This window comes from Pseudomonas sp. A-RE-22, from assembly GCF_019956035.1.
GTDB classification, from domain to species: Bacteria; Pseudomonadota; Gammaproteobacteria; order Pseudomonadales; family Pseudomonadaceae; genus Aquipseudomonas; species Aquipseudomonas brassicacearum.
On record NZ_JAHBCZ010000001.1, the window covers coordinates 1 to 56,978 of the forward strand.

Annotated in this window: 52 protein-coding genes (1 of these 52 running past the window's edge); 25 read left to right on the forward strand and 27 right to left on the reverse strand. The window is 61.4% G+C overall.

Features of this window, described 5'->3' with window-relative positions; genetic code table 11:
* The coding region (locus tag KGA89_RS00005) for a hypothetical protein (RefSeq protein WP_223470243.1) at window positions 1–123 on the forward strand (123 nt) is incomplete at its 5' end.
* 167 nt (window positions 124–290) lie between these two features.
* Here KGA89_RS00005 and KGA89_RS00010 read toward each other — a convergent pair.
* Complete coding sequence (locus KGA89_RS00010; protein ID WP_003198592.1) at window positions 291–1,643, reverse strand: GntP family permease; 1,353 nt, start codon at window positions 1,641–1,643, stop codon at window positions 291–293.
* A 92-nt stretch (window positions 1,644–1,735) separates the two neighbouring features.
* Window positions 1,736–2,269 (reverse strand): gluconokinase, encoded by a 534-nt coding sequence (locus KGA89_RS00015; RefSeq protein ID WP_003198590.1) that lies wholly within the window; start codon window positions 2,267–2,269, stop codon window positions 1,736–1,738.
* A 216-nt stretch (window positions 2,270–2,485) separates the two neighbouring features.
* On the opposite strand from KGA89_RS00015, the gene KGA89_RS00020 reads away from it, so the two are divergent.
* The 3 genes from KGA89_RS00020 (at window position 2,486) to KGA89_RS00030 (ending at window position 4,933) form a co-directional block, all read left to right on the forward strand.
* On the forward strand, window positions 2,486–3,517 hold the full coding sequence (locus KGA89_RS00020) for a LacI family DNA-binding transcriptional regulator (protein WP_223470147.1): 1,032 nt from the start codon (window positions 2,486–2,488) through the stop codon (window positions 3,515–3,517).
* Between the two features lie 156 nt (window positions 3,518–3,673).
* Window positions 3,674–4,222 (forward strand): hypothetical protein, encoded by a 549-nt coding sequence (locus KGA89_RS00025; RefSeq protein WP_223470148.1) that lies wholly within the window; start codon window positions 3,674–3,676, stop codon window positions 4,220–4,222.
* Window positions 4,223–4,513: 291 nt separating this feature from the next.
* Window positions 4,514–4,933: a GNAT family N-acetyltransferase gene (locus KGA89_RS00030; RefSeq protein WP_003198583.1), complete on the forward strand. Its 420-nt coding sequence runs from the start codon at window positions 4,514–4,516 to the stop codon at window positions 4,931–4,933.
* 124 nt (window positions 4,934–5,057) lie between these two features.
* On the opposite strand, the gene def is transcribed toward KGA89_RS00030, so the two are convergent.
* Window positions 5,058–5,597, reverse strand: coding sequence for a peptide deformylase (def, locus tag KGA89_RS00035; protein ID WP_003198581.1), 540 nt, complete (start codon window positions 5,595–5,597; stop codon window positions 5,058–5,060).
* The gene (locus tag KGA89_RS00040; RefSeq protein ID WP_003198579.1) at window positions 5,594–6,544 is read right to left on the reverse strand and encodes a YihY/virulence factor BrkB family protein; all 951 of its coding nucleotides are present in this window, start codon (window positions 6,542–6,544) and stop codon (window positions 5,594–5,596) included. Before KGA89_RS00040 ends, def begins: the two co-directional genes overlap by 4 nt.
* A 246-nt stretch (window positions 6,545–6,790) precedes the next feature.
* Here KGA89_RS00040 and KGA89_RS00045 point away from each other — a divergent pair, with 246 nt between their 5' ends.
* A complete protein-coding gene (locus KGA89_RS00045; protein WP_003198577.1) occupies window positions 6,791–7,168 on the forward strand; it encodes a hypothetical protein in 378 nt (125 codons plus the stop codon).
* 160 nt (window positions 7,169–7,328) lie between these two features.
* Here the strand turns inward: KGA89_RS00045 and fadD1 are convergent, their stop codons facing one another.
* Together fadD1 and fadD2 are read right to left on the reverse strand one after the other, a co-directional pair.
* The gene (gene fadD1, locus KGA89_RS00050; protein WP_223470149.1) at window positions 7,329–9,020 is read right to left on the reverse strand and encodes a long-chain-fatty-acid--CoA ligase FadD1; all 1,692 of its coding nucleotides are present in this window, start codon (window positions 9,018–9,020) and stop codon (window positions 7,329–7,331) included.
* Window positions 9,021–9,394: 374 nt separating this feature from the next.
* Window positions 9,395–11,083, reverse strand: a complete 1,689-nt coding sequence (fadD2, locus tag KGA89_RS00055) for a long-chain-fatty-acid--CoA ligase FadD2 (RefSeq protein ID WP_223470150.1) — start codon at window positions 11,081–11,083, stop codon at window positions 9,395–9,397.
* 224 nt (window positions 11,084–11,307) lie between these two features.
* Between fadD2 and KGA89_RS00060 the strand changes: the two genes are divergently transcribed.
* Window positions 11,308–12,252, forward strand: coding sequence for an alpha/beta hydrolase (locus tag KGA89_RS00060; RefSeq protein ID WP_003198571.1), 945 nt, complete (start codon window positions 11,308–11,310; stop codon window positions 12,250–12,252).
* A gap of 44 nt (window positions 12,253–12,296) precedes the next feature.
* Window positions 12,297–12,767, forward strand: a complete 471-nt coding sequence (locus tag KGA89_RS00065) for a MaoC family dehydratase (RefSeq protein WP_003198569.1) — start codon at window positions 12,297–12,299, stop codon at window positions 12,765–12,767.
* Window positions 12,768–12,933: 166 nt separating this feature from the next.
* On the opposite strand, the gene KGA89_RS00070 is transcribed toward KGA89_RS00065, so the two are convergent.
* From KGA89_RS00070 to KGA89_RS00085, 4 genes are all read right to left on the reverse strand, one after another.
* The gene (locus KGA89_RS00070; protein WP_003198567.1) at window positions 12,934–13,797 is read right to left on the reverse strand and encodes an HlyD family secretion protein; all 864 of its coding nucleotides are present in this window, start codon (window positions 13,795–13,797) and stop codon (window positions 12,934–12,936) included.
* A 9-nt stretch (window positions 13,798–13,806) separates the two neighbouring features.
* On the reverse strand, window positions 13,807–14,013 hold the full coding sequence (locus KGA89_RS00075) for a DUF1656 domain-containing protein (RefSeq protein WP_003198565.1): 207 nt from the start codon (window positions 14,011–14,013) through the stop codon (window positions 13,807–13,809).
* Window positions 14,000–16,000: an FUSC family protein gene (locus KGA89_RS00080; protein ID WP_223470151.1), complete on the reverse strand. Its 2,001-nt coding sequence runs from the start codon at window positions 15,998–16,000 to the stop codon at window positions 14,000–14,002. Before KGA89_RS00080 ends, KGA89_RS00075 begins: the two co-directional genes overlap by 14 nt.
* 253 nt (window positions 16,001–16,253) lie before the next feature.
* A complete protein-coding gene (locus KGA89_RS00085) occupies window positions 16,254–16,718 on the reverse strand; it encodes a ferritin-like domain-containing protein (protein ID WP_003198561.1) in 465 nt (154 codons plus the stop codon).
* Window positions 16,719–16,924: 206 nt separating this feature from the next.
* Here KGA89_RS00085 and KGA89_RS00090 point away from each other — a divergent pair, with 206 nt between their 5' ends.
* Complete coding sequence (locus KGA89_RS00090; protein WP_027912035.1) at window positions 16,925–17,161, forward strand: DUF3820 family protein; 237 nt, start codon at window positions 16,925–16,927, stop codon at window positions 17,159–17,161.
* Window positions 17,162–17,178: 17 nt separating this feature from the next.
* Window positions 17,179–18,366 (forward strand): aminotransferase class V-fold PLP-dependent enzyme, encoded by a 1,188-nt coding sequence (locus KGA89_RS00095; RefSeq protein WP_223470153.1) that lies wholly within the window; start codon window positions 17,179–17,181, stop codon window positions 18,364–18,366.
* A gap of 112 nt (window positions 18,367–18,478) precedes the next feature.
* Here the strand turns inward: KGA89_RS00095 and KGA89_RS00100 are convergent, their stop codons facing one another.
* Genes KGA89_RS00100 through zwf form a run of 3 tightly spaced genes read right to left on the reverse strand, consistent with a single transcriptional unit; the run spans window position 18,479 to window position 21,331 of the window.
* On the reverse strand, window positions 18,479–19,144 hold the full coding sequence (locus tag KGA89_RS00100) for a bifunctional 4-hydroxy-2-oxoglutarate aldolase/2-dehydro-3-deoxy-phosphogluconate aldolase (protein WP_013692437.1): 666 nt from the start codon (window positions 19,142–19,144) through the stop codon (window positions 18,479–18,481).
* Window positions 19,145–19,161: 17 nt separating this feature from the next.
* Complete coding sequence (gene pgl / locus KGA89_RS00105) at window positions 19,162–19,875, reverse strand: 6-phosphogluconolactonase (protein WP_223470155.1); 714 nt, start codon at window positions 19,873–19,875, stop codon at window positions 19,162–19,164.
* The gene (zwf, locus tag KGA89_RS00110) at window positions 19,862–21,331 is read right to left on the reverse strand and encodes a glucose-6-phosphate dehydrogenase (protein WP_027912038.1); all 1,470 of its coding nucleotides are present in this window, start codon (window positions 21,329–21,331) and stop codon (window positions 19,862–19,864) included. The genes pgl and zwf overlap by 14 nt, the downstream gene beginning before the upstream one ends.
* A gap of 196 nt (window positions 21,332–21,527) precedes the next feature.
* On the opposite strand from zwf, the gene KGA89_RS00115 reads away from it, so the two are divergent.
* Window positions 21,528–22,388 (forward strand): MurR/RpiR family transcriptional regulator, encoded by an 861-nt coding sequence (locus tag KGA89_RS00115; protein WP_170842276.1) that lies wholly within the window; start codon window positions 21,528–21,530, stop codon window positions 22,386–22,388.
* A 155-nt stretch (window positions 22,389–22,543) separates the two neighbouring features.
* Here the strand turns inward: KGA89_RS00115 and KGA89_RS00120 are convergent, their stop codons facing one another.
* From KGA89_RS00120 to edd, 11 genes are all read right to left on the reverse strand, one after another.
* A complete protein-coding gene (locus KGA89_RS00120; protein WP_027912039.1) occupies window positions 22,544–23,398 on the reverse strand; it encodes a D-hexose-6-phosphate mutarotase in 855 nt (284 codons plus the stop codon).
* Window positions 23,399–23,589: 191 nt separating this feature from the next.
* On the reverse strand, window positions 23,590–24,936 hold the full coding sequence (locus tag KGA89_RS00125) for a carbohydrate porin (protein WP_027912040.1): 1,347 nt from the start codon (window positions 24,934–24,936) through the stop codon (window positions 23,590–23,592).
* A 127-nt stretch (window positions 24,937–25,063) separates the two neighbouring features.
* On the reverse strand, window positions 25,064–26,224 hold the full coding sequence (locus KGA89_RS00130) for an ABC transporter ATP-binding protein (protein ID WP_038859362.1): 1,161 nt from the start codon (window positions 26,222–26,224) through the stop codon (window positions 25,064–25,066).
* 2 nt (window positions 26,225–26,226) lie between these two features.
* Window positions 26,227–27,072, reverse strand: a complete 846-nt coding sequence (locus tag KGA89_RS00135) for a carbohydrate ABC transporter permease (RefSeq protein ID WP_003198539.1) — start codon at window positions 27,070–27,072, stop codon at window positions 26,227–26,229.
* The gene (locus KGA89_RS00140; protein ID WP_003198535.1) at window positions 27,065–27,973 is read right to left on the reverse strand and encodes a carbohydrate ABC transporter permease; all 909 of its coding nucleotides are present in this window, start codon (window positions 27,971–27,973) and stop codon (window positions 27,065–27,067) included. Before KGA89_RS00140 ends, KGA89_RS00135 begins: the two co-directional genes overlap by 8 nt.
* Window positions 27,974–28,154: 181 nt before the next feature.
* The gene (locus tag KGA89_RS00145; protein ID WP_038859552.1) at window positions 28,155–29,456 is read right to left on the reverse strand and encodes an ABC transporter substrate-binding protein; all 1,302 of its coding nucleotides are present in this window, start codon (window positions 29,454–29,456) and stop codon (window positions 28,155–28,157) included.
* A 116-nt stretch (window positions 29,457–29,572) separates the two neighbouring features.
* A complete protein-coding gene (locus KGA89_RS00150) occupies window positions 29,573–30,832 on the reverse strand; it encodes an AGE family epimerase/isomerase (protein ID WP_223470157.1) in 1,260 nt (419 codons plus the stop codon).
* A 157-nt stretch (window positions 30,833–30,989) separates the two neighbouring features.
* Entirely contained in the window at window positions 30,990–32,459 is a 1,470-nt protein-coding gene (locus tag KGA89_RS00155; RefSeq protein ID WP_223470159.1) for an ATP-binding protein, read from the reverse strand.
* Complete coding sequence (locus tag KGA89_RS00160) at window positions 32,449–33,180, reverse strand: response regulator (RefSeq protein WP_003184616.1); 732 nt, start codon at window positions 33,178–33,180, stop codon at window positions 32,449–32,451. The genes KGA89_RS00155 and KGA89_RS00160 overlap by 11 nt, the downstream gene beginning before the upstream one ends.
* 169 nt (window positions 33,181–33,349) lie before the next feature.
* The gene (locus KGA89_RS00165; protein ID WP_003198527.1) at window positions 33,350–34,300 is read right to left on the reverse strand and encodes a glucokinase; all 951 of its coding nucleotides are present in this window, start codon (window positions 34,298–34,300) and stop codon (window positions 33,350–33,352) included.
* Complete coding sequence (gene edd / locus KGA89_RS00170; RefSeq protein ID WP_003198525.1) at window positions 34,297–36,123, reverse strand: phosphogluconate dehydratase; 1,827 nt, start codon at window positions 36,121–36,123, stop codon at window positions 34,297–34,299. Before edd ends, KGA89_RS00165 begins: the two co-directional genes overlap by 4 nt.
* Before the next feature lie 231 nt (window positions 36,124–36,354).
* Here edd and gap point away from each other — a divergent pair, with 231 nt between their 5' ends.
* The 7 genes from gap to KGA89_RS00205 all read left to right on the forward strand — a co-directional run bounded on the left by gap (window position 36,355) and on the right by KGA89_RS00205 (window position 44,649).
* Window positions 36,355–37,356, forward strand: a complete 1,002-nt coding sequence (gene gap, locus KGA89_RS00175) for a type I glyceraldehyde-3-phosphate dehydrogenase (protein ID WP_003198523.1) — start codon at window positions 36,355–36,357, stop codon at window positions 37,354–37,356.
* Between the two features lie 249 nt (window positions 37,357–37,605).
* Entirely contained in the window at window positions 37,606–38,127 is a 522-nt protein-coding gene (locus tag KGA89_RS00180; RefSeq protein ID WP_003198520.1) for an RNA polymerase sigma factor, read from the forward strand.
* A 100-nt stretch (window positions 38,128–38,227) separates the two neighbouring features.
* A complete protein-coding gene (locus tag KGA89_RS00185) occupies window positions 38,228–39,190 on the forward strand; it encodes a FecR family protein (protein WP_223470161.1) in 963 nt (320 codons plus the stop codon).
* Between the two features lie 119 nt (window positions 39,191–39,309).
* A complete protein-coding gene (locus tag KGA89_RS00190) occupies window positions 39,310–41,904 on the forward strand; it encodes a TonB-dependent receptor (RefSeq protein WP_223470162.1) in 2,595 nt (864 codons plus the stop codon).
* Window positions 41,905–42,072: 168 nt separating this feature from the next.
* Window positions 42,073–42,663, forward strand: coding sequence for a biliverdin-producing heme oxygenase (locus KGA89_RS00195; protein WP_223470164.1), 591 nt, complete (start codon window positions 42,073–42,075; stop codon window positions 42,661–42,663).
* A gap of 179 nt (window positions 42,664–42,842) precedes the next feature.
* On the forward strand, window positions 42,843–43,268 hold the full coding sequence (locus tag KGA89_RS00200; RefSeq protein ID WP_223470245.1) for a YbaN family protein: 426 nt from the start codon (window positions 42,843–42,845) through the stop codon (window positions 43,266–43,268).
* Window positions 43,269–43,302: 34 nt separating this feature from the next.
* On the forward strand, window positions 43,303–44,649 hold the full coding sequence (locus KGA89_RS00205) for a CoA transferase (RefSeq protein WP_223470166.1): 1,347 nt from the start codon (window positions 43,303–43,305) through the stop codon (window positions 44,647–44,649).
* Between the two features lie 137 nt (window positions 44,650–44,786).
* Here the strand turns inward: KGA89_RS00205 and arcD (KGA89_RS00210) are convergent, their stop codons facing one another.
* The gene (arcD, locus tag KGA89_RS00210; protein WP_223470168.1) at window positions 44,787–46,214 is read right to left on the reverse strand and encodes an arginine-ornithine antiporter; all 1,428 of its coding nucleotides are present in this window, start codon (window positions 46,212–46,214) and stop codon (window positions 44,787–44,789) included.
* Between the two features lie 396 nt (window positions 46,215–46,610).
* On the opposite strand from arcD (KGA89_RS00210), the gene arcD (KGA89_RS00215) reads away from it, so the two are divergent.
* The 6 genes from arcD (KGA89_RS00215) (at window position 46,611) to KGA89_RS00240 (ending at window position 52,369) form a co-directional block, all read left to right on the forward strand.
* Window positions 46,611–48,038, forward strand: a complete 1,428-nt coding sequence (gene arcD, locus KGA89_RS00215; protein WP_223470170.1) for an arginine-ornithine antiporter — start codon at window positions 46,611–46,613, stop codon at window positions 48,036–48,038.
* A gap of 31 nt (window positions 48,039–48,069) precedes the next feature.
* On the forward strand, window positions 48,070–49,326 hold the full coding sequence (gene arcA / locus KGA89_RS00220) for an arginine deiminase (RefSeq protein ID WP_223470171.1): 1,257 nt from the start codon (window positions 48,070–48,072) through the stop codon (window positions 49,324–49,326).
* An 84-nt stretch (window positions 49,327–49,410) separates the two neighbouring features.
* A complete protein-coding gene (locus KGA89_RS00225; protein WP_003198502.1) occupies window positions 49,411–50,421 on the forward strand; it encodes an ornithine carbamoyltransferase in 1,011 nt (336 codons plus the stop codon).
* 156 nt (window positions 50,422–50,577) lie between these two features.
* On the forward strand, window positions 50,578–51,507 hold the full coding sequence (gene arcC, locus KGA89_RS00230) for a carbamate kinase (RefSeq protein ID WP_223470173.1): 930 nt from the start codon (window positions 50,578–50,580) through the stop codon (window positions 51,505–51,507).
* Between the two features lie 65 nt (window positions 51,508–51,572).
* Window positions 51,573–51,932 (forward strand): DUF5064 family protein, encoded by a 360-nt coding sequence (locus tag KGA89_RS00235; protein ID WP_223470175.1) that lies wholly within the window; start codon window positions 51,573–51,575, stop codon window positions 51,930–51,932.
* A gap of 260 nt (window positions 51,933–52,192) precedes the next feature.
* Window positions 52,193–52,369 carry a hypothetical protein gene (locus KGA89_RS00240; protein WP_003198496.1) on the forward strand — a complete coding sequence of 59 codons (177 nt, stop codon included), beginning with the start codon at window positions 52,193–52,195 and terminating at the stop codon, window positions 52,367–52,369.
* 7 nt (window positions 52,370–52,376) lie between these two features.
* Here the strand turns inward: KGA89_RS00240 and KGA89_RS00245 are convergent, their stop codons facing one another.
* A complete protein-coding gene (locus KGA89_RS00245) occupies window positions 52,377–53,270 on the reverse strand; it encodes a helix-turn-helix domain-containing protein (RefSeq protein WP_003198494.1) in 894 nt (297 codons plus the stop codon).
* A 175-nt stretch (window positions 53,271–53,445) separates the two neighbouring features.
* Here KGA89_RS00245 and pobA point away from each other — a divergent pair, with 175 nt between their 5' ends.
* Complete coding sequence (gene pobA / locus KGA89_RS00250) at window positions 53,446–54,636, forward strand: 4-hydroxybenzoate 3-monooxygenase (RefSeq protein ID WP_003198491.1); 1,191 nt, start codon at window positions 53,446–53,448, stop codon at window positions 54,634–54,636.
* Between the two features lie 51 nt (window positions 54,637–54,687).
* On the forward strand, window positions 54,688–56,223 hold the full coding sequence (locus KGA89_RS00255) for an MDR family MFS transporter (RefSeq protein ID WP_013692425.1): 1,536 nt from the start codon (window positions 54,688–54,690) through the stop codon (window positions 56,221–56,223).
* Between the two features lie 59 nt (window positions 56,224–56,282).
* Here KGA89_RS00255 and KGA89_RS00260 read toward each other — a convergent pair whose 3' ends face one another.
* Window positions 56,283–56,978 carry the 3' portion of a spinster family MFS transporter gene (locus KGA89_RS00260; RefSeq protein ID WP_003198487.1) on the reverse strand. Its footprint extends 654 nt past the window's final position, so 696 of the gene's 1,350 nt are visible here — the last part of the coding sequence; the start codon falls outside the window, past its right edge — the gene reads right to left on this strand; the stop codon is at window positions 56,283–56,285.

Here is a 56,978-nt window from a genome sequence, read left to right on the forward strand (position 1 = left end):
GAATATGGGGATGATCACGTGCGCTTCGCGCTGATCGAAAACCAGGACCGGATTCGCCAGGCCGTGCGCGGGATACGTGGGATGTTCCGGGCGGATGGGTTGATAAACAAACCTGGCGCCTGACGCAAAAACAACGGTGGGAGTTTGCTCCCACCCTGGATCTGTTGATCACCCGAAACCAGTGTGGGAGCGAGCTTGCTCGCGATAGCGACATAACAGTCAGCATCTCTGTCGACTGTTACACCGCCATCGCGAGCAAGCTCGCTCCCACAGTTGGGTATTGCTCTGGTTCAGACCACCAGCGACAGCAGCAGGATAAAGATCAATCCCACCACGGACAGGATGGTTTCCATCGCGGTCCAGGTCTTGAACGTTTCGGCCACGGTCATGTTGAAGTACTGCTTGACCAGCCAGAAGCCCGCGTCGTTGACGTGGGACAGGATCAACGAACCGGCACCGGTCGCCAGCACCAGCAGCTCACGGTTCACACCCGGCATCATCCCCACCACTGGCACCACGATCCCGGCACCGGTAATGGTCGCCACCGTCGCCGAGCCTGTGGCAATGCGGATCACCGCAGCCACCAGCCACGCCAGCAGGATCGGCGAGATCTGCGCACTCACCGCCATGTGGCCGATCACGTCGCCCACACCACTGGTCACCAGCATCTGCTTGAAGCCACCACCGGCACCGATGATCAGGATGATCGCGGCGGTCGGCGCAAGGCTGGCATCCAGCCATTTGAGCATCTGGTTGGCACCGATGCCCTGCTTGTAGCCGAAGGTGTAAAGCGACAGCAGCAACGCCAGCAGCAACGCCGAGATCGGGTGGCCGATCATGTCCATCCAGGCGCGGAAGAGGTTGCCATCGGGCAGCGCTACGTCAGCGAACGTCTTGAGCAACATCAGGAATACCGGCGACAGCACGGTGATCAGGGTGATGCTGAAGCTTGGCAGTTCGGCGGAGTCCGTCTCGCGGGCCAGTTGGTCCACCAGCTCCTGGTTCGGATGGCCGGGGATGTGCTTGGCAATGAACGTACCAAAGATCGGCCCGGCAATGATGGCCGTCGGCAGCGCTACGATCAGGCCATAGAGAATGGTCTTGCCGATGTCGGCGCCAAACACGCCGATCGCCAGCAGCGGCCCCGGGTGCGGCGGCACCAGGCCGTGGACGGCGGAAAGACCGGCCAGCAGCGGGATACCGATCTTGATGATCGACACGCCGGTGCGACGTGCGACGATGAACACCAGCGGGATCAGCAACACGAAGCCGATTTCGAAGAACAGCGGGATGCCCACCAGGAACGCGGCGAACATCATGGCCCACTGCACCTTGTCCTTGCCGAAGGCGCGGATCAGGGTCTGGGCGATCTGATCGGCCCCGCCCGACTCGGCCATCATTTTGCCGAGCATCGTGCCCAGCGCCAGGATGATGCCGACAAAGCCCAGCACACCACCGAAGCCGTCCTGGAACGCCTTGATGATGGTGCCGGTCGGCATGCCCGACGTCAGGCCGAGGAACGCGGCGGCGATGGTCAGTGCAATGAACGGGTGGAATTTGAACTTGGTGATGAGGATGATGAGTCCGATCACCGTGACCACTGCATCAAGCAGCAGGAACGTCTCGTGGGACATGCCGAACATGGGAGGTGTCTCCTGATTTGTTGTTGTTATTGAAGCAGTTATTGGTTAGCCGTCGGGGTAGCGCTATCTTTCTGACGCAAATGTTTTGAAACTCAGCCGGCAAGCTTCAAACCATGGTCCAACCACCAGACGTAAGCCTGATGCGCCAACTCTTCAACGCTGTGGCTGGACGCATCCAGAGCCAGGGTCAGGGGCTCGCCGACAGGGGATTGAAGGGTGGCAAACTGGCTGTCGATCAGGGTCGACGGCATGAAATGGCCGGGACGATGGGAAACGCGGTCGGCGGCCACTTCGGGGGTCAATTCAAGGAATACGAAGCCCAGGCCAGGCAAGGCACTGCGCAGACGCTCGCGATAACTGTGCTTGAGGGCCGAGCAGGTCAGCACCGGGCGCTCGCCCGTGGCATCGACACGGCGCAACTCATCGCACAGGCTGTCGAGCCAGCCGGCACGGTCGTCGTCGTTCAAGGGAATACCGGCGCTCATCTTCTGGATGTTGGCCGCAGGGTGGAAAGTGTCGCCTTCAATGGCAGTGGCGCCGCTCAGCTCGCATAGCGCCTGGCTGACGCAAGTTTTGCCGCAACCGGCAACGCCCATGATGACCAGGGCGGTGATGGGATTATTCATGTAACACCTCAGCGCGCAGACAGCGCTACCTTTGCCAGTTATGACACCGCAGCAAAAGCAGAAGTTGCCGACGCCTTCTTGTCATTTTTGTGGTTGCAGCATGTTCGTTCACGACACCAGCACACGGGGGATCAGGCAAACCCCACTTACGCAATTGCAGCCGCGTCGAGACAGCGCTACCTTAGTGCCTTGATTTTTGTTTGGCAAGCCGCCCTGATGACCGCCCCTAAAAACGATAAGAATACTCGCACCACCGGTCGCCCTACGCTCAACGAAGTCGCACGCCTGGCCGGTGTCAGCCCGATCACCGCCTCCCGTGCCCTGCGCGGCGTCAGCACCGTAGCCGTCGACCTGGTGGAAAAAGTCCGCCAGGCCGCCGTGGAGCTCAACTACGTCGTCAACCCCGCCGCCCGCGCCCTGGCTTCGGCCCAGAGCCATTCGGTGGTGGTGCTGGTTCCGTCGTTGTCCAACTTGTTGTTCATCGACACCCTGGAAGCCATTCATCGGGTCCTGCGACCCAAGGGTTTCGAAGTGGTGATCGGCAACTACCACTATTCCCGGGACGAAGAAGAAGACCTGTTGCGCAACTACATGGCCTATCAGCCGCGTGGTTTGCTGTTGACCGGTTTCGACCGCACCGAAAGCGCCCGACGCATGATCGAGGCCAGCAATATTCCCTGCGTGTACATGATGGAACTGGACCCCGGCGCGGGGCTCAATTGCGTCGGCTTCTCCCAGCTCAAGGCCGGCGAAACGGCGGCCGAGCATCTGATCTCCAAGGGCCGCAAGCGCCTGGCCTACATCGGCGCGCAACTGGACCAACGCACCCTGCTGCGTGGCGAAGGTTTTCGCCGCGCCCTGCAGAAAGCCGGTCTGTATGACCCGGACCTGGAACTGCTGACCCCGCGCCCGTCATCGGTAGGCCTGGGCGGCGAATTGTTCCTGCAGTTGCTGGACAACCACCCCGATGTCGATGCGATCTTCTTCGGCAACGACGACCTGGCCCACGGTGCCTTGTTCGAGGCCCTTCGCTGCGGTATCAAGATTCCCGAGCAGGTTGCGGTGCTGGGCTTCAACGACCTGCCCGCCTCGGCCCACACGGTGCCGCGCCTTAGCAGCATCAGCACCCCACGGGAAGCCATCGGCCGCCGCGCAGCCGAGCAAATGCTGACGTTAATGGCCGGCAACCGCATCGCGCAGCCGGTGGTGGACATGGGCTTTGAGCTCAAGGCCCGCGAAAGCACCTGAGCCCGGCACGATGCGGTCGATCCATGCCGACGAACGGCAAGGATTGGCCGCCCCGCTCGCCCCGCGCCAGCCCATCGCGTTGGAATACGGGCCTCGCGGCGACGGCATGGGAATTGCTCCTGCCCATCGCTCAGTCATTACCCACAGGTATTCATCATGTTGGTCAGTGCAAAACAGCAAGCGATGGTCTTGCCGCTCAAACGCCCGGGCGAAGATCCCACTGCCGAAGCCGCCAGCGGCCTGCAAAGTGCCGCGTTGCAGGCTTTGCGCGATAACGTCCAGGCCCAGGCCAGCCAGGGCGCTGCCCAGGAGTCCTTCACCCAACGAGCCACGCAACAGGTCAATGCGAGCACCGCCATCAGCGACAACGTCGACGAGGCGTTCGCCAAGACCCGCGTGCAATTGCAGACCGTGGCTTCACCAGCATCCGAAGAAACCACGACACTGGGTGGTTCTGCGACGGCAGAATTCAAGGACTACATGAGCAAGACGCCCGAAGAGCGCCTGCGCGACAGCATTCTCGAAGAGATGGGCATTACCGAGGAAGAGTTCGAGGCGATGCCGCCCGAGAAGCAGATGGCAGTCAGCCAGGAAATTGCCCAGCGCATGCAGGACAAGTCGGCGATCGCACAGGTGGAAAAGGCCCAGCAGAGCCGCACCGACGACAAAGCCTCGGCCACGGATATGTTTCTCGCCTCGCTTTAAGCCTCGCGCATGGCGGAGCGTTTGAGCTGGGGGTTAGCGCCCCAGCTCAAACCTGAGGCCAACCGAAGCAGTATCGGTTCAATGACCGAACAGGTTCACCTTCTTGGTTTTTTTGTCGGCGCGCTTTTCATCGGCAGTTTTCGCCGGTTTTTTCTTTGCCGCTTTTTTTGAATCCATGCCTTTGGCCATGATACGTACTCCACTCATACGGGATGTGAAGTCAGGTATACACCTATCGCCGCACCTGCGTTCTTTTATAATCGCCCTCCCCTTATCGCCCACGACCCTGTCATGTCCGAAATCCATTATGCAGCGCTCGAAGAGTCGCTCTGGCCGCTGATGAACAAGTTCTATCGCGCCCACCAATCCTCGATGAAAGCGGTGCGTGACGCGCAGCTCTGGGTGGCGCGGCGCGATGAGATCGTCGCCGCCCTGTGCCTGCGGCCGGTGTCGGGTGGGCATTGGTTGACAGGGTTGTTCGTCGCCCCGGCGTACCGAGTACAAGGCATCGCCGCACGGTTGATCGCCGAAGCGGTGAACGGCGTGAATGAACCGGTGTGGCTGTTCTGCCACCCGGATCTGCGCGGTTTTTATGAACGGAGTGGTTTCAGCTTCGACCCCGAACTGCCCTATGCGATGGCCGAACGCCTGAGCCGGTATGCGCGTAGCAAGCCGATGATTGCGATGGGGCTTGCGCCTGCAAAATCCTGAAAATCAACACACCCCATTGTGGGAGCGAGCTTGCTCGCGATGGCGTCAGGTCAGTTGCATCAATAGTGGCTGACACACCGCAATCGCGAGCAAGCTCGCTCCCACAGTGTTCTGTGGTGGGTTATCAATCGTCGGCCGTGGGGTCCAGGTCCGGGAACATCACCTCGGTAAACCCGAACTTGCTGAAATCACTGATACGCGACGGGTACAAGCGCCCGATCAGGTGATCGCATTCATGTTGCACCACCCGCGCATGAAAGCCCGAGGCGTAACGCACGATCGGCTCGCCCTTGGGATCGAAGCCTTCGTAGCGGATATCCTGGTAGCGCTCGACCGCCCCGCGCAGGCCCGGCACTGACAGGCAACCTTCGAAGCCCTCTTCCATCTGCGGGCCCAGTGGGGTGATCAGCGGGTTGATCAGGATGGTCTGGGGCACCGCCTCGGCGTCAGGATAACGCTCGCTGTGCTCGAAGCCGAAGATCACCAGTTGCAGGTCCACGCCGATCTGTGGCGCCGCCAGGCCGACACCGCCGACGCTTTCCATGGTCTGGAACATGTCGTCGATCAGTTGCCACAACTCTGGGCTGTCGAACATTTCGGCGGGCACCGGTGGGGCGATACGCAGCAGGCGTTCGTCGCCCATTTTCAGGATGTCACGGATCATGGTCGGGCTTCGTCAGGGTGGGGATGAGGGATGGAATGGTCGCGGCCCAGGCCCGACACATGCTGTTTTTCGTGCTCGCCCGCGCTCTTTTCGCCCGGGTTCTTGCCCTCGGTGGACATGTGCTCGATCACCGCATTCATCTCCGCACCGAGCAGCAGCACCGCCGAAGAAATATAGAAATACAGCAACAACACGATGATCGCACCGATGCTGCCGTACATGGCGTTGTAGTCGGCGAAGGTCTTGACGTAGAAGGCGAATCCCAGGGAGGCGACGATCCACACCACCACCGCCAGCACAGAGCCCGGGGTGATGAAGCGGAACTCCTGCTTGACGTCGGGCATCACGTAATAGATCAGCGCCACGGCCACCATCAACAGAAACACAATCACCGGCCAGCGCACGATCGTCCACAGCGTGACGATGAACGTCTCCAATCCGACCTGGGCCGCGATCCAGCCCATCACCTGCGGTCCGAGCACCATCAGTGCAGCGGCGGCCAACAGCATGCCGGCGATGCCGATGGTGTAGAAAATCGACAGCGGAAAACGCTTCCAGGCCGGACGGCCCTCGACCACATCGTAGGCGGCGTTCATCGCGCTCATCATCAGCCGCACGCCCGCCGAGGCGGTCCACAACGCAATGACGATACCCACCGACAACAGCCCGCCCTTGGATTGCTGGAGCTGGTCGATCACCGGGTTGACCTGCTCCAGGGCCTGGGGCGGCAGCACCAGCTCCGATTGCAGGCGCAGCCAGGAGAAGAAGTCCGGCAGGTGCAGGAAGCCGATCAATGCGATCAAAAAGAGAATGAAAGGAAACAGCGAAAACAGCATTTGGTAAGCCAATGCCGAGGCGTAGGTCGACATCTCGTCGTCGAGAAACTCGGTCACGGTGCGCATCATCACACGATGCAAGGGTAAGCCTTTCAAGGCCGGGAACATCATGTGCGTCTCCTTTCGCCGCAAAAAAAGGGGGTCGCTTGGCGACTCAGGGGCCGTTATCACAACAAAGTAGCCTGTTTGGCGACGTTGGATCAATTTCGTCTTTCATGCCCGACGCTGAATTGACCGACGATTGCCAAGCCAAGTTTCATTGTTCCTACAGCCGGGGCTTTATGTTTGCCCGGCAACCACCGAGAATGCCCCACGTATTCAGGCTGCGGCCTGAAGCTCCAACCCCGTAGGAACGTTATGAAACTCGATAAAAAACAGGCCATCGCCCGCAGAAACCAGGAACTGGGCGGCGCCGTACTGGGCGTCAACAACTGCCACTTCAGCGAATTGAACCGTAACCGCAACATCTTCTGGTTCGATATCCCGGTGGGGCGCCTGGCCATTGGTCAATACGAATGGATTCATCTGCTGCTGCACACGCCGGCCACCGATGAGCTGCTGCACCTGAAGGTGCCGACCGTGTTCCTGCGCGAGAAAATGGAAGGCCTGGAAGTGCGCAACCAGGGCAAGCGCAAGGCGGCCCTGAGCCTGGAATTGAGCGCTGACAAGGATTCCTACCTGCAGGACATGCGTCCGGGGGGTACCAATCTGGATTTTGCGCAGTTCAGGTTGTAATGCGATTTCCTAGCTTTGGTGTGTAGATCCGTTGCTGCGGTAACGGATATGTACCCAATCCAGCCCAAAAGAAAACGGCGCTTTCCCTCCCTCGGAAAAGCGCCGTTTCCTTAAGTGAATAGCATCACCGCATCAGCGGGGCTTTTCATTGGCAACGGTCTTACTTCTTCAGCCCCAGTTTCCTGAGCTCTTCATCCCGCAACTCGCGCCGCAGGATCTTGCCCACATTGGTAGTCGGCAAGGCATCACGGAACTCCACGGCCTTGGGCACCTTGTAGCCGGTGACGTTGGCACGCATGTGTTCCATCACCTGTTCCTTGGTCAACGTGACACCCGGCCGGGCGACGATGAAGATCTTGATCGCCTCGCCGGACTTCTCGTCCGGTATGCCGATGGCCGCGCACTGCAGCACGCCCGGCAGGGTTGCCAGCACATCTTCCAGTTCGTTGGGGTACACGTTGAAACCGGAGATCAGGATCATGTCTTTCTTGCGATCGACGATGCGCATGTAGCCGTCCGGCTGGATCAACGCAATGTCACCGGTCTTGAGCCAGCCTTCGCTGTCGAGGATCTCGTCGGTGGCTTCCTGGCGCTGCCAGTAGCCCTTCATGACCTGCGGACCTTTCACACACAATTCGCCGATTTCGCCCAATGGCTGTTCGACACCCGCGTCATTGATCACCTTGCACAGCGTCGACGGCACCGGAATGCCGATAGTCCCGATCTGGATGTGCTGGATCGGGTTGACGGTGGCCACCGGGCTGGTTTCGGTCATGCCGTAGCCTTCGCAGATCGGGCAACCGGTCACTGCTTTCCAGCGCTCGGCTGCTGCCAGTTGCAGGGCCATGCCGCCAGACAGGGTGACTTTCAGGGCAGAGAAATCCAGCTTGCGGAAGGCTTCGTTGTTGCACAGGGCCACGAACAGCGTATTGAGGCCGACGAAACCGCTGAACTTCCACTTCGACAGCTCCTTGACCATCGCCGGCAGGTCACGCGGGTTGCTGATCAGGATGTTGTGGTTGCCGATCAGCATCATCGCCATGCAATGAAAGGTGAAGGCGTAGATGTGGTACAGCGGCAGCGGCGTGATCAGAATCTCGCAACCTTCATTGAGGTTGGAGCCCATCAGCGCCTTGCACTGCAGCATGTTCGCCACCAGGTTGCGATGAGTGAGCATCGCGCCCTTGGCCACGCCAGTAGTGCCGCCGGTGTATTGCAGCACGGCCACATCGTCACTGGAGGGGTTCGCTTCGCTCACGGGTTGGCCGTGGCCTTTGCTCAGCACATCGTTGAACTTGACGGCCTTGGGCAAGTGATAGGCCGGGACCATCTTCTTGACGTACTTGATCACGCTGTTGATCAACAGGCGCTTGAGCGGCGGCAGCAGGTCGGCGACTTCGGTGACGATGACGTGCTTGACGCTCGTCTTGGGTACCACGGTCTCGGCCAGGTGCGCCATGTTCGCCAGGCACACCAGCGCCTTGGCCCCGGAGTCGTTGAACTGGTGTTCCATTTCCCGCGCGGTATACAGCGGGTTGGTGTTGACCACGATCAGCCCGGCGCGGATCGCCCCGAACACGGCCACCGGGTACTGGAGAACGTTGGGCAGCTGCACGGCGATTCGATCACCTGGCTGTAAATCGGTATGCTGTTGCAGGTACGCGGCAAAGGCACCGGACAACTCGTAGAGTTCACCGTAGGTGATCGTCTTGCCGAGGTTGCTGAATGCCGGCTTGTTGGCAAAGCGTTGGCAGGACTGCTTCAACACCGCCTGAATATTCGGATACTCGTCTGGATTGATGTCGGCAGCAATCCCAGCTGGGTACTTATCCTTCCAAAAGTCTTCAATCATGGAAGCCCACTCCTCAGCAACGCGAATTCTCACCGCATTTGATGCGATTATTATTGGTGTGTGTTTATTGGTGAATCTGGCTTGAATCAAGGCCGAGAAGTCACAAAAGCGCGCCGAGAGTAGCAGCTTTGCCAGGGGCCGACTAGAGCCAAAAGTAGCCCCCACAGTCACAAACATGACTCGTGAATATTTTATGGTCATTTTTAGAGTAAAAAATCTACAGCCTGTTAAATCTCTCTGAATCAAACAACTGTGGGAGCACAGCTTGCTCGCGATAGGGATATGTCAGCCAATACAAATGAGGCTGTTCCACCGCTATCGCGAGCAAGCTGTGCTCCCACAGGTTTTCGTCAGGACAGATACCCCGGCGGACCTCAGGCAATATCGCGCAGCTCCCTCCGCAGAATCTTGCCCACCGGCGTCATGGGCAACGACTCCCGCAGCACAATGTGCTTGGGTACCTTGTAGCCGGTGAAGTTCTCCTTGCAGTAGGCCTTGAGTTCTTCAAGGCTGACGCCGGTTTCCCGCGCCACCACGAACAGCTTCACCGCCTCCCCCGAACGCTCGTCCGGCACACCGATTACCGCGCAGTTGGCCACCTTGGGATGGGCCATCACCACGTCTTCGATCTCGTTAGGGTACACATTGAAGCCCGAGACGATGATCATGTCCTTCTTGCGATCGACGATGCGCACGAAACCGTCCGGGTCGATCACCGCGATATCGCCGGACTTGAACCAGCCCTCGTGGTCCAGCACTTCGGCCGTGGCCTCAGGCTTGTTCCAGTAGCCTTTCATGATCTGCGGGCCCTTGATGCACAGCTCACCGCGCTCGCCCAGGGGCTGCTCGACGCCATCGTCGTTGATCACTTTCATCAGCGTGCCTGGCACCGGCATCCCCACCGTGCCCAACCGGGACTTGCCGCCGTAAGGGTTGGCACTGGCCACTGGCGAAGTTTCGGTCAGGCCATAACCTTCGGTGATGCCACAACCGGTGATCTGCTCCCAACGCTCGGCAGTGGCCTTGATCAGCGCCGTGCCGCCCGAGTTGGTGACCTTGAGGTTGGAAAAATCCAGGGTCTTGAAATCCGGATGGTCCATCAATGCCACGAACAACGTGTTGAGCCCCAGCAGCAGCGAGAAACGCCAGTTCTTCAGTTCCTTGATGAAACCACCGATGTCCCGCGGATTGGTGATCAGCACGTTGTGGTTGCCGGTCACCATCATGCACATGCAGTTCGCCGTGAACGCATAGATATGGTACAGCGGCAGCGGTGCGATCATGACCTCCTGGCCTTCGCGCAACAGTGGATGGCCGTCATCGCCGAGCTGCCCCAGGCAGGCCCGGGCCTGTTGCATGTTGGCCACCAGGTTGCCGTGGGTCAGCATCGCGCCCTTTGCCAATCCGGTGGTGCCGCCGGTGTATTGCAACACCGCAATATCGTCGAGGCTGACTTTCAGCGGCTTGATGCCCTGGCCGCGGCCCAGGCGCAAGGCGCTCTTGAAGGAAATGGCCTGGGGCAGCGAATAGGCCGGGACCATTTTCTTGACCTTGCTCACCATCGTGTTGACCAGCCAGCCCTTGGCGGTGGGCATCAGGTCACCCATCTTCGCTTCGATCAGGTACTGCAGGTCCGTATCGGGCAACACCTCCTGGACTTTCTGCCCGAACATATTCAGGTACACCAGCGCCCGGGCACCGGAGTCCTTGAACTGATGACGCATTTCCCGCGCGGTGTACAACGGGTTGGTGTTGACCACGATCAGCCCGGCACGCAAGGCACCGAACACGGCGATCGGGTATTGCAGGATGTTAGGCATCTGCACCGCGATTCGATCACCTGGTGCCAGGTCGGTATGGGCTTGCAGGTAGCCGGCGAAAGCCGCGCTGTAGCGCTCCAGCTCGGCATAGGTGAGGGTCACCCCCATGTTGCTGAACGCCGGACGGTCGGCAAATTTCTTACAGGAACGTTCGAACACCTCGATCACCGACTTGTAGGCCCCAAGATCAACATCCAGGGGCACGCCGGTCGGGCGTTTGTCATTCCAGAAATCAGGCTGCATTGTTTTTGTCCTCTTTACCTGAGCATGTCCGGGCCGCATCTGTATCGCTTGCAGAGGCGGAGCTCCTGGGACACTAGCAGCTATGGCCAATCAGGCAAATATGGCAACCTGCGTCATAGATTGTGTGAATCTTCCTGCCATGGCGTGGCCTGATCAGGCGAGACGCAGCGGATGCGCTATACAATGCAGCGACGCTGCGTCTGACTTTGTGCAAAGGAATCGCCATGATCCACCAAACGTTCTGGCTGACCGCGACCGACCATAGCCGCCTGTTCGTCAACCAGTGGCTGCCCGAAACCGCCCCTTTGGCGGTGATCATGCTGGCCCACGGCATGGCCGAACACAGCGGCCGCTACGCCCGTCTGGCCCAGGCGTTGTGCGACGAAGGCTACGGTGTCTGCGCCATGGACCTGCGCGGCCATGGCAAGACCGGCGAGGAAGCGATTCTCGGCCATTTTGCCGACGAGGACGGCTGGGCCAAGGTCGTGGGCGATCTGGCCAGCCTCAACCACCACATCGTCCAGCAATACCCCGATACCCCGATCCTGCTGCTGGGCCACAGCATGGGCAGCTACATCGCCCAGGGTTACCTGTTGCATCACAGCGCCAGCCTGCACGGGGCGATTCTCAGCGGATCGAACTTTCAACCGGTGACGCTCTACCGCAGCGCTCGCCTGATCGCCCGCTTCGAACGTCGGCGCCAGGGTGCCACGGGGCGCAGCGCGTTGATCGAGTGGCTGTCGTTCGGCAGTTTCAACAAGAAATTCAAACCCACGCGTACCCCCTTCGACTGGCTCAGCCGCGACCCGGCCGAAGTCGACCAGTATGTCCACGACCCGCTGTGTGGCTTTCGCTGCACCAATCAACTGTGGGTCGACCTGCTCGGCGGGTTGCAGCAAATCAGCAAAGCGTCCAATCTCGCCCAGATCGATCCGGGCCTGCCCGTGCTGGTGATCGGTGGCGAATGTGATCCGGTGAGCGAAGGCAAGCGTCTGAAGGATCTGGCCGACGCCTTGCGTGACGCCGGCATCCGGCACCTGCAATTGACGATTTACCCGCAGGCCCGGCACGAACTGTTCAATGAAACCAACCGCGATGAAGTGACCGCCGACGTACTGGCCTGGATTGCCCAGGCCCTGAGCCACAAGCGGCCGCCACGCAGCGAGTAGGCTTGCAGCATTTTTCCTTTACTCCTTCACAGGATTTGAAACAGATGACCCAGGTTACCAACACTCCTTACGAAGCCCTCGAAGTAGGCCAGACCGCCAGCTACAGCAAGACCGTCGAAGAGCGTGACATCCAGCTGTTCGCGGCGATGTCGGGCGATCACAACCCGGTGCACCTGGACGCCGAGTTCGCCGCCGCGAGCATGTTCAAGGAGCGCATCGCCCATGGCATGTTCAGCGGTGCGCTGATCAGCGCCGCGGTGGCCTGCGAGTTGCCTGGGCCGGGCACTATCTATATCGGCCAGCAGATGAGCTTCCAGAAGCCGGTGAAAATCGGCGACACCCTGACCGTGCGCTTGGAGATCCTGGAAAAACTGCCGAAATTCCGTGTGCGCATCGCCACGCGCGTGTTCAACCAGCGCGACGAGCTGGTGGTGGACGGCGAAGCCGAAATCCTCGCACCGCGCAAGCAGCAGACCGTGACCTTGCCGACGTTGCCGGCGATCACCGTCGGTTGATTCACAGGCGCCTACGGTGAGTGACTTGTGGCGAGCCGTTGTGTGGGAGCAAAGCTTGCTCGCGATGCAGGCACCTCGGTTCCCTGAGAGACCGAGTTATCTTCATCGCGGGCAAGCCTTGCTCCCACACAGCAGGCCTTCGCCACAATGACGGTTACGCGGCAAGTTATGGCTGGTCTTCGCGCACCTGCACGCTCGCCGTCATCCCCGCGCTCAGGTTCACCCCCTCCGGTAACTTGTCCAACTTGATCCGCACCGGTATCCGTTGGGCCAGGCGCACCCAGTTGAAGGTCGGCTCGACCTCCGCCAGTAACTGCGCATCGGGATTGGTGTTGCGGTCGGTAATGCCACGGCTGATGCTCTCGACATGACCCTCCAGCGCATGGCCGGCGCTCATCAGCCAGATCTTGACCGGATCGCCCACGCGGATCCTCGGCAACTTGGTTTCTTCGAAATAGGCCTGCACATAGAACGTCGAGTCGTCGATCAACGCCATCACTGGCTGCCCGGCATTCACGTAGTTGCCTTCGGCCAGGCGCAGGTTGGTGATGTGGCCGTTGCGTGGGGCCAGGACCTGGCTGCGGGCCAGGTTGAGCTCGGCCACCTTGGCCTCGGCCTGGGCTTCGCGCAGTTCGCCGCGGGCGATGCCGGCGTTGATCTGGGCGTTTTCCCGCAGTTCGGCGCTGATGGCCTGGGGTCCAAGGGCCGCACGGCGGCTGGCTTCGTGTTCACGCAGGCTCAGTTGCTGCTGGCGCGTCTGCACCACCGCCCGAGCCTTCTCCACCGCCGCCTCGAAACGCTCGCGGTCGATACTCAGCAACACATCGCCGGCCTTGACCTGTTGGTTATCCACCGCCTTGAGCTCGCGCACCCAACCCGATACATCGGGTGCAATCACTACCACGTCGGCGCGGATCCGCGCATCGCGGGTCCAGGGTGTGAGCATGTAGTACTGCCACAGGTGAAACCCGGCGAAGATCGCCACGGCCACCATGCACAGCGTGACGGCGACACGTACGGATGTACGCATGTTCAACTCCTATAGCGGCCCGAGGACCACGGTAATAACGGTCAGGACACAGACATACAGGGCGCAGTCGAACAAGGCTTCATGCCAGATCCAGCGCCCGGCCGGCACCAGGCTGAGCAACAGGCGCAACGCACCGGTCACCAGCAACGCCAGCACCACATAAATCAGGAACGGGCTGAGCAACACCCCGCCAATCGACCACTCACGCAAGCCCATGGCTGTGCTCCCGTCGTTCAGGTTCGTGCTGGTGGCACCAGGCGCGCCAGCTGTTTTGCAATTGCACCACCGCGCCCTGGGCCAGCTTCAATGCGTCACCGGGCGGCTGGCTCGACAACACCTTCAGGAGCTCGGCGCTTGCCGGGGCCAGCGCATCGGCCTGGTCACCGGTCGGGCCGTGTCCGAGCACCTGCTCCAGCGCTTCGAAATAACGGCGCTGCGCCCGGGTATCGGGCACCTGGGCGACGGCCAGGCTCAGGCGCAAATGCAACAGTTCATCGCCAACGTCCAGCCCAAGCAAACCATCATCCCAACGGCTGCGCGCCTGCACCGGCAATTCGGGGTAATGCCGCGCCAACTGCAACAGCCGGTCGGCCATGCGCCCGCCGAACCAGCTCTCGGCGCCACGCAGACTGCGATGGGTCAGGCGCACCAGATCGTGGAGGGTCGCGGCCAGCAGGCGGCGGCTGTGCCAGGCCGGGTTGCGCAAAATCAGCAGATTGAAGGCCAGCACCGCCGCGCCCACGCCAATCATCATGGCCTGGGCGTTGTTGAAGAACGCTGCGACGTCGTACTTCATGGCATTGAGCGGTGAAATCAACACCACGAAATGCAGGCAGAACGAGGTCGCCGTGGCGAAGATCTGCGGCTTGGCCATACCCAGCGCGCCGAAAAACAACGGCACGCCCATGGCCATGCAGAGCATCGCAAAACTGCTCCATTGCGGGAGTACGAGTTCACCGATCACGAACGCCGTCGGCACGGCCAACAGGATGCCCCGCAGAAAACTCATGCCGATCTGTGCGCCGTTTTCGCGACTGGCAAACAGGCTGCACACCACGCACGTCAGCACCAGCGCACCCGAAGCGGCGGGCCAGGCAGTCGCCAGCCAGAAACAGGCAACCGCCAGGAACGCCAGGGCGCTGCGAGCACCAAAGACCATGGCCAGGGACAGATCACGATGAGGCGCCAGGGTTCGCGGTGGATCCGCCGCCTCCCTGCCCTCCCGTACCGCCGTCAAGGCTGCGCAGGCGGCCAGGGCGGTATCGAGCAACAAGGCGAACCGCGCCAGGCAGTAACTTTGCGCCGAGCTGATCTGCGGGTCGTGAGACGCATCCCATACCCGGGGGCGTAAGGCCTGCAAGGTCGCACTGTCGGCATCGAGGGCCTGCTGTACCTCGTTCATCCAGGGTTGGAGGGCCTCGGCCTCCTCGGGGTCGAGCTGTTTCCACTGCCGCCGCACCGAGCGCGAAAGGCGCAGCAACATCAGCAATTTCTGGCTCAAGCCGCTGATGGCTCGGGCTCGCTGTCGACCACGGCTGCCTTCGAACCAGGCATGTTCGCGCTGGGCATCCACCGCGACGATCCTGCCCAGAATTTCCAGCAACCCTTTTCGCGCCTGGACATCGCCAGCCAGGGTCACGCGGGCGGCCAGCATGCCGCTCTGCCAGGCCGCAAGGGCCTGACCGGCCAGTTGCCGCTCGACCCGCAACGGCCAGAGCAAGGCACTGGCCGCCGTGGCGCAGACAATGCCCAGGCTGATCTCGGTGCAGCGCGCCACCGCCTGCTCGAACACACCCAGCGGATGGGAAATGGCTGGCAAGGCAATGATCGCCACCGTGTAACCGGCCAGCACGAACGAATACGACCAGGCACTGCGCAGCAGCGTCGAACACGCTGTGCACAACCCCAGCCAGAGCGCCAAGGCCAGCAGGAACAACCAGGGCGCCTGGGCAAACAGGCCCATGAACACCACCGACATGACGGTGCCCACCAGCGTGCCGACCAATCGCGCCAACCCCTTCTGCACCACCATCCCGGACAGTGGCTGGGCGACGATGATCGCGGTCATCAGCGCCCATGACGGCTGCTCCAGCCCCCAGCGCAGCGCCAGCCACAACGCCAGCCCAGCACCAAGCACCGTCTTGATGGCGAACTGCAAAGCGAGGCGGTCAGGGGCAAACAAGGCCTGGAAGGTAATGGGCACGCGAAAAACTCTTTGGGGGACGCCAGTAACAATAGATGCAATGCAGGGGATAGGCGACGCAATTATTAGCTAGCTATCTATCCGAGTCCAGAGCTGATTATTGATGGATTCAACAACACACTTTTCTGTTTGATGCTGAGCGAGTTGAAATGCCATCGCCCTCACTCGCCACAACAGTGTTCACCTTAAATCTGAGTCGTCGCCACAAAAAAACGCCAGCATGCTGGCGTTTTTTTTCGATCAGGACGCGTTGTTAGCTGGCGCGCGCCTGGTTGCGCAGGGCCTTGACCTGGTCATGGTTGCGTTGCACACCGTGGTACTGACGCTCAACCAGGTCACGAATGCCGACCAGGTTGTGCTTGGTGATTTTCTCGAGCGCTTCCTTGTAGGCCTTGAGCGCATGGTCTTCGCCACGCTCGGCTTCGTTGAGCACCGCTTCTTCGTCCTTGCCGGTGAACATGGATTTCACGTCCACCCAACGACGGTGCAGGTCACCGGCAACGCTGGTGGAGGTTTCCGGATCGCCGCCCAGGGAACGAACCGCCGCTTGCAGTTCAGCCGCAGCAGTCGCGCAATCGGCAGCACGTTGAACGAACAGCGCCTTGAGTTGTGGGTGCTTGATGTCTTCAGCGCAGGTCTTGAAGCCTTCCTGGCCATCTTTGCTGGTCTCGATCAGGTCGTTCAAGACGGAGATGGATTCTTTGTTGATGTCAGTCATTTTTCAGTTCCTTTGCTTGGTGAATAAAAAACCTGCAAGGGATGTTGCATCGGCCATGCCAGTCAAAGAATCCATTTAATTTTATTTAAAATCAGTTAGTTACAAAAAAACAAGAAAACTGTATCCGCGTTATTTGCATGATCTGTCATTTGGCCTGCATGCAGAATGCCTGTATTTTCGAGGCAGACTTGAATCAGACGATTGCCATGAACCCGGAAAAGCTCGAATTGCTCGTCACGCGTCAAATGCCGTTCGGCAAATACAAGGGTCGAATCCTGGCTGACCTGCCCGGTCAATACCTGAACTGGTTCGCCCGCGAGGGTTTTCCTCACGGTGAACTGGGTGGTTTGCTGGCACTGATGCAGGAAATCGATCACAACGGGCTGTCGGACCTGCTCGATCCATTGCGTGCCAAACACGGCAAGCCCAAGCCTCGCCCCTGACCAGTTGAGCCCCCGTCATGCCCGAAAACACGCTACGCGCCCACGATGAAGCTTTCTGGCAGACGTTTGTCGGCCGCTATGACGTCGATCCCGTCGGGCCGCTCAACCTGGAAAACGGTTACTTCGCACGCATGTCCCGCACCGTGGTGGAGGAGTACCAGCGCAACATCGAGTTCATCAACCGAGGCAACTCGGTGTACGTGCGCCAGCATTTCGACCGTGAACACGGCGAAGCCATTCGTCGACAGGTGGCCCAGCTTATCCACGCTTCACCCCAGAGCGTGGGGTTGGCCGGCAGCGCGGTGGATGCCTTGCAGACGCTGATTCGCAACTACAACGGCCTCAAGCCAGGGGATCAAGTACTGATCTGTGATCTGGAATACGCCTCGGTCAAGAGTGCAATGCGCTGGCTGGCCCGCCAGCGTGGCGTGGAGGTGATCGAAATCGTCCACCAGCACCCGGCCAGTTTCGAAAGCCTGGTTGGCACTTACCGCGAAGCGTTCATTCGCTACCCTCGCCTCAAGTTGATGGCGCTGACCTACGTCAACCACCTCACCGGGCTGGTGATGCCGGTCCAGGCCATCGCCGAGAGTGCCCGCGAGTTTGCCGTCGACATCATCCTCGACGGTGCCCACGCCCTGGGCCAGATCGATTTCGACCTGAAGAAGCTCGGGATCGAATTCGCCGGGTTCAACCTGCAGAAGTGGATTGGCGGGCCCCTCTCCCAGGGCTTCCTGTACATCGCCCCGCAGCGCTTGGCCGACATCGACCCGGACATGGACGAAGACAGTTACCCCGCCACCGACGTCCGCTCGCGCACGCCCCACAGCACGCCCAACATCCCTGCCTTGCTCACCCTGCCGCTGGTCTTCGAAGAACACCAGGCCCTGGGTGGCGCTTCGGCCAAAGGCGCGCGCCTCTGTTATCTGCGTGACCTGTGGGTGAGCGCCGTGCGCGATGTGCCGGGCATCGAGGTCATGACCCCGGATGACCGGCGTCTCTATTGCGGGATCACCGCAATGCGCTTCACCGCCCGAACCGATCAACAAGCGATGGCCGATCGATTGCTCAATGAGCATGGAATCTTCACCGTGGTGCGCCATACCAGCGTCGGGCCGTGCATTCGCATTACCCCGGGGCTGATTACCTTGGCGAGTGATATCGAGCGGTTGACCCAAGCGCTACTTGAACTGAGCCGTACCTAGATCCCTCGCCACAGGAAATTTGTGCTGCCATAAAAACCCAGGCAAAAAAAACGGCGCGCCGACCAAGCGCACCGTAAAACCGTAGAACACCCAACGAGGTTCGGTAAAACAATCAGTCCAGCAGCGCCAAGGCCTCGGCGGTGCATTCCTGAATGCGGGCCCAGTCGCCGTTCTTGATCCACTCAGGATCAAGCATCCAGCTTCCGCCCACGCACATCACGTTTTTCAACGCCATGTAGCTCTTGATGTTGGCCGGGCTCACGCCGCCGGTCGGGCAGAATTTCACTTCGCCGAACGGGCCACCCAAGGCCTTGATGGCCGCGACGCCGCCACTGACTTCGGCCGGGAACAATTTGAAGCGGCGATAGCCCAGGCTGTAGCCTTCCATGATGCCCGAAGCGTTACTGATACCTGGCAGTAACGGGATAGGGCTGTAGACGCTGGCCTCAAGCAGATCACGGGTGATGCCCGGGGTGACGATGAACTGCGAACCGGCCGCCTCGGCGGCGTCCAGCATGTGGCGGTCGAGCACCGTGCCGGCACCGGTCACCAGCTCCGGACGTTGCTCGCGCAGCACCTGGATGGCCTTGAGGCCGTATTGGGAACGCAGCGTCACTTCCAGCGCCGTCAGGCCACCGGCGGCCAGGGCATCGGCCAGCGGCAGGATGTCCTGTTCACGGGCAATGGTGATCACCGGCAGGATCCGCGCCTTGGCGCAGAGGCTGTCGATCAGGGCAACTTTGTCCGCCATGGAAACGGTCGGGGATGGGTTTGTCATAGCGGCTGATCCTTGGTTCATGGGCACCAGTAAATCTCTAACGTAGATTGCAGAAACGCGCGGATCGGCATTTCGGCGACATCGTCACCGGCCACCGCAGCGTTCAAGGTGGTCAATTTCGACTGACCGGAAATCGACAGCACTTTGTGTTGCGCCGAAGCCAGCAAGGCGCGGCTCATGGTCAAGCGCTGGTGCGGCACGGTCGGCGCCAGCATCGGCCAGCAGCGACGTGTGCCATTGGCGTCCAGGGCCTGGGCCAGGTTCGGGCTGCCTGGGAACAGCGAGGCAGTGTGCCCGTCATCGCCCATGCCCAATACCAGCACATCGATCGGCGGCAGCTCGGCCAACAGGCGATCGGCCTGCGCGGCAGCCGCTTCCAGGTTGGCGCTGGCGCTATAGAGGCTCAGGAACTGGGCCTTGGCCGCCGCGCCTTGCAGCAGGTAACGCTTGAGCAGGCCGGCGTTGCTGTCGGCATGTTCAACCGGTACCCAGCGCTCATCGGCCAGGCTGACCACCACTTTGGACCAATCCAGCGCCTGCTTGGCCAGGTACTGGAAAAACGCCACCGGGCTGCGGCCACCGGAGACCACCAGGGTCGCCGCACCGCGCGCCTCGATTGCATTGCGCAACTGCTCGGCCACTTTCAGCGCCAGGCCTTCGGCCAGCACCACCGGGTTCTTGAATTCATGGGCGCTAACGCCCTGCGGCAGTTTCAATTCAGATATCGCCATACCATGACCTCCCATCCCGCGTGATCAGTGCAATGGAGCTCATCGGCCCCCAGGACCCAGCCGCATACGGCTTGGGCGCATCGCCGGATTTCTTCCACCCGGCGATCAACTGGTCACACCACGTCCACGCGGCTTCAATTTCATCTTTACGGACAAACAGGTTCTGATTGCCGTTCATGACTTCCAGCAACAACCGCTCGTAGGCATCGGGAATACGTGCGCTGCGATAGGTGTCGGAGAAGTTGAGTTGCAACGGACCGCTGCGCAATTGCATGCCCTTGTCCAGGCCCTGCTCCTTGGTCATCACTCGCAAGGAAATCCCTTCGTCCGGTTGCAGGCGGATGATCAGCTTGTTGCTGATCTGCAAGCGCTGCTCGGGCGCGAAGATGTAGTGGGACGGTTCCTTGAAGTGGATGACGATCTGCGACAGCTTTTGCGGCATGCGCTTGCCGGTACGCAGGTAAAACGGCACCCCGGCCCAACGCCAGTTGCGGATGTCGGCGCGCAGGGCGACGAACGTCTCGGTGTCGCTCTGGGTGTTGGAGTTGGGTTCTTCGAGGTAGCCAGGCACTGCCTTGCCCTCGCTGTGGCCGGCGATGTACTGGCCGCGCACCACCTGGGTAGTCAGGCCTTCCGGGCTGATTGGCGCCAGGGCCTTGAGCACCTTGACCTTCTCGTCACGGATGCTGTCGGCGGACAAGTCGGCCGGTGGGTCCATGGCGATCAGGCACAGCAGCTGCAACAGGTGGTTCTGGATCATGTCCCGCAGTTGACCGGCCTTGTCGAAATAGCCCCAGCGGCCTTCGATACCGACCTTCTCGGCCACGGTGATTTCCACGTGGGAAATGTAGTTCTGGTTCCACTGGGTTTCGAACAGGCTGTTGGCGAACCGCAGCGCGATCAGGTTCTGGACCGTCTCTTTACCCAGGTAATGGTCGATGCGATAGGTACGGTTTTCCGGGAAGAACTGCGCCACGGCGTCGTTGACCTTGCGCGAAGACTCCAGGTCCGAGCCGATGGGCTTCTCCAGCACGACACGGGTGTTTTCGCTCAAGCCAACCTTCGCCAGGTTCTCGCAGATCGCCCCATACACCGCCGCTGGGGTGGCGAAATAGGCAATGACCTGCTGGGTCGAACCGGCTGCTTCGGCCAAGGCGACGTAATCGTCGGCCTTGAGGAAGTCCACGTGCAGGTAGGTCAACCGTGCCAGGAAACGCTCGAGTACGCCTTCATCCAGGTCTTTTTCACCGACGTAGCGACGCAGTTCGGCGGTGATGAATGCCAGGTGCTGCTGCTCGCCGCCGGGTTCACGGGCCAGCGCAATGATTCGCGTGTCCTCGTGCAACAACTGGGCGCCATCGAGCTGATACAGGGCAGGAAAGAGCTTGCGCAAGGCCAGATCGCCCAACGCGCCGAACAAGGCAAAGGTGCACGGTTCAACCGTAATCGAAGGCATGATGTTTGTTCTTTTATCAAGTTAAACTACAAATACCTTTTTTCAAGGTATCACTCAAGGAAAAATGTAGTAATAACCACAACATTTTTCGAAAATACCGATTCCGAGTGGTGGTCCGTCGGAGCCATCAGTAGGATAGGCCACCGCAAAGGGTCGTATCAAAGACCCGTCTTCCTAGGAATCTTGTATGGACCGCGTGCGAAATTTACTGGAACAGATCCAGAGTCGCCTTGAAGACCTGAACAAGGCCGAACGCAAAGTGGCCGAGATCATCCTGCTCAACCCGCAGCAGGCGACCCGCTTCAGCATCGCCGCCCTCGCCCAGGCGGCTTCGGTCAGTGAACCGACCGTCAACCGTTTCTGCCGCTCGTTCGGCGTCAGCGGTTACCCGGAACTCAAGCTGCAACTGGCCCAAAGCCTGGCCAGCGGCGCTGCTTATGTGAGCCGTGCGGTGGAGGCCGACGACAACCCGGAAGCCTACACCCGGAAAATCTTTGGCAGTGCCATTGCCTCATTGGACAGCGCCTGCCAGGCCCTTGATCCCAATTTGATCAGTCGCGCCGTGGACCTGCTGATCCAGGCCCGGCAGATCCACTTCTTCGGCCTCGGCGCCTCCGCTCCCGTGGCGCTGGATGCCCAGCACAAGTTTTTCCGCTTCAACCTGGCAGTGACCGCTCATGCCGACGTACTGATGCAGCGCATGATCGCGTCGGTGGCCCATACCGGTGAACTGTTCGTGATCATTTCCTACACCGGTCGTACCCGCGAGCTGGTGGAAGTGGCGCGCATCGCCCGGGAAAACGGCGCGTCGGTGCTTGGCCTGACCGCCGAAGGCTCGCCATTGGCCAAGGCCAGTACCCTGAGCCTGAACATTCCGCTGCCCGAAGACACCGATATCTACATGCCGATGACCTCACGGATCATCCAGCTCACCGTACTGGACGTGCTCGCCACCGGCATGACCCTGCGTCGGGGCGTGGACTTCCAGCCACATCTGCGCAAGATCAAGGAAAGCTTGAATGCCAGCCGGTATCCGGTGGGGGATGAGTTCAACTGATTCGGTCCAGAATCTTCGGTGCCTGATAGTCCGTCTTCGCGAGCAGGCTCGCTCCCACACTGGATCTTCGGCGTTCACAAGCCCCCCTGTGGGAGCGAGCTTGCTCCGGGGAGCGATCCGACGATGGGGCCAGCCGCCTCACCGCAGATCCAGAGCTAAGCCCCCACCCACGCCTGCAAACTCAGATGCGCCCGCTCCCCCGGCGCCAGGCACAGGCTGTCGGTGCCGCCACTGGCCGCTTCGACGCAGACGAATTCGCTAACCTCATCCCAACTCACCCCCAGCAACGGCCGTGCGCCGGGATGCCAGACCACGGTGTCGGCGCTGTCGCCGGTGTCGATGCACAATTCGCGCTGCCAGGCGTGGTCCTTGAGCTGCAATTCCCCCTCATGCTGGAACACCCGCTGGCAGCCGCCCTCGACCCGCAACTCGCCTTCCTGCTGACAAACCGCACGGTTCAACTGATCGTAACCCTGTGCGCCCTCGAGCCCAGACAGCGCTACCTCACCGACGTCACCAATACGCCAATACGCATGCAAAGCCTGGCTCAGCTGGCACGGCAGGCTGTCCTGGTGCTCGGTGCTCAGGCGCAGTTCCATGCGTTCACCCAAGTCTGCATGCAGGTCCACTTGCCAGTCGCACAGCTGCAGTTGCCAGTGCAAATGCACACCGTCTTCATCACTGCGGCTGTCGAGCAACTTCCAGTCGATCAACCGCGCCCAGCCATGGGATGGCCAGGCGTTTTCGCTGGGATGACGACCATACCAAGGCCAACACACCGGCACCCCGCCGCGGATCGCCCCGACGTGTGGCCACTTGGCCGCGCACCACAACCACGGCTTTTGGCCTCGCGGTTGGAAATGCAGCAACTGTGCGCCCTGGCGACTGAACACCGCCTGGCACAACGGGTGGTCGATCACCAACACATCGCGCTGCCGATAGCGCTCCCACGCGAACACCGGGCGTTCGCGCAAGGATCTGAAAAAGCGTTGTAGCGGATGCTCATGCATGGGCCGCGGTCCTGGAAATCATTGAATTGCTCATCTGTTTGCAACGCTTGTTGTGGCAAGGCGATTTATCTGTGGGAGCTAAGCTTGCTCCCACAGGTCTGCGCGCAACCAAACACGCGCCCCAAAAAAAAGCGGACAGCCTTGGCCGTCCGCAAATATGCGCACATAGAGAGGAGCTTATCGCAACAGCGTTAGAACACCGACTGAATTTTCAGGCCGGCCACCAGCGCGTTGTCGACTTCATCCACACCACCTGGGTGAGTGATGTATTGCAGGTTGGGACGCACGGTCAGCCAGTTGGTGACGTGGACGCCGTAGTTGAGTTCGTAGTTGTACTCAGTGCTACGCAGCGGTGCGAACAGTGGGTCGTTGTAGTCGCTAACACCATTGGCAATGTTGGTCAGCTCGGCGTTTTTCTTCACGTCATCGTTGACATGGATACGGGAGAAGCCAATCCCGATGTCATCTTTAGGACGCGCATCAAACGGCCCCTTGTACACAAACATCAGCGACTGGTAGTTGTCGACGAAGTTGGTGTCCTTGTCGTGGAAGGTCGCGTTGGCCGCGATGTTCAGACCGCGGGAAGCGTCACCGTTGTGAGTGGTGAGTTGTTGTTGAGCGACAAACCAGTAGCCGTGCTTGCTGTCGTGACTGCGATAGGCGTTGCGGGTGGTCGCGGCATCATCGCCATTGTCATCTTCACGGACGTCATTGGCATCGGCCGTGCTCTTGTAGTAACCGACACGGTATTCGCCCGGCAGGTTGTTGACCTTCGGCGACCAGACCAGCTCGACTGGGATGACAGTACCCTTGGTGCCACTGCCGCTGAGCTTGAAGCCGTTACCGTGCTCCAGTTGCGAGGGGTTCTGGTTGTATGCACCGATCTGCGCATAGAACTCAGGCGTGATGTTGTACTTTACGCGAATCGCCGCCTGCATGACCGGCCAGTTGTACCAGATGCCGGTCGCCCAGTTACCCGCTTGGGACCCGCAGAATGCCAGGTTCTGGAACTCGCAAGGGAAGGTGTTGAAGTCTTCGCCTTCGCCGAAGTAACCGGCCTTGACGTCCAGCTTGCCATCGAGGAACTGGTGCTTGATCCACAATTGGGTCAGACGGACCATGTGGCCACGGCCGTAGACTTCCTGGGAAGAACTCAAGGTGCCGGCACGCGGGTCGCCGACACGGTCATTTGAAATGTTTTCACCGTTACGGTTGGTGAGCTGGACCTTGGCCTGGGTGTTATCCCAGCCCATCAGTTTTTCCAGGTCCAGCGCCACACCCAGACCGAACTGGTCGGAGTAACGCGCCGTCTTGTCGTTGTTGTAGCCGCCATGCAAGTTGGCGCCCACTTCACCGACGTAGTCAGCCTTGATATCGATACCTTGCTCGATCAGCTTGGTCCGCTCGCCACCCCAGTCACCCGTCATCCACTGCGAATCGGCGCTGAACGCGTCGGCAGCGTGTGCGCTACCGGCCAGCATCATCGCCGCAACGGCTGACAACTGGCAGATAAGCTGGGCGTTATTTTTCTTCTTCATCCCTACATCCTCGTCTTTATTGTTATTAACTGTTTTTATCTAACGCGGTTTACAACGATTGCGGCGGATGTCCCCATCCACCGCATACTCCTTGCTGTGGGAGCAGGCCTGCTCCCCCATTTGTTCTTCATCGGCCTTTGAACTGCGCCACGTTCGCCGACCGGGCATCGGCTTGCGGCTGGCCAGCCACGCCCAGGCGCTCGCCGGACTGCGCGTCGAACAGCAGCACTTTCGACGGATCGAACTGCAGTGTCAGGGTTTCCCCCGGCTGCGGTGCAACGTCCGGCGCCAGGCGGCAGCAGACCTTGGTGTCGTTGAGATTGACGAACACCAGGGTGTCCGGCCCGGTAGGTTCGGTGACCTGGACTTCGGCGCGAATGGTCGGCAAGCCATTGGCCTCGCTGCCCGCCAGCATGATCTGCTCCGGGCGCATGCCCAGGATCACTTCGCGGTCTTCCAGGCCGGCGTCCTGCATGCCCATCGGCAGTTCGCAACGAGCCTGGCCGCTGTCGAGCAGCGCCAGCAGGCGACCGTCCTTGCGTTGCAGGCGCAGCGGGATGAAGTTCATCGGTGGCGAACCGATGAAGCTCGCCACGAACAGATTGGCCGGGTTGGTGTAGATGTCTTTCGGCGTGCCGAACTGCTGGATGATCCCGTCCTTCATCACCGCCACTTTGTCGCCCAGGGTCATCGCTTCGATCTGGTCGTGGGTCACGTAGACCGTGGTGGTCTTCAGGCGCTGGTGCATCAGCTTCATTTCGGTACGCATCTCGACCCGCAGCTTGGCGTCGAGGTTGGACAGTGGTTCATCGAACAGGTAGATCTTCGGCCGCCGCGCCAGCGCACGGCCCATGGCCACGCGCTGTTGCTGCCCGCCGGAGAGCTGGCCGGGCTTGCGATTGAGCAGGTGCTCGATCTGCAGCAACTTGGCCACGCGGTTGACCTCTTCGTCGATGTCCGACTGTTTCATCTTGCGGATTTTCAGACCGAACTCGATGTTCTCGCGCACGCTCATGGTCGGGTACAGCGCGTAGGACTGGAACACCATGGCGATATCGCGATCTTTCGGGCTCATGCCGCTGACATCCTGATCGCCGATCATGATCGCGCCGCCAGTGATGGTCTCAAGGCCGGCGATGCAGTTCATCAGTGTCGACTTGCCACAGCCCGAAGGTCCGACCAGGATCAGGAACTCCCCGTCCTTGATCGACAACTCGATGTTCTTCAGGGTGTCCGGCAGGCCGACACCATAGGTCTTGTTTACGTTGCGAAGTTCAAGCGTTGCCATGATTACCCCTTGACTGCGCCGGCCGTCAGACCGCGCACGAAATACTTGCCTGCGACCACATAGACCAGCAGGGTCGGCAGCCCGGCGATCATCGCCGCCGCCATGTCCACGTTGTATTCCTTGGCCCCGGTACTGGTGTTGACCAAGTTGTTCAGCGCCACCGTAATGGGCTGCGAATCACCGCTGGAGAACACCACGCCGAACAGGAAGTCGTTCCAGATCTGCGTGAACTGCCAGATCAGGCAGACCATGATGATCGGGGTGGACATCGGCAGGATGATCCGCCGGAAAATGGTGAAGAACCCCGCACCGTCCAGTCGCGCCGCCTTCACCAGTGCATCGGGAATGCTGACGTAGTAGTTGCGGAAGAACAGCGTGGTGAAGGCCAGGCCGTAGACCACGTGCACGAACACCAGGCCTGTGGTGGTGCTGGCCAGGCCCATCTTGCCGAGGGTGAACGAGGCCGGCAGCAGGACGGTCTGGAACGGCAGGAAGCACCCGAACAGCAACAGGCCGAAGAACAACTGCGAACCGCGAAAACGCCACATCGACAGCACGTAGCCGTTCAAGGCACCGATGGCGGTAGAGATCAGCACCGCCGGGACGGTGATCTTGATCGAGTTCCAGAAGTAACCGTCGACGGTGGCCCAGGCCTTGACCCAACCGATGCCACTGACCACGGTCGGCCAGCTCAACAGGTTGCCGGTGCTGATGTCTTCCGGCGTCTTGAAGCTGGTCAACAGCATGACCACCAACGGCACCAGGTAAAGCAGTACGGCGAGGATCAGCACCGCGTAGATGGCGATGCGACTCAGGCTGATGGAAGGTTTGGCAGCGAGACTAGTCATGACGCTTGGTCCTCAGCTCGGAGTACAGGTAAGGCACGATGATTGCGAGAATCGCACCGAGCATCAGGATTGCACTGGCCGAGCCCATGCCCATCTGACCGCGACTGAACGTGAAGGAATACATGAACATGGCTGGCAGGTCGGAGGAGTAGCCCGGGCCGCCGGCCGTCATTGCGGCCACCAGGTCGAAGCTCTTGATTGCGATGTGCGCCAGGATCATCACGGCGCTGAAGAACACCGGGCGCAGGCTCGGCAGCACCACTTTCCAGTAGATGCGCGGCATGCTCGCGCCATCGATCTGCGCGGCACGGATGATCGATTGATCGACACCCCGCAGGCCGGCCAGGAACATCGCCATGATGAAGCCCGAGGCCTGCCACACCGCTGCGATCACCAGGCAGTACACCACGCGATCCGGGTCGATCAGCCAATCCAGGCGGAAGCCTTCCCAACCCCAGTCACGCAACAATTTGTCCAGGCCCATGCCCGGGTTGAGCAGCCATTTCCAGGCCGTACCGGTGACGATCATCGAGAGCGCCATCGGGTACAGGTAAATGGTGCGGATGAAACCTTCGCGACGAATGCGCTGGTCAAGGAACACCGCCAGCAACACACCGATCACCAGGGTGATACCGATGAACAGGCCGCCGAACAGCGCCAGGTTCTTGCTCGCCACCCACCAGCGGTCGTTGTCCATCAGCCGCGCGTATTGCGCCAGGCCTGCCCACTTGTAGTTCGGCAGGAACGTCGAAGTGGTGAACGACAGGACGAACGTCCACAAGATATAGCCATAGAAGCCCACCAGGACGATGAACATGCTCGGCGCCAGCACCAGTTTCGGGAGCCAGCGCTGCAATGCATCGAACGGCGAGGCCTTGCTGAACACAGCAACAGAACTCATGGGAAGATCCAGTACAAGAGAAAAGGACTACAAAACATTCCCTGTGTGGGGGCGGGCTTGTGTGGGAACCGAGCTTGCTCGCGAGGAAGGCACCTCGGTCTTTCCAATGACCGCGTTATCGTTCATCGCGAGCAAGCTTTGTTCCCACACAAGCTCGCTCCCACAAGGGAAGCGGCGCTAATTACTTCGCAGACTGAACCGCTGCGCCGAGTTTCTTGGCGGCATCGGCAGGGTCGGCTTTCGGGTCGTTGATGTAGTTGGTCACCACATCGAAGAACGCACCCTGTACGGCCAGCGTGGTCGCCATGTTGTGCGCCATGCTTGGCTGCAGGCCGCCGGACTTGGCGTCTGTCAGGAAGTCCTTGGCAGCGGTCTGGGCACAGGAGTCGAAACCGTACTTGGCCATGTCGCCGAGCATGTCGTTACGAACCGGGATCGAGCCTTTGTTGATGCTGAAGACTTTCTGGAAGTTCTCGCCCAACACGACCTTGGCGATGTCCTGCTGGCCAGCCGCAGTGCCCTTGTCTTTCTGCTTGAACACCGCCAGGGAGTCGATGTTGTAGGTGAAGGCCTTGTCGGTGCCCGGGAAGGCCACGCACTCGTAGTCCTTGCCGGCGACTTTCTTCGCCGCGGTCCACTCGCTCTTGGCCCAGTCACCCATGATCTGCATGCCGGCCTTGCCGTTGATGACCTTGGCCGCTTCAAGGTTCCAGTCCTGGCCCTTGCCGTCGGCGTCCATGTAGGTCGCGACTTTCTTCAGCTCGGTCAGCGCCTTGACCATTTCCGGACCGGTCAGCGCCTTGTTGTCCAGGTCGACCAGGGCTTTCTTGTAGCCATCAGCGCCCATGACCGAGAGCACCACGGCTTCGAATACGGTGCTGTCCTGCCAAGGCTGGCCACCGTGGGCGAGCGGAATAAAGCCCGCGGCCTTGAGCTTGTCGCCGGCTGCGTAGAATTCTTCGAGGGTGGTCGGGTTCTTGGTGATGCCGGCTTTCTTGAAGACTTCCGGGTTGATCCACAGCCAGTTGACGCGGTGGATGTTCACCGGCACGGCGACATAGTCACCGTCGTACTTCACGGTATCGGAGACTTTCTTGTCGAGCAGGCTGTCCCACTTCTCGGCTTTGGCAACATCTTTGAGGATGTCGGTGTCGAGCAGCCCGGTGGACGCCCATTCCTGGATGTCCGGGCCCTTGATCTGGGCGACGCCCGGTGGGTTGCCGGCCACGGCACGGCTCTTGAGCACGGTCATGGCAGTGGAACCGCCACCACCGGCGACAGCGCCGTCCTTCCAGGTAAAGCCGTCTTTTTCTACCTGGGCCTTGAGCACATCGACCGCGGCTTTTTCGCCACCCGACGTCCACCAGTGGACGACTTCCACGGAACCTTTGGATTCGGCGGCAAGGGTAGTGACAGGAAATGCTGCGACGGGAAGCAAGGAAGCAAGAGAAATGACAGTAGCGAGGCGAGAAATCGCATTCATCTAGAATTACCTTTCTTGTTGTTATGCATGCAAGTCTGGTGCTTGCGCTGCATGGATTCTAATCAGAGGGAATCCCTTCGCAGGTAACGAAGGGACGTGCAAATGTCACGACATGGTTACACAGGCGAAGGACTGGATAACCGCGCCAGGGCTGACGCCATGCTTGGTGCCAGGGGCAGGCGCGGAATCAGGACCGCCTGCCAGGCGTGATACAGGTCCGGCTTGCCCGACCAGATATCGGCGCTGGGGCAATTTTGCGGATCGAGTTCGTGATGCCAGCTGCCGTTGCAGCGGTCGATGAAATGTTTGTCACAGAACTCCCAGAAGCGCCGGTACCAGGCTTCGTACTTCGCCTCGTCGGTGCGCTTGAGCAAGGCGCTGGCAGCGGCCGCCGCTTCGGCGTGGACCCAGTGCAGGCGATGGCGAACCACGGCGCGGTTGTCCCAATCCAGGGTGTAGACAATGCCCGGCGCACCGTCGACGTTCCAGCCGTGACGGCAGTTCTGATCGAAGAGTTTTTGCGCATCCTGGGCCAGCCAACCCGGGGTCAGCATGCCGATCTGGACGCGCGCCGCTTCAAGGTGCAGCAGCAGTCGCGCCCATTCGAAACCGTGACCAGGGGTGGTGCCGTAGGGACGGAAACCATCGGCAGGGTTGTCCTGGTTGTATTCGCGCAGCGGCTGCCAGTGTCGATCGAAATGCTCCACCACCAGGTAGTCGTTGGCGGCGGCATGGGTGTGGATCACCCGTTCGACGATGTGCAGGGCGCGAGCCAGCCAGCGTGGGTCGTCGGTGGCATCGGCCAGTGCGAGGAAGGCTTCGGTGGCGTGCATGTTGCTGTTGGCGCCACGATAGGCCTCTTCCTCGCTCCAGTCGCGGTTGAAGGATTCGCGCAGTGCCCCCTCTTCTTCGCTCCAGAAATGCTCATCGATGATCCGCACCGCTTCGTCCAGCAACGCCTGGGCGCCGGGACGCTGGGCCACCACTGCGGAACTGGCCGCCAGGGCAACGAATGCATGCAGGTAAGCCGCCTTGCCCGCGCCGTCTTCACCAGGCCGCGTCGTGGCAAACCAGCCACCGTACTCGGCGTCGCGCAAGGGGCCGCTCAGCGCCTGGACGCCGTGGTCCACCAGCTCGGCAAACCCCGGCAGGCCCTGGATGTGGGCCATGGCGAAGCTGTGGGTCATGCGCGCAGTGTTCATGGTCTCGGCCCGGGCATCGGCCGGCAGGTGGCCGCGCTCGTCCAGGTTGCCGAAGCCGTCCGCCAGCTTCGACGCCTTGGCGAACGCCAGCAGCCGCAAGCCTTCGTCGGCAAGCCATTGCTGGTGGGCAGGGGCGTTCAGCCAACTGCTGAAGGCCGGTTGGAAGGTGTCCATTGGGTGGTACCTTTTTTGTTGTTTTGACGCAGGGAGTCTAAACAAGGGATGGCGAGGGGCAGGTAACGAAAGGGGCGAGTTATGTCACCAAGCTGTGACATTTACTTTGATGATCGTTCCCACGCTCTGCGTGGGAACGATCAGTCAACACGGCTGGCTACTCCACACTGCGAGGCAACTGCAACGTCACCCGCAACCCCCCTTCGCGCAGGTTCTGCAAGCTCACTTCCCCGCCATGGCTGTGGGCGATGTTGCGGGCGATGCCCAGGCCCAGGCCATAGCCTTGCTGCTGCCCGGCGAGGCGGAAGTGCGGTTCGAAGACCTGCTCCAGGCGCTGTTCCGGCACGCCGGGGCCTTCGTCGTCGACGTGCAGGATGAAGGCAGTTTCATCGTCATCGATGTGCAGGTGGGCGTTCTGGCCGTATTTCAAGGCGTTGTCGATCAGGTTGCCGATGCAGCGCTTGAGGGCCAGCGGCTTGCCGGGATATGGCGCCAGGGCCCGGCCATCCTGGGTCACCCGGCCGTTGCCGTTGGGCGCCAGGTAAGGTTCGACCAGGCAATCGAGCACATGATTGAGGTCCACCGGCTCGATGTTTTCGTGGATGTCGGTGTCCTTGACGCATTGCAGCGCGCCTTTGACCAGCAGTTCCAGCTCATCCAGGTCACGACCGAACTTGGCCTGCAGGTTCTCGTCTTCCAGCAGCTCGACTCGCAGCCGCAATCGGGTGATCGGTGTGCGCAAGTCGTGGGAGATCGCGCTGAACAATTGACTGCGCTCCGTCAGGTAACGGCTGATGCGTTCGCGCATGGCATTGAACGCCCGCCCCACCTCCACCACTTCGCTGCCGCCGCCCTCGGCCACCGGCTCCACCTCGGCGCCCAGGGACATGTCCCGCGCGGCCCGGGCCAAACGCTTGAGCGGTCGGCTCTGCCAGTGCACCAGCAAACCGATGAACAGCAATAACAAGCTGCTGGTGAGCACGATGAAACCGACCTGTTGCTTGGGCAGGTCTTGCTCTTCGAGGCTGGTGTAGGGTTCGGGCAGCAGCGAGGCGATGTACAGCCACTCCCCCGGCGCCATCTGGATCTGCGTGACCAGCACCGGCGGGTTCACCGGTTCCAGGGTCAAGGCGTAGTGAGCCCACGAACGGGGCAGCTCCTCGAGCTTGAGCCCGGCATTGAAGATCCGCAGGTCGTCGGGGCTCACAAAATTCACCGAGATGTCCGCGCTATTGCCCAGGGACCGGCGCAGCACGTCGTCCACTGCCTTGAGCACCGCCAGTTTGCGCGGCGTTATCGGCAGCACATCCATGCCCAGGGGCTTATCGTTGAGCGTCACGACAAACCGCGTGCCGCCCATGCTGCGCAACTGGTCCAGCACCAATGGCCGGTACGCCACTGGCAGCGAACGCAAATAACTGACGCTGGCGGTCATCGAATGGGCCAGGCTGCGGGCACTGGTGACCAGGCCTTCGAGCTGGGTGGCGCGCAGTTGCGAGACCCAGATCAGGCTGGACAGGGTCTGGGCGAACAGCACCACCAGCAAGGTCAGCAACAGCATCCGCCCCAGCAACGAGCGCGGTACCGGTACCCGTCGGGCGACTTTTTTGATCCAGTCAATGACCATTGCTGGCAACCACACTGGCCGCCAGCTGATAACCGCTGCCACGCACCGTGCGAATCAGCCGTGGCGGCTTGTCGGTATCACGCAGGCGCTGGCGCAGGCGACTGACTGCCATGTCGACGATTCGGTCCAGGGGCATCAGCTCACGACCACGGGTCGCATTGCCGATAGTGTCGCGATCGAGGATTTCCTGGGGATGATCGAGAAACAACTTGAGCAGGGCGAAATCGGCACCGGAGAGAATCACTTCTTCACCGTCGGTGTGAAACAACCGATGACTGACCATGTCCAGCCGCCATTCATCGAAGGCCAGCACTTCGCCGCCGGAGCGTTCCTGGCCGAATTGCGCCCGACGCAGCAGCGCCTTGATGCGCGCCTGCAATTCCCGTGGGCTGAAAGGCTTGCCCAAGTAATCATCGGCGCCCAGTTCAAGACCAATGACCCGGTCGGCCTCGTCGGAACTGGCGGTGAGCATGATGATCGGCACATGGGCCTGGCGTGGGTGTTGGCGAACCCAGCGGCAAAGGCTGAAGCCGTCTTCATCGGGCAGCATCACATCAAGGATCACCAGGTCGCTCGGTGCATCGTTCAGCGCCTGGCGAAACCCGGCACCGTCGGGTGTGGTCCGCACCTGGAACCCCGCACGGCTGAGGTAGGTGTCCAGCAGTTCGCGAATCTCCTGGTCGTCGTCAACCAACAAAATCGATTTGTTCACTGAACTCACGGGCCTCGTCCTTGTTGTTTGGATGGGGGCGATTATGCCTGATGGACATCGAGTTTTTTATCGCCTGTTCGGACCTTATCGCGAGCAAGCTTTGCTCCCACAGTGCTCCCCGCAAGATCAAGCACATCTTGTGGGAGCAAGGCTTGCCCGCGATGCAAGCGACGCGGTCTTAACTTTGCTCCAACGCCACACCCGCGCCCATCAGGCCCGAGTACGGCGCGGTCACCAGCCAGACCGGAATGCCCTTGAAGTAATCGCTCATGCAGCCCTTGTCGGCGAAGCAACGGGCGAAACCACTTTCGAGGAAGAAATCGGCAAACCGCGGGACCACGCCCCCGACGATATAGACACCGCCGCGCCCACCCAGCGTCAATACATTGTTGCCGGCCACGCGCCCCAGCCAGCGGCAGAACTGCTCGAGCACTTCCAGGGCAATCGGGTCGCCCGCCAGGCCGGCTGCAGTGATGGACTCGGGGGTGTCGAGTACCGGCACATGGCCGTCCACTGCGCAAATGGCCCGGTACACCCGAGGCAAGCCGCTGCCACTCAGGGCGGTTTCGGCGCTGACGTGGCCGATTTCGTTGTAGATGTGCTGCCACAGCTGGGTTTCCCGCGGGCTGCTCATGGGCAGGTCGACATGGCCGCCCTCCCCCGGCAACGCCGCGAAACGACCCTCGCCCAGGTCCAGCAGCGTACCGACGCCCAGCCCGGTGCCCGGGCCGATCACCACTGCCGGGCGCAACGGCTCCGGGGTGCCTTCGCACACGACCCGGTACTCATCGGGACGCAAGCAAGTCATGCCCAGGGCCATGGCCGAGAAGTCGTTGACCAGCAACAGCTTCTCCACCTGCAAGGTCTGGCAGAACGCCAGGTTGCTCAGGCGCCAGTGATTGTTGGTAAAGCGAAACTCATCGCCGCTCACGGGACCGGCCACCGACAGGCACACCGAACCGATGGCGCCCGGCTTCAGGCCCAGGCCACTGAGGTACACCTGAATTGCATCTTCCGGGCAGGCATAATCCGCCGTTGCCAGCACCTGGATGTTTTCCAGGGTGTGGTTTTTCCACAGCGCAAAGCGTGCGTTGGTCCCACCGATATCACCGACCAAAGCCAGTTTCAATTAAGCGTCTCCAGGGCAGAGGTGAAGGCGCTGGCGCCCTGCTCCGCCGAGCTGAAGGCCATGCGCATGAAACCGAACAGCTCGCGACCAGTGCCGATGTTGTTGCCCAACAAGCCCTTGGCCGGCGTGCGCGCGGCGAATTCCTCGGCGTCCACCTTCAATTCCAAGGTGCCTTTGACGCCATCGACACGGATGATATCGCCCTCCTGCACCCGGGCCAACGCACCACCGACATAAGCTTCGGGGCTGACATGAATGGCCGCCGGGATTTTCCCCGATGCGCCGGACATGCGCCCGTCGGTCACCAGCGCCACTTTGAAGCCACGGTCCTGCAATACGCCGAGGAACGGCGTCATCTTGTGCAGCTCCGGCATGCCGTTGGAGCGCGGGCCCTGGAAACGCATCACCGCGACGAAGTCTTTCTCCAGCAGGCCGGCCTTGAACGCGTCGGCCAGGTCCTGTTGATCCTGGAACACCATCGCAGGCGCTTCGACAACCTGGTTTTCCAAGGCCACGGCGGAGACCTTCATCACGCCACGGCCCAAGTTGCCTTCCATCACCCGCAGGCCGCCTTCAGACGAGAACGCGCGAGCTACCGGGCGCAGGATGTTTTCGTCGAGGCTTTCGATCGGGCCGTCGCGCCACACCAGCTCGCCATCCTCGAGGAACGGTTCCTGGGTGTAGCGGCTCAGGCCGTGACCGAGCACGGTGTTGACGTTTTCGTGGAGCAAACCGGCTTCCAGCAATTCACGGATCAGGAACGACATCCCGCCCGCCGCCTGGAAGTGGTTGATGTCGGCCTTACCGTTCGGGTAGACGTGACTCAGGGTTGGCACCACCTCGGAGAGGTCGGCCATGTCCTGCCAGGTCAGCTGGATGCCCGCCGCCATGGCGATGGCCGGCATATGCAGGGTGTGGTTGGTAGAGCCGCCAGTGGCGTGCAGCGCAACGATGGAGTTGACCAGCGAGCGTTCGTCGACGATTTCGCCGATAGGCATGAAGTTGCCGCTCTGCTTGGTCATGCGCGTGACCTGGAACGCCGCTTCACGGGTCAGGGCATCGCGCAATGGCGTATTCGGATTGACGAACGAGGCGCCCGGCAAGTGCAGGCCCATCACTTCCATCAACAACTGGTTGGTGTTGGCGGTGCCGTAGAAGGTGCAGGTGCCGGGGCTGTGGTAGGACTTCATCTCCGACTCCAGCAGCTCTTCGCGGGTGGCCTTGCCTTCGGCGTAGCGCTGGCGGACGTCGGCTTTTTCCTTGTTGGAAATGCCCGAGACCATCGGCCCGCCTGGCACGAAGATCGTCGGCAAGTGACCGAAGCGCAGCGCGCCCATCATCAGGCCCGGGACGATCTTGTCGCAGATGCCGAGCATCAGTGCGCCGTCAAACATGTTGTGGGACAGCGCCACCGCCGTTGAGAGGGCGATCACTTCGCGGCTCGGCAGGCTCAGTTCCATCCCCGCCTCGCCCTGGGTCACGCCGTCGCACATCGCTGGCGTGCCACCGGCGAACTGGCCGACCGAGCCGATTTCGCGCAGGGCTTTCTTGATCTGTTCCGGGAAGGTTTCGTAGGGCTGGTGGGCCGAGAGCATGTCGTTATAGGACGACACGATGGCGATGTTGGCGGCGTTCATCATCCGTAGGTGATGCTTGTCTTCGGTGCCGCAACCAGCCACGCCGTGAGCGAAGTTGGCGCACTGCAGCTTGCCGCGCATCGGACCGTCGCTGGCTGCACCGTGGATCAATGCAAGGTAAGCCTGACGCGTGGCGCGGCTGCGGGCGATAAGCCGTTCGGTGACCTCAAGAACGCGGGGATGCATGTGTAGAACTCCAGGCTAACGGGTGTGGCGACCTGATTGTCTATGCTGATCAAAAGCCCGCTGCACGCTGTGTAAAAGGCGAGGCGACAGACGGTTTCTTGACCATTCGGACCAGTTGATTCAGGTCACTCGTTGTAGATAAAACAAAATATTGCCACTAAAAAGGCTTGTTTTCTATTTTTATGCGAATAATCTTGTAATTCCAACAACAAATCGACGGCGGCGCAGTTAATGACTCTTAGAATCGCAATCAATGGTTTTGGCCGCATCGGCCGCAACGTCCTCCGTGCACTGTATACCCAAGGCTATCGTCGCGACCTGCAGATCGTCGCCATCAACGACCTGGGTGACAGTGCAATCAATGCTCATCTGCTCAAGTTCGACACCGTCCACGGCACGTTCGATGCCGACGTGCAGCACGATCACGAAAGCCTGACGGTCAATGGCGACCGCATCTCGGTCAGCGCCATCCGCAACCCGGCCGAACTGCCTTGGGCGGCTGAAAAAATCGACGTCGTGTTCGAATGCACCGGCCTGTTCACCGATCGCTCCAAGGCAGCCGCGCATATCAGCGCCGGCGCCCGCAAGGTGATCATCTCGGCCCCGGCCAAGGGCGCCGATGCCACCGTCGTGTACGGCGTGAACCACGATATCCTGCGCCAGTCCCACCAGATCATCTCCAACGCTTCGTGCACCACCAACTGCCTGGCCCCAGTGGCCCAGGTACTGCACCGCGAGCTGGGCATCGAAAGCGGCCTGATGACCACCATCCATGCCTACACCAACGACCAGAACCTGACCGACGTCTACCACAGCGACCCGTACCGCGCCCGTTCGGCCACGCAGAACATGATCCCGAGCAAGACCGGCGCCGCCGAGGCGGTGGGCCTGGTGCTGCCGGAACTGGCGGGCAAGCTGACCGGCATGGCGGTGCGTGTACCGGTGATCAACGTGTCCCTGGTCGACCTGACCGTGCAGCTCAAGCGCGAAGCGTCGGCCGAAGAAGTCAACGAACTGCTGCGCCATGCCAGCCAGCATTCGAAGATCCTCGGTTACAACACCCTGCCGCTGGTCTCCAGTGACTTCAACCACAACCCGCTGTCGTCGATCTTCGACGCCAACCACACCAAGGCCAGCGGCAAGCTGCTCAAGGTACTGGCCTGGTATGACAACGAATGGGGCTTCTCCAACCGCATGCTGGATAACTGCCTGGCGCTGTGTAACGCCGAGTAACTCATTGCTGGCCAATGTGGAGCGGGCCTGTAAGAGCAAACCCTGGGAGCAGGCCTGTGGGAGCAAAGCTTGCTCGCGATGACACCGTCACATGCAGCATCTGTGCTGGCTTTGAAATCGCTATCGCGAGCAAGCTTTGCTCCCACAGGTTTGCGCTCCACACAGGGTTTCGGCGTGATGAAATGAAGGCTTGACCCGCTCGACAGATGATAAGCATTATCATCTACTCGAACCAGATCGGGCCCTACCGTGAGTCAATCGCGCTTTCATCACGTCTTCCTCGCCCAGCGCACGCCGCTGCTGCGCACCCTCGAGCGCATGGTCAGCAACCCCAGTACCGCCGAAGACCTGCTCCAGGAAACCTACCTGCGCGTCACCCGCGCACTGGGCGAACGCACGGTCGAGCACCTCGAACCCTTTGTCTTCCAGACTGCCCGCAACCTGGCGCTGGACCATCTGCGCGCCCGGCGCATCCAGTCGCGGACCTTGCTGGATGACGTACCGCCGGAGGTCGTCCACAACGTCGTCGCCCCCCAGAGCAGCGCCGAGGACGCCGCCCATGCCCAACAACTGCTCGAGCGCCTGAACGTCAGCCTCCAGGCCCTGAGTTCGCGACAGCAGCAGATCTTCATTCTCAGCCGCCTGCATGGCCACAGTTACCAGCAAATCGCCGAACGCCTGGGCGTGTCCCTGAGCACCGTGCAAAAGGAACTGAAATTGATCATGGCGATCTGTGTGGGTGTGGCTGAACGTAGCCACGGCGAGCAGTGACCCGGCTCCACGCTTCAGGCCATAAGCTGCGCACACGCTTGCCACTTGCTGCGTACAGCTTGTAGCTTGAGCCCGTGCCGCTAAATACCGAGAACCGACTGTGACGGACAATCACCGCTCTGCCGAGCCCACTGCGACGCAGCAAACCGCCCATGCCATGGAGCAGGCGCTGGACTGGCTGATCCTGCTGGACAACCCCAGCGAGGAACAGACGCGGCAGTTCCACGCCTGGCTGGCGGCCGATCCACGCCATGGCGAGGCGTTCGCCCGGGCCCAGGCGATCTGGAACGGCCCGCAGGTGATGGAAAGTGCCCGCCAACTTGAAGCCACGCCCAAGGTCACCGCGCTGTCGCGCCTGCGCGCCCACTGGAAACCCCTGGCCACTGCCGCCGTGCTGTTTCTCGGCCTGTTCAACTTCAGCGACCTGCCCCTGCGCTTGCAGGCCGACCACCTGACCGTGGTCGGTGAGCGCCAGCGCTTGCAGTTGGAGGACGGCTCCAAGGTCCTGCTCAACACCGATTCGGCCTTCTCCAGCACGTTCAACGAGCAGCGGCAGGTGGCGCGTCTGTACAAGGGCGAGGCGTTTTTCGAAGTCCCGGGCAACCGTAGCCTGCCGCTGGAAATCGATGCAGGCCCGGTCATGGCCAGCGTCAGCGACACCACGTTCGCCGTGCGTTACCTCGACGGCGTGGCCCAGGTCCAGGTGCAGCGCGGCGACGTGGACCTGCGGGCCACCCGCAACGACACCCATGTGCGGCTGTCAGCCGGCGAAAGCATCCGCATCGGCCCCAACGGCTTCGACCGCCCGGCCCGGCTCGATGCCAACACTGACCTGGCCTGGGTCCAGGGTCGGCTGGTGTTCGAAAACCGGCCACTGAGCCAGGTACTGGCCGAGCTGCGACGCTATTACCCCGGCTGGATCATCAACAGTAACGAACAATTGGCCAACGTCGCTGTGACTGGCAATTACCGCCTCGACCAGCCACTGGACGTGGTCCGTTCGCTGGCCCATATCACCTCGGCGCGGCTCCAGGAGTTCCCTGCGCTGGTGATCCTGAACTAAATGAGAATTATTTTTACTCGATAGGCTCCGTTGATTCGTCTCGTTATAGCCAATGCAATTGATTCGCATCCAACGATGTGAATCTGCACCTATAACAGATGCGACACGGAGCGCTATCGATGTCCTCTCGCCTTACTTGCCGGTTTCTTGCCCCCTCTTGCACGTTGTCATTACTCACCGCTGCCCTGCTGATGGCCGGCACAGCGCCGCTCGTCCTGGCCGCCACCACCGTGCAACCCGCTGCACGCAACATGGGCGACTACAGCTTTGCCATCGCCCGGCAGCCACTGGTCTCGGCCCTGAATGCATTCACTGCGATCACCGGCTGGCAAGTCGGCATGCCGGCGGAACTGGCTGCAGGCGTCGCCTCGCCTGGGGTGAACGGCTCGCTGCCACCTGAAAAAGCCCTGGAGCGCCTGTTGGTGGGGACCAACCTGAGCTACCGCAAGCTGGGCGACAACAGCATCGTCCTGGAAAAACGCAGTGCCGGCAGCGCGCTGGAGTTGCAACAGGTGACCATCAGCGCCACCCGCCAGGAACAGGACATCATCAGCGTGCCGAGCACGGTCACCGTCCACGACCGCCAGGAACTGGACCGCAACAACGTCAATACCCTCAAGGACCTGGTGCGCTATGAGCCGGGCGTATCGGTGGGCGGCGCGGGCCAGCGCGGCGGTATCAGCGGCTACAATATCCGCGGCATCGACGGCAACCGGATCCTGACCCAGGTCGACGGCGTGGAGATCCCCGGCGGCTTCTTCAACGGCCCCTACGCCAAGACCCAGCGCAACTACGTCGACCCGGAAATCATCAAGCGCGTGGAAATCCTGCGCGGCCCGGCCTCGGTGCTGTACGGCAGCAATGCCATTGGTGGTGCCGTCAGCTATTTCACTCTCGATCCAGATGACATCATCAAGCCGGGCCAAGACGTTGGCGCCCGCCTGAAGACCGGCTACAGCTCCGCCGACGAGAGCTGGCTCAAGTCCGCCACCGTCGCCGGTCGCAGCGGGCAGTTCGATAGTCTGTTGCACTACAGCCGACGCGACGGTCATGAAACCGAATCCTACGGCAGCCACAACGGCACGGGCCTGGACCGCACCGCCGCCAACCCCGAAGACGTGCGCGCCAACAACGTGCTGGCCAAGCTCGGCTGGAACTACAGCGATGACTCACGCCTTGGCCTGGTCTACGAGAAATACAAGGACGACCGCGACAGCGACCTGAAAAGCGCCTACGGCGGCCCCTACGCCAACGGCCAACCGGCCATCCCCGCCTCTGTGCTGCCCGGCGGCATGTACCAGTGGCGCACCGGCAACGACACCATCACCCGCGAGCGTTTCGGCCTGGAGCACAGCTTCGCCCTCGACAGCCTGCTGGCCGATCACATGAAGTGGAGCCTGAATCACCAGGTCGCCAAGACCGACCAGAGCACCGCCGAATTCTACTTCCCCATCACCCGCCGGGTCCTGCGCACCCGGGAGACCCTCTATGAAGAGAAACAGTGGGTCTTCGACGCGCAACTGGACAAGGCCTTCAGCGTCGCCGACACCGATCACGCGCTGACTTACGGCACCACCCTCAAGCAGCAGAAAGTCACCGGCTCGCGCAGCGGCAATGGCGTGTGCCTGGCGGTCGGCGTCGGTTGCTCCGCGGTAGGCGCCATCAGCACCCGGGACGTGCTGGCAAAAGCCAGCGATTTCCCCGACCCGACCATCAACACCTACAGCCTGTTCGCCCAGGACCAGATCAGTTGGGACAAATGGACCTTCACGCCTGGCCTGCGCTACGACTACACCCGGCTCAAGCCGCACCTGACCGAGGAATTCCTCAACACCGTGGACCCCAGCGGCGGCGGTGACATCAGCGGCAAGAACAAGACCTGGCACCGCGTCTCACCGAAGTTCGGCGTGACCTACGCCCTGAGCGATGAGTACACCTGGTACGGCCAGTACGCCGAAGGCTTTCGCACCCCGACCGCCAAGGCCCTGTACGGTCGTTTCGACAACCCCGGCGCCGGCTATAGCGTAGAACCCAACCCCGATCTGGAACCGGAAAAAAGCAAGAGCTACGAGACCGGCCTGCGCGGCCGTTTCGATTCCGGCTCGTTCGACGTGGCGGTGTTCTACAACAAGTACCGCGACTTCATCAACGAAGATGCCATCACCCCCGGCGCCGACCAGTTGACCTTCCAGAGCAACAACATCGAGCACGCCACCATCAAGGGCGCCGAGGCCAGGGGACGCCTGGAACTGGACGTGTTTGGCGCACCGAAGGGCTTGTACACCCAAGGCTCGGTGGCCTACGCGTACGGTCGCAACAACGACACCGGCGAGCCGCTCAACAGCGTCAACCCGCTGACCGGCGTGTTCGGCCTGGGCTACGACCAGGACCGCTACGGCACTTTGCTCAGTTGGACCTTGGTCAAGAAAAAGGACCGCGTCGACGACAGCAACTTCAACTCGCCCGATGGCGTGAGCAGCCAGTTCAAGACACCGGGCTTCGGCATCCTCGACCTGAGCGGTTTCTACAAGGTGACCGACGATGTAACCGTCAGCGGCGGCCTCTACAACCTCACCGACAAGAAGTACTGGCTGTGGGACGACGTGCGCGGCTACGACAGCGTCGGCGAAGCGGCGGTGCTGAGCCCCGCCAACCTCGATCGCCTGACGGCGCCGGGGCGTAACTTCGCGGTGAACCTGATCTGGGATATCTGACTCGATTTGCCAGGCAAAACAAATACCTGTGATGAGGAGAGTCATGTGGGAGCAAGGCTTGCCCGCGATGCAGGCGATGCGGTCTTTCAGAGATCGAGGCGCCTGTTTCGCGAGCAAGCTTTGCTCCCACACCCCTTGCCACACCGTTCTAATTCGAAGGATTTTTTCATGAACACACAACATCCCGCTTCACGCTCCCAACGCCTGAACCAGATCACCCACGAGCCCCACAGCCGGCTCGACGCGCTGGTCAAGGCCCACGCCCCGTTCGAAACCCCGGCCAGCTTCGCCCGTTTCGTCGTCGCCCAGTACCTGTTCCAGTCGGAGCTGGTGGCGCTGTACAACGACGCCGAACTGTCCGCCCTGATCCCCGACCTCCCGGCCCGGTGCCGGGCAGAGGCGGCCAAGGCGGATCTGGCAGACCTGGACACCGAAGTCCCTGCGCCAGTGGCCGGCGCGGTGAAAAACCCGACCCAGGCCGAAGCCCTGGGCTGGCTGTTCGTCTCCGAAGGCTCCAAGCTCGGCGCCGCGTTCCTGATCAAGCGTGCCGTGGGCCTGGGATTGAGCGAGACCTTCGGCGCCCGGCACTTGGCAGAACCTGCCGGAGGGCGCGCCGAAGGCTGGAAATCCTTCACCCGCACCCTAGACGGCCTGGTCTTCACCGAACAGCAGGAAGCCGAGGCGGACCAAGGCGCGCTGGACGCATTCAACCGGTTTACGGTGCTGCTGGAACAAGCCTACGCGGCCGAGTTGGCCTGATTCACACCGCCCCACAGAAGATTTATGGGTGGATGCATATCTTCAGTCACCCAGAAACCAGTGTGGGAGCGAGCTTGCTCGCGATAGCGTCAGCACAGCCGACATCAATGCCAACTGACCCACCGCCATCGCGAGCAAGCTCGCTCCCACAGGAATTGTGCGTGATTGAAAAAACGCTGATGAACCGCCCCTCAAAACTCACCCAACTGCTCTTCGCCCTGCTCGCCTACACCAGCCTGGCCATCGGCCTGGTCGCCATCGTCGTGCCCGGCTTGCCGACGACCGAGTTCATCCTGTTGGCCGCCTGGGCCGCGACCCGCAGTTCACCGCGCCTGAGCGCCTGGCTGGAGAACCATCGCCTGTTCGGGCCGATGCTGCACAACTGGCGCAACGGCAAGGTCATCCCGCGCCGGGCCAAGATCGGTGCCACCACCAGCATGCTGCTCTGCGCAGGCTTGATGCTGGTGCTGCTCGACCACGGCTGGCCGGTTTACCTCGCGCTCGCCGGCATGGGCCTGGGCAATCTGTGGATCTGGTCGCGCCCGGAACAGGCACAGGGCTCTTGCTACCGCCGGGATGCGCAGCGACCCCCAACGGATTTTTGAACTATGATCGCCCTCTCGTACTGGAGGGCTTTCGATGTCAGATCTGCTCACGTCCATGCAAACCGCACTCGGTTTGCCCACGACCCCGATCACCTTCACTGGCGACGGTGCGCTGCCCTCGGCCTTCGCCGTCACGGAGCTGGCCAGCGCCAGCATCGCCGTGGCCGGGCAGGCGACCGCCGAACTCATCCAGCAACAAACCGCTCGCCTGCCACCTGTCGAGGTCGACCGACGCCTGGCGTCGTTCTGGTTCTCCACCTCCCTGCGCCCCATCGGCTGGAGCGTGCCGCCGATGTGGGACCCGGTGGCCGGCGACTACGCCAGCGCCGACGGCTGGATTCGCCTGCACACCAACGCACCGCATCATCGCCTTGCGGCGGAAAAAGTCCTCGGCACCTGCACCGACCGCGCCGACATGGCGGCCAGGGTGGCCCGATGGAACAAGGCCGAGCTGGAACAGGCCGTGGTCGACGCTGGCGGTTGTGCTGCCGAGATGCGTTCGTGGCAGGCGTGGCAGGTCCATCCCCAAGGCCTGGCGGTGAATGCCGAGCCGCTGGTACACCTGAGTGAAACGACTGGAGAGCAGCGCAAACCCTGGCTCGGCTCCGTGACCCAGCCACTGGCGGGGCTCAAGGTGCTGGACCTGACCCGCGTGCTGGCCGGCCCCATCGCCAGCCGCTTCCTCGCCGGCCTGGGGGCCGACGTGCTGCGCATCGACCCGCCGACCTGGAACGAACCCGGCGTGGTGCCAGAAGTCACCCTGGGCAAACGCTGCGCCCGCCTCGACTTGCATCGGGCCGAAGATCGCGCGGCGTTCGAGGCATTGCTCAAGGACACCGACATCCTCTTGCACGGCTACCGTGCCGACGCCCTGGAACGCCTGGGCTACGGCGCCGAGCAGCGCCGGCAGATGGCCCCCGGCCTGATCGACGTCAGCCTCAATGCCTATGGCTGGAGCGGTCCGTGGCAGAACCGGCGCGGCTTCGACAGCCTGGTGCAAATGAGCAGCGGCATCGCCGAAACCGGCATGGGCTGGAAACACACCGACAAACCGACACCGCTGCCGGTGCAAGCGCTGGATCACGGCACCGGCTATCTGCTGGCGGCCAGCGCCCTGGTGTTGTTGTCCCGGCGCCTGGCAAGCGGTCACGGCGGCTCGGCACGCTTGTCACTGGCACGCACGGCGAAGCTGTTGATCGAACGTGGCGCCGGGGATTCGAGCCCATTGCGAGCCGAGGCCGAGGATGATCAGGGCCTGGTGGTCGAACAGACCCCATGGGGACCGGCCCATCGCCTGCAGGTGCCCTTGAAAATCACCGGGACGCCGCTGCAATGGACCTTGCCAGCGGCGGAACTGGGCGCGCATCGAGCACGGTGGTGACGGGTTGATGTGGGAAAGGCTTGCCCGCGATGGAAGCGATGCGGTCTCTCAGAAATCGAGGCGCCTGTTTCGCGAGCAAGCTTTGCTCCCACATAAATCCCCTCGCCACAGGAATCGCCTCAACATCGCGGTAAGCCTCACAACGCCAAAAACCCGCTGTACAACCCATACGCCGCCATACCCGCCCCTGACATCACGCAAGCAAAAATCCCCTTTTCCACATGGGTGAACAAGGGTTGGCGCTGCTCGCGCTTGGCCTGGGCAAACAGGATCACCCCGGGCGCGTACAACAGCGCCGACAGCAGCAGGTATTTCACGCCGCCGGCGTACAGCAGCCACACCGCGTAGCACAGCGCGACGCCACCGATGAACAGGTCTTTCATGCGCCGGGCCGAGCCCTGTTCGTAGGTTTCCCCCCTGGCGCAAAGCAGCACCGCATAGGCCGCCGACCACAGGTATGGCACCAGGATCATCGACGAGGCGAGATAGATCAGGCTGGTGTAGGTGCCTGCGGAAAACAGAGTGATCAGCAAAAACAGCTGGATCATGCCATTGGTCAGCCACAGCGCGTTGACCGGCGCGTGGTTGGCATTCTCCTTGGTCAGGAACGCCGGCATGGTCCTGTCCCGGGCGGTGGCATAGAGAATTTCAGCGCACAGCAGTGCCCAGGACAACAAGGCTCCCAACAGTGAAACCGCCAGCCCCAGGCTGATCAGCAACGCCCCCCAAGGCCCGACAATGTGCTCCAGGACACCGGCCAGGGACGGGTTCTGCAACTGCGCCAGTTCCGGCTGGCTCATGACCCCCAGGGACAACACATTCACCAGCACCAGCAGCGCCAATACCCCGAGGAACCCGATCACCGTCGCACGCCCTACGTCCGCACGTCTCTCTGCCCGTGCCGAATAGACGCTGGCGCCTTCGATGCCGATGAACACGAACACCGTCACCAGCATCATGTGCCGCACCTGGTCCATCACACTGCCCAGGTCCGGGCTCATCGCGCCCCAGATATCGCGGGTGAAAATCTCGGCCTTGAAGGCCACGGCGGCCATGACGACGAACATCAACAGCGGCACGACCTTGGCCACGGTGGTCACCAGGTTGATCAACGCCGCCTCCTTGATCCCGCGCAGCACCAGGAAATGCACCGCCCACAGCAATAACGACGCACACCCGATGGCCACCGGCGTGTTGCCTTGGCCGAACACCGGGAAGAAGTAGCCCAAGGTGCTGAACAGCAACACGAAGTAGCCGACATTGCCCATCCAGGCGCTGATCCAGTAGCCCCAGGCAGACGAGAAGCCCATGTAGTCGCCGAAGCCGGCCTTGGCATAGGCGTACACGCCCGAATCCAATTCCGGCTTGCGATTGGCCAGGGTCTGGAACACGAAGGCCAGGGTCAGCATGCCGACGGCGGTAATCGACCAGCCGATCAGCACCGCACCGACATCGGCCCGAGCCGCCATGTTTTGCGGCAGGGAAAAAATCCCACCGCCGATCATTGACCCCACCACCAGTGCGATCAGTGCGCCCAGTGGCAACTTTTCAATCGGCTGCGGCATTTTTTCTCACTATTAAATTAAGTAAATAAAGCGACATAACGTTTTTGAATAACGTCATCCACACAAAGTCCAAAGGCTTATGACTCGGCCATTCTCCAAGAGCGTAATTAAAAAGACCATGACGCCCATTATCTTTTTGTCACGAATGCAGCCTACAAAATAGTTGCGACTCAACGGAAATCAACTAGCGTGAATAATCCTGCGGCAAGAAAACCTTCACAAACCCTTTGCCAAAGGCCCTGAAACGGGCCTTTCGAGCAACTTCAAGACGCCAACGGATGGTGTTAACTCCTTCATTAACAATGGAATGTTGTCATGCACTGATCCAGATCAGATATTCAACTTTCAAATCGACTTAGTCTGTCGACTCTCTTCTCCTGCACTGGAGTCTCGCAAATGTCTGATACGCCCGGAAAACTTCGATTGGGTGCGCTGGTTGCACTGGTGGTCGGCTCAATGATCGGCGGGGGAATCTTTTCCTTGCCACAAAACATGGCGGCCAGTGCCGATGTCGGTGCCGTGCTGATCGGCTGGGCGATTACCGCCGTCGGCATGCTGACCCTGGCCTTCGTGTTCCAGACCCTGGCCAACCGCAAACCCGATCTGGATGGCGGGGTGTATGCCTACGCCAAGGCCGGGTTCGGCGACTACATGGGTTTCTCATCCGCCTGGGGCTACTGGATCAGCGCCTGGCTGGGCAACGTCGGCTACTTCGTATTGTTGTTCAGCACCTTGGGCTACTTTTTCCCGATTTTTGGTGAAGGCAACACCGTAGCTGCGGTGATTGGCGCCTCGGTGTTGTTGTGGGCGGTGCATTGGCTGGTGCTGCGCGGCATCAAGGAAGCCGCGTTCATCAACCTGGTGACCACCGTCGCCAAGGTCGTGCCGCTGGTGCTGTTCGTGTTGATCGCGGTGTTCGCCTTCAAGCTCGAGATATTCACCCGGGACATCTGGGGCACGATGAACCCGGACCTGGGCAGCGTGATGAACCAGGTGCGCAGGATGATGCTGGTCACCGTGTGGGTGTTCATCGGCATCGAGGGCGCGAGTATTTTTTCCGCCCGCGCCGAGAAACGCACCGACGTGGGCAAGGCCACCGTCATCGGCTTCATCACCGTGCTGCTGTTCCTGATGCTGGTGAACGTGCTGTCCCTGGGCATCATGACCCAGCCAGAACTGGCGAAGCTGCAGAACCCGTCCATGGCCGCCGTGCTGGAGCATGTCGTGGGACACTGGGGCGCGGTGCTGATCAGCGTCGGCCTGATCATCTCGCTGCTCGGCGCCCTGCTGTCCTGGGTGCTGCTGTGCGCCGAGATCATGTTCGCCGCCGCCAAAGACCACACCATGCCCGAGTTCCTGCGCCGGGAGAATGCCAACCACGTACCGGCCAACGCCCTGTGGCTGACCAACGCGATGGTCCAGGTGTTTTTGGTCATCACCCTGTTCTCGGCCAGCACCTACCTGTCACTGATCTACCTCGCCACCTCGATGATCCTGGTGCCGTACCTGTGGTCGGCGGCCTACGCCGTGTTGCTGGCGGTGCGCGGCGAGACCTATGAAAACGCCCTGGCCGAGCGCCGCAAAGACCTGGCCATCGGTGCCATCGCCCTGATCTATGCGGTGTGGCTGCTGTATGCCGGCGGCATCAAGTACCTGCTGCTCTCCGCCCTGCTCTATGCCCCAGGCGCGATTTTGTTCGCCAAGGCCAAGCGCGAGCTGGGCAAACCGATTTTCACCTCTGTCGAGAAGCTGATTTTCGCCGCAGTGATCGCAGGCGCCCTGGTGGCGGCCTACGGGCTCTACGACGGCTTCCTGACCTTGTAGTTGGCTGATTGTTCTAACTGGAGGATTTGTAATGACCACGGAAAAAGTGAAATACGGCGTGCATTCCGAAGCCGGCAAATTACGTAAAGTCATGGTGTGTTCCCCAGGCCTGGCCCACCAGCGGCTGACCCCGAACAACTGCGACGAACTGCTGTTCGACGATGTGATCTGGGTCAACCAGGCCAAGCGCGACCATTTCGATTTCGTCACCAAGATGCGCGAGCGCGACATCGACGTGCTGGAGATGCACAACCTGCTGACCGACATCGTCGCCATCCCCGAAGCCCTGGACTGGATCCTGCAGCGCAAGATCACCGCCAACTCGGTGGGCCTGGGCCTGGTGAACGAAGTCGGTTCGTGGCTGCGCAGCCTGGAGCCGCGCCATATCGCCGAATTCCTGATCGGTGGCGTCTCGGCCGATGACCTGCCGGACAGCTTCGGTGGCAAGACCATCCAGATGTTCCGCGACTTCCTCGGGCACTCCAGCTTCATCCTGCCGCCGCTGCCCAACACCCAGTTCACCCGCGACACCACTTGCTGGATCTACGGCGGCGTAACCCTGAACCCTATGTATTGGCCGGCGCGCCGCCAGGAAACCCTGCTGGCCAGCGCCATCTACAAATTCCACCCCGAGTTCACCCAGGCTGACTTCCAGGTCTGGTACGGCGACCCGGACCAGGAGCACGGCAACGCCACCCTCGAAGGCGGCGACGTGATGCCCATCGGCAACGGCGTGGTGCTGATCGGCATGGGCGAACGTTCGTCCCGCCAGGCCATCGGCCAACTGGCGCTGAACCTGTTCAAGAACAAAGCCGTGGAGCGAGTGATCGTCGCCGGCTTGCCGAAATCCCGCGCCGCCATGCACCTGGACACCGTGTTCAGCTTCTGCGACCGCGATCTGGTCACGATTTTCCCGGAAGTGGTGAGCCAGATCGTCGCCTTCTCCCTGCGCCCTGACGAGAGCAAACCCGGCGGCATCGACGTGCGCCGCGAGGACAGCAGTTTCCTCGACACCGTGGCCGCGGCCCTCAAGCTGCCAGCGCTGCGAGTGGTGGAAACCGGCGGCAATAGCTTCGCCGCCGAACGCGAGCAATGGGACGACGGCAACAACGTGGTGGCCGTGGAGCCAGGCGTGGTGATCGGCTACGACCGCAACACCTACACCAACACGCTGCTGCGCAAGGCCGGTGTGGAAGTCATCACCATCAGTGCCAGCGAACTGGGCCGGGGCCGGGGCGGCGGTCACTGCATGACCTGCCCGATCATCCGCGACCCGATCGATTACTAACCTTTGAGCCTGGGCCGGCACTGCTCTGCATCCCACGGCAGAGACCGGCCCCGGGGATAACCTACACCTGAGGAGATCCACATCATGGCGTTCAACATGCGCAACCGCAGCCTGCTGAGTCTGATGCACCACACCAACCGCGAGTTGCACTACTTGCTGGACCTGTCCCGCGACCTCAAGCGTGCCAAATACACCGGCACCGAGCGTCCACACCTGCAAGGCAAAAACATCGCGCTGATCTTCGAGAAAACCTCGACCCGCACCCGCTGCGCCTTCGAAGTCGCGGCCCATGACCAGGGCGCCCACGTCACCTACATCGACCCGGTGTCATCGCAGATCGGTCACAAGGAAAGCATGAAAGACACCGCCCGGGTCCTGGGCCGGATGTTCGACGCCATCGAGTACCGAGGCTTCGAACAGGAAATCGTCGAGGAACTGGCCAAGTTCGCCGGGGTGCCGGTGTTCAACGGCCTGACCGCCGAATTCCACCCCACCCAAATGATCGCCGACACCCTGACCATGCGCGAACACAGCGACAAGCCGCTGCATGACATCAGCTATGCCTACCTGGGCGATGCCCGCTACAACATGGGCAATTCGCTGCTGATGATCGGCGCCAAACTGGGCATGGACGTGCGCATCGGCGCGCCGAAAGCCTTGTGGCCGCACCAGGATTTCATCGACCAGTGCCAGGCCTTCGCCGCCGAAAGTGGCGCGCGCCTCACCATCACCGAAGACCCGAAGGAAGCCGTCAAGGGCGTGGACTTCATCCACACCGACATCTGGGTGTCCATGGGCGAGCCGGTGGAAGCCTGGGACGAGCGCATCGAGCAATTGCTGCCCTACCAGGTCAACGCGCAAATGATGAAAGCCTCGGGCAACCCGCGGGTGAAATTCATGCACTGCCTGCCAGCGTTCCATAACAGCGAAACCAAGGTCGGCAAGGACATCGCCGCCCGTTATCCGAACCTGGCCAATGGCGTGGAAGTGACCGAGGAAGTGTTCGAATCGCCGGCCAACATCGCCTTCGAGCAAGCGGAAAACCGCATGCACACCATCAAGGCGATCCTGGTGTCGGCGTTGGCGGATATCTAGGCGCTTGAAGAGTGATCGTTCCCACGCTCTGCGTGGGAATGCATCCGGTGACGCTCTGCGTCACAGGGGACGCGGAGCGTCCCGGGCGGAGTTCCCACGCAGAGCGTGGGAACGATCATCACTGCGTTCTCGTTCCATTTTTGAAAGGACAGCACCATGCGTATCGTCGTTGCCCTGGGCGGTAACGCCCTCCTGCGTCGGGGTGAACCCATGACCGCAGACAATCAACGCATCAACATCCGCACCGCGACCGAACAGATCGCGAAAATCCACCCTGGCAACCAACTGGTCATCGCCCACGGCAACGGCCCGCAGGTCGGCCTGCTGTCGTTGCAGGCGGCGGCCTACACCTCAGTCACCCCGTATCCGCTGGACGTGCTCGGCGCCGAAACCGAAGGCATGATCGGCTACATCATCGAACAGGAACTGGGCAATCTGCTGGATTTCGAAGTCCCCTTCGCCACGCTCCTGACCCAGGTGGAAGTGGACGCCAACGACCCGGCCTTCCAAAAACCCACCAAGCCCATTGGCCCGGTCTACAGCCAGGAAGAGGCGCAGAAACTGGCCGTCGAAAAAGGCTGGGCCATCGCCCCGGATGGCGACAAGTTCCGCCGCGTGGTCGCAAGCCCCAGGCCCAAGCGCATCTTTGAAATCCGCCCGATCAAATGGCTGCTGGAAAAGGGCAGCATCGTGATCTGCGCTGGCGGTGGCGGCATCCCGACGATGTACGACGCCGACGGCAAGCTGCAAGGTGTGGAAGCGGTGATCGACAAGGACCTGTGCTCGGCGCTGCTCGCCGAACAGCTGGAAAGCGATCTGCTGGTGATCGCCACCGACGTCAACGCCGCGTTCATCGACTTCGGCAAGCCGACCCAGAAAGCCATCGCCCAGGCCCACCCCGACGAAATGGAAAAGCTCGGCTTCGCCGCCGGCTCCATGGGGCCGAAGGTCCAGGCCGCCTGCGAATTCGCGCGCAACACTGGCAAGGTTGCGGTGATCGGTTCACTCTCGGACATCGAAGCGATCGTCCAGGGCAAGGCCGGTACCCGCATCAGCACGGCGACACCTGGCATCGCTTATCGATAACAGGAAACTTGCGGGGCGGATCCAGGGTCTGCCCTACTCCCCATGCCTTCAAAGGAGAGTTGCTTATGGCCATGTTCGAACCCGGACACCTGCACATGGAGCGCCATGCGCTGAACAAGGATGACTTCAGCTACAACCTGTGCATCGACTACAAGGTCGATCAGGACGGCAAGGAGGGCACGGGCATGTCATTCCGGGTGCATGGCACCGTCGAAGACAAGTCCCTGGACGAGACGTTCTTCCTGGCCAAGGACCAGGCCTTCGACTTCGCCCGCCATGCCACGCGCGTCGCCCAGAAGTATGGCTTGCCCAAGACCGCGAGCATCGGCTCGATGCACAAGTACTACGACGAAATGTTCGAGGACGTGCGCAAGCAACTGGACGTCAAGCCGGGCGACCCGATGAAACCAGAACACCTGGCATAACCGCCTGAAAACCCCTACCCCTGTTTGTGGGAGCAGACCTGTGGGAGCAAGGCTTGCCCGCGATGGCATCGCCTCGGTCTATCAGTTGCACCGAGGTGTTTGCATCGCGGGCAAGCCTTGCTCCCACAAGCTCGCTCCCACAAAGGGATATCAGTGTTCTGAATATCGGGTTACACACAAAGCCTGCCTGGCTGGCAACTCGCTATAGCTGACCTATTCTGAAAGTAGTACCCCCGGGTATTCGTTCAGAGGTCACCGCCATGAACATTAAAATAAAAAGACGCCTCGCCATTTTCGTCACCTGCGCCGCCACGCTTGCGCTGTACGGCACTGCGGCCTACCGGGTCGAGCAGGCCAGGCAACTGCCCCGTGAATACGCCAGTTGCAACTTCGAACGGTGCATCCCCCACAGCGCAACCCTCAACGCCCTGCGCTGAGGCGTGGTCAGTCGTCCTGTTGATCGGTCTTGAGCCGGTCCCGGAACGCCTTGGGCGAGATGCCGACGCGTCGGCGGAACAGCCGGGTGAAGTTGGTCGGATCGGAAAACCCGAGCATTTCGGAAATCTCGTAGATGGTCATGCCGGTGTAGGTCAGCAGGCGCTTGGCTTCCAGCAACTGGCGCTCATGCATGATCTGCAACGCCGGTTGCCCCGCCAGTTCCCGACAGGTGCCGTTGAGGTGCGACACGGAAATACCCAGGCGATGGGCCAGGTCCTCGACCTTGACGTGCTCGCGATAGGTTTCTTCCACCAACTGAATGAAGCCGTTGAGGTATTCCCGGGCCCGTTGCGGGCGCTGGGCCTGGGTGTGGCGCTGCATCACCTGGCGGCTGACCCAGACCATGATCACGCTGACCAGCGCATGCATCAGCATTTCCCGCGCCGGTTGATGCCCCACGTACTCATTCTGCAAGGCGCTGAACAGGCTGTTGAGGTACTCGGCATTCTCAAGGGCGGGGTAGCTTTCGGCCTGGGCCAGGACGTTGACCGAATGCCCCAGTTGCGCTTGCAGGTGCGTGACCAGCGGCGCCGCCAGGGTCACCACGTAACCTTCCACATCCTCGGAAAAACGAAAGCCATGGACCGACAGCGGCGGCAGGATCTGCACGGCCGGCTCGGTGAGTAGCGTGCGCCGGCCCTCGATTTCCAGTTCCGCCTGGCCCTTGAAGACGAACAACAACTGGCACAGATCGGCATGCCGATGAGGCTTGATTTCCCATTGATGCTCGCGACTGCGCTTGGAGATGGTCTCGCAGTGCAACAAGTCCGGCGTCGGCCATTCCTGGCTCTCGCCATAGAGCTTGAACACCGGGATCGAAGGCAGGTCAGGTTTTTTCATAACATGGATCCGGGCCTGGGGTTGCGGGCGATAATCGCACCAATTGGTAAAAAGAACAGGTATCGGCTCAGTTTTCCCCTTCAACTGACAGGTCCGCAAGCGAAAAATGTAGGCACTCGATTTCTAATAATCAACACCGACCCTGGTCGCGTGCTTCGTGCGAGTCATAACAACAATGAAAACCCTCAAGACCCAAGTCGCTATTATCGGTGCCGGCCCCTCTGGCCTGCTGCTCGGCCAGTTGCTGCACAACGCCGGGATCGACACTGTCATCCTCGAACGCCAGACCCCGGAATACGTACTGAGCCGCATCCGCGCCGGTGTGCTGGAGCAAGGCATGGTCGAGCTGCTGCGCCAGGCTGGCGTTGGTCAGCGCATGGACACCGAAGGCCTGCCCCATGACGGTTTTGAACTGGTGCTCAACGATCGGCGGGTGCACATCGACCTCAAGGGCCTGACCGGTGGTAAAAATGTCATGGTCTACGGCCAGACCGAAGTGACCCGCGACTTGATGGCCGCCCGCGAAGCCGCCGGCGCCCGGACCCTGTACCTGGCCAGCAATGCCCAGCCCCACGACATGCAAACCGAAACCCCTTTCGTGACCTTCGAGCATGAAGGGGAAACCTGGCGCCTGGACTGCGACTACATTGCCGGTTGCGACGGTTTCCACGGCGTGGCGCGACAGTCCATTCCTGCGGAAAAACTCAAGGTCTTCGAACGGGTCTACCCGTTTGGCTGGCTCGGCGTGCTGGCCGACACACCGCCGGTCCACGAAGAACTGGTCTATGCTCGCCACGCACGCGGCTTTGCCTTGTGCAGCATGCGCTCCAAGACCCGCACCCGTTATTACCTGCAAGTGCCCGCCGAAGAACAAGTGGCCGACTGGCCGGACGAGCGTTTCTGGGATGAACTGAAAAACCGCCTGCCCGCCGACCTGGCCGAAGCCCTGGTGACCGGCCCGTCCATCGAGAAAAGCATCGCCCCGCTGCGCAGCTTCGTGGTCGAGCCGATGCAGTATGGGCGGATGTTCCTGGTGGGCGATGCGGCCCACATCGTCCCGCCCACCGGCGCCAAGGGGCTGAACCTGGCGGCCAGCGATGTCAGCACGCTATTCAATATCCTGCTCAAGGTCTATCGCGACGGCCGTGTGGATCTGCTGGAGAAGTATTCGGCCATCTGCCTGCGGCGCGTCTGGAAAGCCGAGCGGTTTTCCTGGTGGATGACTTCGATGCTGCACCGCTTCGACGACGATGCCTTCAACCAGCGCATCAGCGAAGCCGAGCTGGAATATTTCGTCGACTCCGAGGCCGGTCGCAAGACTATCGCGGAAAATTACGTCGGACTTCCTTACGAGGCTATCGAATAGTCGCCTATCGACTTAAACTGCGGGTTTCGTCCATTTTGCCTCTCCGGTGCGATGCCCGCAGGTTCTGCCTTGACTCAGTTCAATACGCTCCAAGCCCCAAAACCGGCCATCCGCAGCGTGCTGGCAGCCCTGATGCTGGCGATTTTCCTGGGTGCGCTGGACCAGACCATCGTCGCCGTCTCGATGCCGGCCATCTCCGCACAGTTTGCCGACGTCAGCCTGCTGGCCTGGGTGATTTCCGGCTACATGGTCGCCATGACCGTGGCGGTGCCGATCTACGGCAAGCTCGGTGACCTCTACGGTCGCCGGCCGCTGATGCTGTTCGGCATGGGCCTGTTCACCCTGGCCTCGCTGTTCTGCGGCCTGGCCCAAAACATGGAGCAACTGGTGCTGGCGCGGATTTTCCAGGGCATCGGCGCCGGCGGGATGATTTCGGTGAGCCAGGCGATCATCGGCGACATCATCCCGCCCCGCGAACGCGGTCGCTACCAGGGTTATTTCAGCAGCATGTACGCGGTGGCCAGCGTCGCCGGGCCGGTGCTCGGCGGCTACATGACCGAGTACCTGTCGTGGCGCTGGGTGTTCTGGATCAACCTGCCGCTGGGACTGGTGGCCTGGTGGGTGGCCCGACGCAGCCTGGTCGGGTTGCCGGTGCCGCAACGCACGCCGATCATCGATTACCTGGGCACCGTGTTGCTGATCATCGGCCTGACGGCGCTGCTGCTGGGGATCACCCAGGTCGGCCAGGGCCATGCCTGGCACAGCCGTGAAGTGCTGGGATTGCTGGGTTGCGCAGGCGCAGCGCTGGGGGTGTTCGCCTGGCACGAGCGCCGGGCGCGGGAGCCGTTGTTGCCGATGCACCTGTTCGCCAACCGCGATGCGGTGCTGTGTTGGTGCACGGTGTTCTTCACCAGCTTCCAGGCTATTTCCCTGACGGTGCTGGTACCATTGCGCTTCCAGAGCGTGACCGGCGCCGGTGCCGACAGTGCGGCGTTGCACTTGTTGCCGCTGGCAATCGGGCTGCCGATCGGCGCGTATTTCGCCGGACGCCGGACCTCGGTCACGGGGCGCTACAAGCCGATGATCCTGAGCGGCGCCCTGCTCTTCCCGTTCGCTATCCTCGGCATGGCTTTCACCCCGCCCGCCGCGCTCTGGCTGAGCAGCCTGTTCATGCTGCTCAGCGGCATCGCCTCCGGCATGCAGTTTCCCACTTCACTGGTGGGTGCGCAGAACGCCGTGCACCAACAGGACATCGGCGTCGCCACCAGCACCACCAACCTGTTCCGCTCCCTTGGCGGCGCGGTGGGCGTGGCACTGATGTCGGCGTTGCTGCTGGCCTTGCTACAGGATTCAAGCTTCGCCCAGCTTGCCAGCTCGTCGATGATCGGTGAAGGGCATTCCGGCAGCGTCTTGCTGGACGGCCTCAACGCCGCCCCGGGCGAGGCACAAAATGCCTTGCGCCAGGAGTTGCAGGCGACGTTCCGGCATTTGCTGGCGATCAGCGCGGCGGTGTCGCTGCTGGGGTTGGCCGCGGCGCTGGCGATGCCCAATCGCTTGCTGCGCGGGCGAGATGAGAAGGTCCGCTAGCACATGATCGTTCCCACGCTCTGCGTGGGAACGATCAGCATCATTGCCACAAAATCTCTTTAGGCAGTCGCCACGACACCTTCGGGCAGCACCACCGCGCTCATCCCGTCCTTCATCCGCTTGGCATCGCGCACGAAGCAGCGTGACGCCAGGAACAGGAACACCATGGTCAGGAACAGCGCGACCGGGATAAGGTACATCGCATCATGCAGGCCGATGGCCTTGAACGCCTCGGTCATCTGGTCGACCCCGGCCGCGGCCATGGCCGTGCGGGCGAAGTAGTCGGACAAGCCACCCACCACAACCGGCCCCAGGCCGCCACCGAGCAAGTACAGGCCAGCGAAGAACAGCGCCATCGCCGTAGCCCGCAAGCGCGGCTCGACCACGTCCTGGATCGCCGTGTACACGCAGGTATAAAAGGTATAGGCGAACAACCAGCCGACACTGAACACCGCGACGAACACACCGATTTCAATCCGCCCGGCATGCAATGCCCAGGCAGTGGTGAGCGTCGAGATCACCAGGCTGAACGCGGCGAACAGCAAGCGACCACTGGGCACGCGCTGATGAATCTTGTCGGCGATCCAGCCGCCGAGGGTCAAGCCGAACAAACCGGTCACGCCCACCATGATCCCGGTGGCCACCGCCGCCTCGTGCAACGGCATCAGGAAGTAGCGTTGCAGCATCGGCACCAGGAAGGAGTTGCAGGCATAAGTGGCGAAGTTGAAGCACAACCCGGCCAGCACCAACCACAG

What these genes read in the sequence shown, in the direction of transcription:
- KGA89_RS00010 (WP_003198592.1), bottom strand. Translation starts at nt 1,643, where the DNA reads ATGTTCGGCATGTCCCACGAGACGTTCCTGCTGCTTGATGCAGTGGTC.
- KGA89_RS00015 (WP_003198590.1), bottom strand. Translation starts at nt 2,269, where the DNA reads ATGAATAATCCCATCACCGCCCTGGTCATCATGGGCGTTGCCGGTTGC.
- KGA89_RS00020 (WP_223470147.1), top strand. Translation starts at nt 2,486, where the DNA reads ATGACCGCCCCTAAAAACGATAAGAATACTCGCACCACCGGTCGCCCT.
- KGA89_RS00025 (WP_223470148.1), top strand. Translation starts at nt 3,674, where the DNA reads ATGTTGGTCAGTGCAAAACAGCAAGCGATGGTCTTGCCGCTCAAACGC.
- KGA89_RS00030 (WP_003198583.1), top strand. Translation starts at nt 4,514, where the DNA reads ATGTCCGAAATCCATTATGCAGCGCTCGAAGAGTCGCTCTGGCCGCTG.
- def (WP_003198581.1), bottom strand. Translation starts at nt 5,597, where the DNA reads ATGATCCGTGACATCCTGAAAATGGGCGACGAACGCCTGCTGCGTATC.
- KGA89_RS00040 (WP_003198579.1), bottom strand. Translation starts at nt 6,544, where the DNA reads ATGATGTTCCCGGCCTTGAAAGGCTTACCCTTGCATCGTGTGATGATG.
- KGA89_RS00045 (WP_003198577.1), top strand. Translation starts at nt 6,791, where the DNA reads ATGAAACTCGATAAAAAACAGGCCATCGCCCGCAGAAACCAGGAACTG.
- fadD1 (WP_223470149.1), bottom strand. Translation starts at nt 9,020, where the DNA reads ATGATTGAAGACTTTTGGAAGGATAAGTACCCAGCTGGGATTGCTGCC.
- fadD2 (WP_223470150.1), bottom strand. Translation starts at nt 11,083, where the DNA reads ATGCAGCCTGATTTCTGGAATGACAAACGCCCGACCGGCGTGCCCCTG.
- KGA89_RS00060 (WP_003198571.1), top strand. Translation starts at nt 11,308, where the DNA reads ATGATCCACCAAACGTTCTGGCTGACCGCGACCGACCATAGCCGCCTG.
- KGA89_RS00065 (WP_003198569.1), top strand. Translation starts at nt 12,297, where the DNA reads ATGACCCAGGTTACCAACACTCCTTACGAAGCCCTCGAAGTAGGCCAG.
- KGA89_RS00070 (WP_003198567.1), bottom strand. Translation starts at nt 13,797, where the DNA reads ATGCGTACATCCGTACGTGTCGCCGTCACGCTGTGCATGGTGGCCGTG.
- KGA89_RS00075 (WP_003198565.1), bottom strand. Translation starts at nt 14,013, where the DNA reads ATGGGCTTGCGTGAGTGGTCGATTGGCGGGGTGTTGCTCAGCCCGTTC.
- KGA89_RS00085 (WP_003198561.1), bottom strand. Translation starts at nt 16,718, where the DNA reads ATGACTGACATCAACAAAGAATCCATCTCCGTCTTGAACGACCTGATC.
- KGA89_RS00090 (WP_027912035.1), top strand. Translation starts at nt 16,925, where the DNA reads ATGAACCCGGAAAAGCTCGAATTGCTCGTCACGCGTCAAATGCCGTTC.
- KGA89_RS00095 (WP_223470153.1), top strand. Translation starts at nt 17,179, where the DNA reads ATGCCCGAAAACACGCTACGCGCCCACGATGAAGCTTTCTGGCAGACG.
- KGA89_RS00100 (WP_013692437.1), bottom strand. Translation starts at nt 19,144, where the DNA reads ATGACAAACCCATCCCCGACCGTTTCCATGGCGGACAAAGTTGCCCTG.
- pgl (WP_223470155.1), bottom strand. Translation starts at nt 19,875, where the DNA reads ATGGCGATATCTGAATTGAAACTGCCGCAGGGCGTTAGCGCCCATGAA.
- zwf (WP_027912038.1), bottom strand. Translation starts at nt 21,331, where the DNA reads ATGCCTTCGATTACGGTTGAACCGTGCACCTTTGCCTTGTTCGGCGCG.
- KGA89_RS00120 (WP_027912039.1), bottom strand. Translation starts at nt 23,398, where the DNA reads ATGCATGAGCATCCGCTACAACGCTTTTTCAGATCCTTGCGCGAACGC.
- KGA89_RS00125 (WP_027912040.1), bottom strand. Translation starts at nt 24,936, where the DNA reads ATGAAGAAGAAAAATAACGCCCAGCTTATCTGCCAGTTGTCAGCCGTT.
- KGA89_RS00130 (WP_038859362.1), bottom strand. Translation starts at nt 26,224, where the DNA reads ATGGCAACGCTTGAACTTCGCAACGTAAACAAGACCTATGGTGTCGGC.
- KGA89_RS00135 (WP_003198539.1), bottom strand. Translation starts at nt 27,072, where the DNA reads ATGACTAGTCTCGCTGCCAAACCTTCCATCAGCCTGAGTCGCATCGCC.
- KGA89_RS00140 (WP_003198535.1), bottom strand. Translation starts at nt 27,973, where the DNA reads ATGAGTTCTGTTGCTGTGTTCAGCAAGGCCTCGCCGTTCGATGCATTG.
- KGA89_RS00145 (WP_038859552.1), bottom strand. Translation starts at nt 29,456, where the DNA reads ATGAATGCGATTTCTCGCCTCGCTACTGTCATTTCTCTTGCTTCCTTG.
- KGA89_RS00150 (WP_223470157.1), bottom strand. Translation starts at nt 30,832, where the DNA reads ATGGACACCTTCCAACCGGCCTTCAGCAGTTGGCTGAACGCCCCTGCC.
- KGA89_RS00155 (WP_223470159.1), bottom strand. Translation starts at nt 32,459, where the DNA reads ATGGTCATTGACTGGATCAAAAAAGTCGCCCGACGGGTACCGGTACCG.
- edd (WP_003198525.1), bottom strand. Translation starts at nt 36,123, where the DNA reads ATGCATCCCCGCGTTCTTGAGGTCACCGAACGGCTTATCGCCCGCAGC.
- gap (WP_003198523.1), top strand. Translation starts at nt 36,355, where the DNA reads ATGACTCTTAGAATCGCAATCAATGGTTTTGGCCGCATCGGCCGCAAC.
- KGA89_RS00190 (WP_223470162.1), top strand. Translation starts at nt 39,310, where the DNA reads ATGTCCTCTCGCCTTACTTGCCGGTTTCTTGCCCCCTCTTGCACGTTG.
- KGA89_RS00195 (WP_223470164.1), top strand. Translation starts at nt 42,073, where the DNA reads ATGAACACACAACATCCCGCTTCACGCTCCCAACGCCTGAACCAGATC.
- KGA89_RS00200 (WP_223470245.1), top strand. Translation starts at nt 42,843, where the DNA reads ATGAACCGCCCCTCAAAACTCACCCAACTGCTCTTCGCCCTGCTCGCC.
- KGA89_RS00205 (WP_223470166.1), top strand. Translation starts at nt 43,303, where the DNA reads ATGTCAGATCTGCTCACGTCCATGCAAACCGCACTCGGTTTGCCCACG.
- arcD (WP_223470168.1), bottom strand. Translation starts at nt 46,214, where the DNA reads ATGCCGCAGCCGATTGAAAAGTTGCCACTGGGCGCACTGATCGCACTG.
- arcD (WP_223470170.1), top strand. Translation starts at nt 46,611, where the DNA reads ATGTCTGATACGCCCGGAAAACTTCGATTGGGTGCGCTGGTTGCACTG.
- arcA (WP_223470171.1), top strand. Translation starts at nt 48,070, where the DNA reads ATGACCACGGAAAAAGTGAAATACGGCGTGCATTCCGAAGCCGGCAAA.
- KGA89_RS00225 (WP_003198502.1), top strand. Translation starts at nt 49,411, where the DNA reads ATGGCGTTCAACATGCGCAACCGCAGCCTGCTGAGTCTGATGCACCAC.
- arcC (WP_223470173.1), top strand. Translation starts at nt 50,578, where the DNA reads ATGCGTATCGTCGTTGCCCTGGGCGGTAACGCCCTCCTGCGTCGGGGT.
- KGA89_RS00235 (WP_223470175.1), top strand. Translation starts at nt 51,573, where the DNA reads ATGGCCATGTTCGAACCCGGACACCTGCACATGGAGCGCCATGCGCTG.
- KGA89_RS00240 (WP_003198496.1), top strand. Translation starts at nt 52,193, where the DNA reads ATGAACATTAAAATAAAAAGACGCCTCGCCATTTTCGTCACCTGCGCC.
- KGA89_RS00245 (WP_003198494.1), bottom strand. Translation starts at nt 53,270, where the DNA reads ATGAAAAAACCTGACCTGCCTTCGATCCCGGTGTTCAAGCTCTATGGC.
- pobA (WP_003198491.1), top strand. Translation starts at nt 53,446, where the DNA reads ATGAAAACCCTCAAGACCCAAGTCGCTATTATCGGTGCCGGCCCCTCT.
- KGA89_RS00255 (WP_013692425.1), top strand. Translation starts at nt 54,688, where the DNA reads ATGCCCGCAGGTTCTGCCTTGACTCAGTTCAATACGCTCCAAGCCCCA.